The organism is Arthrobacter sp. SO5 (assembly GCF_020532805.1).
Lineage (GTDB): Bacteria > Actinomycetota > Actinomycetes > Actinomycetales > Micrococcaceae > Arthrobacter.
The window spans coordinates 115265-172027 of the sequence record NZ_MQTQ01000053.1; the positions used below are offsets into that span (position 1 = coordinate 115265).

At 67.5% G+C, this 56763-nt stretch carries 52 protein-coding genes and 3 tRNA genes (1 of these 55 running past the window's edge); 38 read left to right on the forward strand and 17 right to left on the reverse strand.

Translation table 11 applies throughout. The features are described from left to right. Both BJG92_RS09240 and BJG92_RS09245 read left to right on the forward strand, forming a co-directional pair. On the forward strand, positions 1 to 715 hold a 715-nt coding region (locus BJG92_RS09240; protein ID WP_232083735.1), incomplete at its 5' end, for an NAD-binding protein. Between the two features lie 46 nt (positions 716 to 761). Further along, positions 762 to 2246, forward strand: coding sequence for a CoA-acylating methylmalonate-semialdehyde dehydrogenase (locus tag BJG92_RS09245; RefSeq protein ID WP_232083736.1), 1485 nt, complete (start codon positions 762 to 764; stop codon positions 2244 to 2246). A gap of 97 nt (positions 2247 to 2343) precedes the next feature. Here the strand turns inward: BJG92_RS09245 and BJG92_RS09250 are convergent, their stop codons facing one another. Both BJG92_RS09250 and BJG92_RS09255 read right to left on the reverse strand, forming a co-directional pair. After that, on the reverse strand, positions 2344 to 2757 hold the full coding sequence (locus tag BJG92_RS09250; protein ID WP_232083737.1) for a hypothetical protein: 414 nt from the start codon (positions 2755 to 2757) through the stop codon (positions 2344 to 2346). Between the two features lie 42 nt (positions 2758 to 2799). Beyond that, a complete protein-coding gene (locus tag BJG92_RS09255) occupies positions 2800 to 3651 on the reverse strand; it encodes an SGNH/GDSL hydrolase family protein (RefSeq protein WP_232083843.1) in 852 nt (283 codons plus the stop codon). A gap of 94 nt (positions 3652 to 3745) precedes the next feature. Here BJG92_RS09255 and BJG92_RS09260 point away from each other — a divergent pair, with 94 nt between their 5' ends. Beyond that, positions 3746 to 4399 (forward strand): alpha/beta hydrolase, encoded by a 654-nt coding sequence (locus tag BJG92_RS09260; RefSeq protein WP_232083738.1) that lies wholly within the window; start codon positions 3746 to 3748, stop codon positions 4397 to 4399. Between the two features lie 36 nt (positions 4400 to 4435). On the opposite strand, the gene BJG92_RS09265 is transcribed toward BJG92_RS09260, so the two are convergent. After that, positions 4436 to 4672, reverse strand: a complete 237-nt coding sequence (locus tag BJG92_RS09265; protein WP_232083739.1) for an RNA-binding S4 domain-containing protein — start codon at positions 4670 to 4672, stop codon at positions 4436 to 4438. 33 nt (positions 4673 to 4705) lie between these two features. Here BJG92_RS09265 and BJG92_RS09270 point away from each other — a divergent pair, with 33 nt between their 5' ends. From BJG92_RS09270 to BJG92_RS09280, 3 genes are all read left to right on the forward strand, one after another. After that, positions 4706 to 5674: a DMT family transporter gene (locus BJG92_RS09270; protein WP_232083740.1), complete on the forward strand. Its 969-nt coding sequence runs from the start codon at positions 4706 to 4708 to the stop codon at positions 5672 to 5674. A gap of 170 nt (positions 5675 to 5844) precedes the next feature. Continuing rightward, complete coding sequence (locus BJG92_RS09275; protein WP_232083741.1) at positions 5845 to 7230, forward strand: glycine--tRNA ligase; 1386 nt, start codon at positions 5845 to 5847, stop codon at positions 7228 to 7230. Between the two features lie 2 nt (positions 7231 to 7232). Further along, entirely contained in the window at positions 7233 to 8240 is a 1008-nt protein-coding gene (locus BJG92_RS09280) for a GNAT family N-acetyltransferase (protein ID WP_232083742.1), read from the forward strand. A gap of 76 nt (positions 8241 to 8316) precedes the next feature. On the opposite strand, the gene BJG92_RS09285 is transcribed toward BJG92_RS09280, so the two are convergent. Genes BJG92_RS09285 through BJG92_RS09300 form a run of 4 tightly spaced genes read right to left on the reverse strand, consistent with a single transcriptional unit; the run spans position 8317 to position 12242 of the window. Further along, positions 8317 to 9780, reverse strand: a complete 1464-nt coding sequence (locus BJG92_RS09285) for a short-chain fatty acid transporter (RefSeq protein WP_269461858.1) — start codon at positions 9778 to 9780, stop codon at positions 8317 to 8319. A gap of 55 nt (positions 9781 to 9835) precedes the next feature. Beyond that, on the reverse strand, positions 9836 to 10654 hold the full coding sequence (locus BJG92_RS09290) for a 1-acyl-sn-glycerol-3-phosphate acyltransferase (RefSeq protein ID WP_232083744.1): 819 nt from the start codon (positions 10652 to 10654) through the stop codon (positions 9836 to 9838). Between the two features lie 2 nt (positions 10655 to 10656). Then, on the reverse strand, positions 10657 to 11484 hold the full coding sequence (locus BJG92_RS09295; protein WP_232083745.1) for a DUF1295 domain-containing protein: 828 nt from the start codon (positions 11482 to 11484) through the stop codon (positions 10657 to 10659). After that, on the reverse strand, positions 11484 to 12242 hold the full coding sequence (locus BJG92_RS09300) for an alpha/beta hydrolase (protein ID WP_374199783.1): 759 nt from the start codon (positions 12240 to 12242) through the stop codon (positions 11484 to 11486). The genes BJG92_RS09295 and BJG92_RS09300 overlap by 1 nt, the downstream gene beginning before the upstream one ends. A 317-nt stretch (positions 12243 to 12559) precedes the next feature. On the opposite strand from BJG92_RS09300, the gene BJG92_RS09305 reads away from it, so the two are divergent. The 7 genes from BJG92_RS09305 to BJG92_RS09335 all read left to right on the forward strand — a co-directional run bounded on the left by BJG92_RS09305 (position 12560) and on the right by BJG92_RS09335 (position 20399). Next, positions 12560 to 13933, forward strand: coding sequence for an FAD-binding oxidoreductase (locus tag BJG92_RS09305; RefSeq protein WP_232083746.1), 1374 nt, complete (start codon positions 12560 to 12562; stop codon positions 13931 to 13933). A gap of 86 nt (positions 13934 to 14019) precedes the next feature. Then, positions 14020 to 15477, forward strand: coding sequence for a YibE/F family protein (locus tag BJG92_RS09310; RefSeq protein ID WP_232083747.1), 1458 nt, complete (start codon positions 14020 to 14022; stop codon positions 15475 to 15477). Positions 15478 to 15542: 65 nt separating this feature from the next. Then, positions 15543 to 16721: a tRNA dihydrouridine synthase DusB gene (dusB, locus tag BJG92_RS09315; RefSeq protein WP_232083748.1), complete on the forward strand. Its 1179-nt coding sequence runs from the start codon at positions 15543 to 15545 to the stop codon at positions 16719 to 16721. After that, a complete protein-coding gene (locus tag BJG92_RS09320) occupies positions 16714 to 18003 on the forward strand; it encodes a deoxyguanosinetriphosphate triphosphohydrolase (protein WP_232083749.1) in 1290 nt (429 codons plus the stop codon). Before dusB ends, BJG92_RS09320 begins: the two co-directional genes overlap by 8 nt. A gap of 73 nt (positions 18004 to 18076) precedes the next feature. Further along, the gene (gene dnaG / locus BJG92_RS09325; RefSeq protein ID WP_232083750.1) at positions 18077 to 20014 is read left to right on the forward strand and encodes a DNA primase; all 1938 of its coding nucleotides are present in this window, start codon (positions 18077 to 18079) and stop codon (positions 20012 to 20014) included. Positions 20015 to 20118: 104 nt separating this feature from the next. Further along, positions 20119 to 20191: transfer RNA gene (locus BJG92_RS09330), tRNA-Asn, on the forward strand. Positions 20192 to 20326: 135 nt separating this feature from the next. Continuing rightward, positions 20327 to 20399: transfer RNA gene (locus BJG92_RS09335), tRNA-Asn, on the forward strand. A 137-nt stretch (positions 20400 to 20536) separates the two neighbouring features. On the opposite strand, the gene BJG92_RS09340 is transcribed toward BJG92_RS09335, so the two are convergent. Beyond that, positions 20537 to 20944, reverse strand: a complete 408-nt coding sequence (locus BJG92_RS09340; protein WP_232083751.1) for a hypothetical protein — start codon at positions 20942 to 20944, stop codon at positions 20537 to 20539. Between the two features lie 635 nt (positions 20945 to 21579). Then, the gene (locus BJG92_RS09345) at positions 21580 to 22803 is read right to left on the reverse strand and encodes a multidrug effflux MFS transporter (RefSeq protein ID WP_232083752.1); all 1224 of its coding nucleotides are present in this window, start codon (positions 22801 to 22803) and stop codon (positions 21580 to 21582) included. Between the two features lie 183 nt (positions 22804 to 22986). Here BJG92_RS09345 and BJG92_RS09350 point away from each other — a divergent pair, with 183 nt between their 5' ends. From BJG92_RS09350 to BJG92_RS09375, 6 genes are all read left to right on the forward strand, one after another. Beyond that, positions 22987 to 23883: a phage holin family protein gene (locus tag BJG92_RS09350; protein WP_232083753.1), complete on the forward strand. Its 897-nt coding sequence runs from the start codon at positions 22987 to 22989 to the stop codon at positions 23881 to 23883. Between the two features lie 54 nt (positions 23884 to 23937). Further along, positions 23938 to 24567: a CDP-alcohol phosphatidyltransferase family protein gene (locus BJG92_RS09355; RefSeq protein ID WP_232083754.1), complete on the forward strand. Its 630-nt coding sequence runs from the start codon at positions 23938 to 23940 to the stop codon at positions 24565 to 24567. Beyond that, positions 24567 to 25472 carry a DMT family transporter gene (locus BJG92_RS09360; protein WP_232083755.1) on the forward strand — a complete coding sequence of 302 codons (906 nt, stop codon included), beginning with the start codon at positions 24567 to 24569 and terminating at the stop codon, positions 25470 to 25472. Before BJG92_RS09355 ends, BJG92_RS09360 begins: the two co-directional genes overlap by 1 nt. Before the next feature lie 109 nt (positions 25473 to 25581). Further along, entirely contained in the window at positions 25582 to 26772 is a 1191-nt protein-coding gene (locus tag BJG92_RS09365) for a glycosyltransferase (protein WP_269461880.1), read from the forward strand. Positions 26773 to 26851: 79 nt separating this feature from the next. Continuing rightward, positions 26852 to 26925: transfer RNA gene (locus BJG92_RS09370), tRNA-Ile, on the forward strand. A gap of 303 nt (positions 26926 to 27228) precedes the next feature. Further along, complete coding sequence (locus BJG92_RS09375; protein ID WP_232083757.1) at positions 27229 to 28419, forward strand: acyl-CoA dehydrogenase family protein; 1191 nt, start codon at positions 27229 to 27231, stop codon at positions 28417 to 28419. Positions 28420 to 28548: 129 nt separating this feature from the next. Here the strand turns inward: BJG92_RS09375 and BJG92_RS09380 are convergent, their stop codons facing one another. Then, positions 28549 to 29145 (reverse strand): murein hydrolase activator EnvC, encoded by a 597-nt coding sequence (locus tag BJG92_RS09380; protein ID WP_232083758.1) that lies wholly within the window; start codon positions 29143 to 29145, stop codon positions 28549 to 28551. 452 nt (positions 29146 to 29597) lie between these two features. On the opposite strand from BJG92_RS09380, the gene rpsB reads away from it, so the two are divergent. The 6 genes from rpsB (at position 29598) to BJG92_RS09410 (ending at position 34709) form a co-directional block, all read left to right on the forward strand. Then, entirely contained in the window at positions 29598 to 30500 is a 903-nt protein-coding gene (rpsB, locus tag BJG92_RS09385) for a 30S ribosomal protein S2 (RefSeq protein ID WP_232083759.1), read from the forward strand. A gap of 136 nt (positions 30501 to 30636) precedes the next feature. Then, positions 30637 to 31473: a translation elongation factor Ts gene (tsf, locus tag BJG92_RS09390; RefSeq protein WP_232083760.1), complete on the forward strand. Its 837-nt coding sequence runs from the start codon at positions 30637 to 30639 to the stop codon at positions 31471 to 31473. 235 nt (positions 31474 to 31708) lie between these two features. Continuing rightward, a complete protein-coding gene (gene pyrH / locus BJG92_RS09395; RefSeq protein ID WP_232083761.1) occupies positions 31709 to 32446 on the forward strand; it encodes a UMP kinase in 738 nt (245 codons plus the stop codon). Positions 32447 to 32568: 122 nt separating this feature from the next. Further along, the gene (gene frr / locus BJG92_RS09400; protein WP_232083762.1) at positions 32569 to 33126 is read left to right on the forward strand and encodes a ribosome recycling factor; all 558 of its coding nucleotides are present in this window, start codon (positions 32569 to 32571) and stop codon (positions 33124 to 33126) included. Next, positions 33126 to 34043: a phosphatidate cytidylyltransferase gene (locus BJG92_RS09405; protein WP_232083763.1), complete on the forward strand. Its 918-nt coding sequence runs from the start codon at positions 33126 to 33128 to the stop codon at positions 34041 to 34043. Before frr ends, BJG92_RS09405 begins: the two co-directional genes overlap by 1 nt. 87 nt (positions 34044 to 34130) lie before the next feature. Next, on the forward strand, positions 34131 to 34709 hold the full coding sequence (locus BJG92_RS09410; RefSeq protein WP_232083764.1) for a DivIVA domain-containing protein: 579 nt from the start codon (positions 34131 to 34133) through the stop codon (positions 34707 to 34709). A 36-nt stretch (positions 34710 to 34745) separates the two neighbouring features. Here BJG92_RS09410 and BJG92_RS09415 read toward each other — a convergent pair whose 3' ends face one another. Genes BJG92_RS09415 through BJG92_RS09430 form a run of 4 tightly spaced genes read right to left on the reverse strand, consistent with a single transcriptional unit; the run spans position 34746 to position 38579 of the window. After that, the gene (locus BJG92_RS09415) at positions 34746 to 36212 is read right to left on the reverse strand and encodes a cation acetate symporter (RefSeq protein ID WP_232083765.1); all 1467 of its coding nucleotides are present in this window, start codon (positions 36210 to 36212) and stop codon (positions 34746 to 34748) included. A gap of 7 nt (positions 36213 to 36219) precedes the next feature. After that, complete coding sequence (locus BJG92_RS09420) at positions 36220 to 36597, reverse strand: hypothetical protein (RefSeq protein WP_232083766.1); 378 nt, start codon at positions 36595 to 36597, stop codon at positions 36220 to 36222. Then, positions 36594 to 37313, reverse strand: coding sequence for a LytTR family DNA-binding domain-containing protein (locus BJG92_RS09425; protein ID WP_232083767.1), 720 nt, complete (start codon positions 37311 to 37313; stop codon positions 36594 to 36596). Before BJG92_RS09425 ends, BJG92_RS09420 begins: the two co-directional genes overlap by 4 nt. A gap of 48 nt (positions 37314 to 37361) precedes the next feature. Then, entirely contained in the window at positions 37362 to 38579 is a 1218-nt protein-coding gene (locus tag BJG92_RS09430; RefSeq protein WP_232083768.1) for a sensor histidine kinase, read from the reverse strand. 230 nt (positions 38580 to 38809) lie between these two features. Between BJG92_RS09430 and BJG92_RS09435 the strand changes: the two genes are divergently transcribed. Both BJG92_RS09435 and BJG92_RS09440 read left to right on the forward strand, forming a co-directional pair. Beyond that, the gene (locus BJG92_RS09435; protein WP_232083769.1) at positions 38810 to 39190 is read left to right on the forward strand and encodes a DUF485 domain-containing protein; all 381 of its coding nucleotides are present in this window, start codon (positions 38810 to 38812) and stop codon (positions 39188 to 39190) included. Then, positions 39187 to 40806, forward strand: a complete 1620-nt coding sequence (locus tag BJG92_RS09440) for a cation acetate symporter (RefSeq protein ID WP_232083770.1) — start codon at positions 39187 to 39189, stop codon at positions 40804 to 40806. The genes BJG92_RS09435 and BJG92_RS09440 overlap by 4 nt, the downstream gene beginning before the upstream one ends. Before the next feature lie 134 nt (positions 40807 to 40940). Here the strand turns inward: BJG92_RS09440 and BJG92_RS09445 are convergent, their stop codons facing one another. Further along, positions 40941 to 41414 carry an Lrp/AsnC family transcriptional regulator gene (locus BJG92_RS09445; protein ID WP_232083771.1) on the reverse strand — a complete coding sequence of 158 codons (474 nt, stop codon included), beginning with the start codon at positions 41412 to 41414 and terminating at the stop codon, positions 40941 to 40943. Positions 41415 to 41609: 195 nt separating this feature from the next. Here BJG92_RS09445 and pdhA point away from each other — a divergent pair, with 195 nt between their 5' ends. The 3 genes from pdhA to BJG92_RS09460 are packed head-to-tail and all read left to right on the forward strand — an operon-like array spanning position 41610 to position 45213. After that, a complete protein-coding gene (gene pdhA / locus BJG92_RS09450; protein ID WP_374199784.1) occupies positions 41610 to 42788 on the forward strand; it encodes a pyruvate dehydrogenase (acetyl-transferring) E1 component subunit alpha in 1179 nt (392 codons plus the stop codon). Then, positions 42788 to 43798: an alpha-ketoacid dehydrogenase subunit beta gene (locus BJG92_RS09455; protein ID WP_232083772.1), complete on the forward strand. Its 1011-nt coding sequence runs from the start codon at positions 42788 to 42790 to the stop codon at positions 43796 to 43798. Before pdhA ends, BJG92_RS09455 begins: the two co-directional genes overlap by 1 nt. Next, positions 43795 to 45213 (forward strand): dihydrolipoamide acetyltransferase family protein, encoded by a 1419-nt coding sequence (locus BJG92_RS09460; RefSeq protein WP_232083773.1) that lies wholly within the window; start codon positions 43795 to 43797, stop codon positions 45211 to 45213. The genes BJG92_RS09455 and BJG92_RS09460 overlap by 4 nt, the downstream gene beginning before the upstream one ends. A gap of 300 nt (positions 45214 to 45513) precedes the next feature. Here the strand turns inward: BJG92_RS09460 and BJG92_RS09465 are convergent, their stop codons facing one another. Beyond that, positions 45514 to 46170 carry a TetR/AcrR family transcriptional regulator gene (locus tag BJG92_RS09465; RefSeq protein WP_232083774.1) on the reverse strand — a complete coding sequence of 219 codons (657 nt, stop codon included), beginning with the start codon at positions 46168 to 46170 and terminating at the stop codon, positions 45514 to 45516. Positions 46171 to 46328: 158 nt separating this feature from the next. Here BJG92_RS09465 and BJG92_RS09470 point away from each other — a divergent pair, with 158 nt between their 5' ends. The 7 genes from BJG92_RS09470 (at position 46329) to BJG92_RS09500 (ending at position 54326) form a co-directional block, all read left to right on the forward strand. Next, the gene (locus tag BJG92_RS09470; protein ID WP_232083775.1) at positions 46329 to 47936 is read left to right on the forward strand and encodes a carboxyl transferase domain-containing protein; all 1608 of its coding nucleotides are present in this window, start codon (positions 46329 to 46331) and stop codon (positions 47934 to 47936) included. 7 nt (positions 47937 to 47943) lie between these two features. Continuing rightward, positions 47944 to 50109: a biotin carboxylase N-terminal domain-containing protein gene (locus tag BJG92_RS09475; RefSeq protein ID WP_232083776.1), complete on the forward strand. Its 2166-nt coding sequence runs from the start codon at positions 47944 to 47946 to the stop codon at positions 50107 to 50109. A gap of 73 nt (positions 50110 to 50182) precedes the next feature. Next, the gene (locus BJG92_RS09480; protein WP_232083777.1) at positions 50183 to 51346 is read left to right on the forward strand and encodes an acyl-CoA dehydrogenase family protein; all 1164 of its coding nucleotides are present in this window, start codon (positions 50183 to 50185) and stop codon (positions 51344 to 51346) included. A 20-nt stretch (positions 51347 to 51366) separates the two neighbouring features. Further along, on the forward strand, positions 51367 to 52173 hold the full coding sequence (locus BJG92_RS09485; protein ID WP_232083778.1) for a CoA transferase subunit A: 807 nt from the start codon (positions 51367 to 51369) through the stop codon (positions 52171 to 52173). Beyond that, entirely contained in the window at positions 52170 to 52943 is a 774-nt protein-coding gene (locus tag BJG92_RS09490; RefSeq protein WP_232083779.1) for a CoA transferase subunit B, read from the forward strand. Before BJG92_RS09485 ends, BJG92_RS09490 begins: the two co-directional genes overlap by 4 nt. Continuing rightward, on the forward strand, positions 52940 to 53488 hold the full coding sequence (locus tag BJG92_RS09495) for a MaoC family dehydratase (RefSeq protein ID WP_232083780.1): 549 nt from the start codon (positions 52940 to 52942) through the stop codon (positions 53486 to 53488). Before BJG92_RS09490 ends, BJG92_RS09495 begins: the two co-directional genes overlap by 4 nt. Positions 53489 to 53492: 4 nt before the next feature. Next, a complete protein-coding gene (locus tag BJG92_RS09500; RefSeq protein WP_232083781.1) occupies positions 53493 to 54326 on the forward strand; it encodes a CoA ester lyase in 834 nt (277 codons plus the stop codon). Positions 54327 to 54459: 133 nt separating this feature from the next. Here the strand turns inward: BJG92_RS09500 and BJG92_RS09505 are convergent, their stop codons facing one another. Further along, the gene (locus BJG92_RS09505; protein ID WP_232083782.1) at positions 54460 to 55944 is read right to left on the reverse strand and encodes a lipase maturation factor family protein; all 1485 of its coding nucleotides are present in this window, start codon (positions 55942 to 55944) and stop codon (positions 54460 to 54462) included. 184 nt (positions 55945 to 56128) lie between these two features. Here BJG92_RS09505 and dxr point away from each other — a divergent pair, with 184 nt between their 5' ends. Beyond that, a protein-coding gene (gene dxr, locus BJG92_RS09510; RefSeq protein WP_232083846.1) for a 1-deoxy-D-xylulose-5-phosphate reductoisomerase crosses the window boundary here: on the forward strand, positions 56129 to 56763 show its 5' portion. 550 nt of this gene lie beyond the right edge of the window; only the first 635 of its 1185 coding nucleotides appear in the window; its start codon is at positions 56129 to 56131; the stop codon falls past the right edge of the window.

Genomic DNA, 56763 nt, shown 5'->3' on the forward strand with positions numbered 1-56763 from the left:
CATGCTGCCCAAAGGCGAGCACGCCCGCGCCGTCTACCTCGGCGAGGACGGCGTCCTGGCCCACGCGGATACCCGGACCCTGCTGGTGGACTCCTCCACGATCGACATCGCCTCTGCGCAGGCCCTGCACGACGCCGCCGCTGCCGCCGGCTTCCGCTTTGTCGACGCGCCCGTCTCGGGCGGCATGAGCGGCGCCAAGGCCGCCACGCTGACCTTCATGATCGGCGGCGAGGCCGGCGCCGTCGCGGATGCCACCGAATACATCCGCCCGATGGCCGCGAACATCATCCCCACCGGCGGCGCCACCACCGGCCAGGCCGCCAAAATCTGCAACAACCTCATGCTCTTCATCAACCTTGCCTCCACGGCCGAGGGCGCTGTGCTGGCCGACCGCCTGGGTCTGGACAAGCAGGTCTTCTGGGATATCGCCTCCGTCTCCTCCGGCGACAGCTGGGCGCTGCGCACCTGGTACCCGGTGGCCGGCGTCGTCCCCACCGCGGCCTCCAACAACGACTTCGCCCCGACGTTCACCGCCGAGCTGGCCAACAAGGACATCGGCCTGGCGATCAGCGCCGCCCGCGATACCGGCACCCCGCTGGAAATCGGCGAGCACGTCCAGCAGCTCTTCCAGCGCCTCATCGACGCCGGCCAGTCCGGGGTGGACTGCTCCGCGATCGTCAAACTCGTCGACGGCTCGTTCGAGTCAGCCAAGTAACCCCGCAACCTTGAGAACCTGCATCCCTGAGAAAGAGACCCACCCCATGGAACGCATTCCGCACTTCATCAACGGCGCCCTGATTTCCGACGCCGAACGCTACGGCCCGGTTTTCAACCCGGCCACCGGCGCGCAGGAAAAAGAGGTCGCGCTGGCCTCCGCCGCACGCGTCGAGGAGGCCATCGAGGCCGCCCGTGCCGCACTGCCGGGCTGGCGGGCCACCAGCCTGGCCAAGCGCACCACCATTTTCTTCAAGGTCCGCGAGCTGCTGATGCAGCGCCGGCCCGAGCTCGCGGCCCTGCTGACCAGCGAACACGGCAAGGTCCTCTCCGACGCCGAGGGCGAGATCACCCGCGGCCTGGAGAACATCGAATTCGCCACCGGCCTCTCCCACGCGCTCAAGGGCGAACGCTCCGAGCAGGTGGCCGGCGGCGTAGACGTCCACTCGGTCCGTCAACCGGTCGGCGTCGTCGCCTGCATCACGCCGTTCAACTTCCCGGCCATGGTGCCGCTGTGGATGATCGGCAGCGCCCTGGCCTGCGGCAACACCGTGCTGCTCAAGCCCAGCGAAAAAGACCCGTCCTCCGCCGTCTTCATCGCCCAGGTCTTCGCGGAGGCCGGCCTGCCCGCGGGCGTCCTCAATGTGGTGCACGGGGACAAGGAGGCCGTCGACGTGCTGCTCGAGCACCCGGACGTGAAGGCGGTCAGCTTCGTTGGCTCGACGCCGATCGCCCGGTCCATCTACCAGCGCGCCGCCGACCACGGCAAGCGGGTCCAGGCACTCGGCGGGGCGAAGAACCACATGGTGGTGCTCCCGGACGCGGACCTGGACATGGCCGCCGACGCCGCCGTCTCCGCGGCCTACGGTTCGGCGGGGGAGCGCTGCATGGCCGTCAGCGTCCTGGTCGCCGTCGGAAACATCGCCGACGAGCTCGTGGAGGCGATCACCACCCGGATGGCCACGCTCACCATCGGCCCCGGCACGGACCCGGCCTCGCAGATGGGCCCGCTGATTACGGCCGAACACCGTGACAAGGTGGCCTCCTACGTCGCCGGAGCCGCGGAGGAAGGCGCCACGGTCGTGGTGGACGGCCGGGCTCAGGAGTTCGACTCCAAGGGCTTCTTCATCGGCGTCAGCCTAATCGACCACGTCAAGCCCGGGATGAAGGTCTACGACGACGAGATCTTCGGCCCGGTCCTGTCCGTGGTCCGCGTCGAGACCTACGCCGACGCCGTGAAGCTGGTCAACGACAACGAGTTCGGCAACGGCGTGGCGATCTTCACCCGCGACGGCGGGGCCGCGCGGCAGTTCGAGTTCGACGTCGAGGCCGGTATGGTGGGCGTCAACGTGCCCATCCCGGTGCCGGTGGGAACGTTCTCGTTCGGCGGCTGGAAGAACTCGCTCTTCGGCGACACTCACATGTACGGACCGGAAAGCATCCGCTTCTACACCCGGGGCAAGGTGGTCACCACCCGCTGGCCGGACCCGTCCACGTCCGTGATCGACCTCGGCTTCCCTCAGGTCGACTGACCGGCCGCCCCTCCCTCAAAGCAACGCGGGGTCACTTCGCGCCCATCCGCGACCCGATTATGGGCCGTAGGTGACCCCGCGTTGCTTGTTGCCGGGGTTAGCCCTTCATGATCTCCGCACGCTGGGCCATGTAGTCCTCCATGGCGAGTTCACCGTTGCTGTACCGCTGGTCCAGTTCCGCGAGCTTGCGGGCCCGGAAGCCCTGCGGGACCGACGGCGGCGGCGGGACCGGCGGGGCGGCGGGCTGCTGGGGCGGATTCTTGACGTACTCCGGGCTGTCCTCATAGGGGACCGGTGCCTGCTGCTGCGGAGCGCCCAACTGGCCGAAGCCGCCGTAGTAGTCCCGCTGGGTGTAGCCGTCCCGCGGCTGGTTGTTCTGCTGGCCGGGATAGCCGCCCGGAAGGTTCCCGCCCGGGTTCTGGTTCCGGCCCCGCGCGGATCTCCTGTACAGGCGAATCCCCGCCGGTACCAGGAATGACAGAACGATGATCCAAAAGAACAGACTGTTCACGGTGCGGTGCCTTTCAGGAGATGTTCTTCCAGCTTAAGCCCGCTAGGACCGCACGGGTTCTTCGGCGCCCGGCGGTCCTTCGCCGGACCCCAGCGGGACGCCCGGCCCGAACACGGGGCCGGGCAGGGGCCGCTTGGCCGTCACGCCGTCACCGGAGGAGCGGTGCCGGAGCCGCCGGACCACCCACGGCACAAAGTATTCCCGGGCCCAGACGAGATCGCCGGTGCGCGCTTCCCGCCAGCTGCGCGCCGGCAGCGGCTTGGGCGAGAGCGGCTCGAGGGTGTGCCGGACGTTCAGGGAATCCAGCACCATGGCCGCGATGGTGTGGTGTCCCAGCGGCGAGAAGTGCAGGCGGTCCGCATCCCACATCTGCGGGTCGTTGAGTTGCCGCAGAGACCACATGTCCGCGATGACGGCGTCGTGCCGGGCAGCGATGGTGCGGAGGTTCTCGTTGTAGATGGCCACCTTGCTGCGGACCCGGCCAAGGACACTGGAGCCGGTATCGGGGCCGTTGAACAGGACCACCGTGGCCCCGCCCAGGCTCAGGATCTGCACTACCGAGTCCAGCTTTTCGGCCAGCACATCGGGATCGCCGCCGGGCCGAATCAGGTCGTTGCCGCCGGCGGACAGGGTCACAAGGTCGGGGCGGAGCGAAAGGCAGTGCGCCAGCTGCTGGTCCGCGATCTGCTGCAGGAGCCGGCCGCGGACGGCAAGGTTGGCGTAGGCGAAGCCCTCATGGCCGCGGCTCAGCTCCTCCGCGACACGGTCCGCCCAGCCGCGGTTCCCGCCCGGGCTCGCGGGCTCGGGATCGCCGATGCCTTCCGTGAAGGAGTCACCCATGGCCACATAGCGGGTCCACGGGTGCGTTACGGCGTTGTCTGGTGAATTCTCCATGGCTCCGGTTTCGCTCACCCCTATATCCTGCACTGTTCCTGCAAAGCTACGCCACCGTGGGTTGTTACTGACGGGTAACTGTAAGAATGGAGCCATGACTCACGCCGCTGCCTTTCCTGCCCCCGTTGTCCTGTGGTCCGGTTCGGAGGAGGAGCGCGCCGGGAAGCCGCTCCTGCTCCTGCTGCACGGCTACGGCGCCAACGAACAGGACCTGTTCAGCCTGGCGGACATGCTGCCGGCAGAGTTTGCGGTCGCCTCGCTGCGCGCGCCCCTCGTCTCGGGTCCGGGCTTCACCTGGTTCCCGCTGACCGCCTCCATCGACTACGCGCTCGACGCCGTCAAGGACTCCGCCGCGTACGTGCAGGACTGGATCGACTCGGTGAAGGGCAACCACCCGTCGGTGACGTTGCTGGGGTTCTCCATGGGTATGGCGATGGCGACGACACTGTTGCGGCTGCGCCCCGCCGACTACGCCGCCGTCGTCGGGCTCTCAGGATTTGTCGTCGACGGCGGCGGGGACCCCAGCTTCCGCGACGCCGAACTGGACCGCACGCTGCCCATGTTCTGGGGCCGGGACCAGCAGGACCCGGTCATCCCGGCGGACAAGATCGAGTTCACCATGGCCTGGGTGCGCCAGCATGTGAAGCTCACCAAGGTGCTGTACACCGGGATGTGGCACGGCATCAACCAGCAGGAAATCGGCCACGTCTCCGAGTTCCTCACGCACGAGGTGCTGAACAAACGCTAAACAAAAAGCGCTAGGGGCCACCCCCGTCATGCGGCGCTAGGCGCCGGCAGGGGTGCTGATCCGCACGGTCTTTCCGTTGACGGTGACCGTATCGCCGTGGTGGAGCTGGCGGCCGCGGCGTTCCTCGATCTCGGCGTTGACCTTGACGAGGCCGCCCTTAATCAGCTCCGCCGCCTCCACCCCGTCCTCCACGAGGCTGGCCAGCTTCAACAGCTGGCCCAGCCGGATCATGTCGTCGCGGATGGGAATCTCTTCAATCTCAGGGTTGCTCATACAAGCAATAATGCCTGACGTAAGGTGACAGCCATGACCCATACACCCCGGCTCCCGCTCCTCGCCGGCCTGCCGCTGGCCGTCGCGGCCGGCCTGCTCATGCCCGTCCAGGGCCGGATCAACGGAGCCCTCGGAGTGGCGCTCGGGGACGGAATCGGCGCAGCGGTGGTGAGCTTCACCACCGGCCTCGTGGTCATGATCGTCATTTCGCTGGCGCTGCCGAAGGGCCGGGCCGGGCTGGCCCGGGTCCTGCCGGCCGTCCGGAACCGCGATTTTCCCGCGTACTACGTCCTGGCCGGCTGCATCGGGGCGTTCTTCGTCTTCACCCAGTCCTTCACCGTGGGCCTGCTCGGCGTCGCCTTGTTCACCGTGGCCGCCGTGACCGGGCAGACGCTGAGCGGTCTCCTCGTGGACCGGATGGGGATCGGCCCGGCCGGCAAGAAGTCCATCACCGGGATCCGGGTGATCGGGAGCGTCCTGACCGTCGCCGCCGTCGCCTGGGCTGTCTCGCCGCGCTTTTCCGGAGCGGATGCCGGAGCCTCGCAGTTGCTGCTTCCGGTACTGCTGCCGGTACTGGCCGGTTTCCTGATGAGCTTCCAGCAGGCCATGAACGGCACTGCAACCGTCCACTACGGAACCCCCATCACCGCCACGCTGGTGAACTTTGTCTCCGGCACCGTGCTGCTGTGGATAGCCTGGCTTGTTAAGCTCGCCGTCGCCGGTGCCGGGAACCCGCTGCCGGGGGAGTGGTGGTACTACCTCGGCGGCCCGATGGGCTGCGTCTTTATCGGGCTGGGTGCCCTGCTGGTGCGGAGCCTGGGAGTGCTGGTGACCGGACTCGGGATGATCTCCGGCCAGCTGTTGGGCTCCCTCGGCCTGGACCTGGTGTTCCCGGCGCCGGGAACCGTCGTTGCCTTGCCCACGGTGCTCGGGACCGTCCTGACCCTGGCCGCGATTGTCCTGGCCACCCTGCCCTGGCCCCGGGGCGCCCTCAAGCGGTAGCCCGACGGCGGTACCGGGCCGGTAGGCTAGGAGGCGCAGCTTCCTGCACAGCAATCCTTCCCGATAGCTTTTGTGTTTTGCGTTTTTAGTGCCCCGTCCGGCAACCAGCCGGGGTTCCGGGGCTGAAACCGCGGACCGCACCCAGCGGCCCTGTAGAAAGTGGAGTTCCCATGGCAGCAAAGTCCGTCCTCGACCAGATCATTTCCCTCGCCAAACGCAGGGGGTTCGTATTCCAGGCCGGTGAAATCTATGGCGGCTCCCGTTCTGCCTGGGACTACGGGCCCCTTGGTGCCGAGCTCAAGGAGAACATCAAGCGCCAGTGGTGGCAGTCCGTGGTCCGCGGCCGCGACGACGTCGTCGGCCTGGATTCCTCCGTCATCCTGCCCCGCCAGGTCTGGGAGGCGTCCGGCCACGTCGACGTCTTCTCGGACCCACTGGTCGAGTGCCTCTCCTGCCACAAGCGTTACCGCGCCGACCACCTCCTGGAAGAGTTCGAGGAGAAGAAGGGCCGTCCCGCCGAGAACGGCCTCAAGGACATCGCCTGCGCCAATTGCGGCACCCGCGGCCAGTGGACCGAACCCCAGGAATTCTCCGGCCTGCTCAAAACCTACCTCGGCCCGGTCGCCAGCGAAGAGGGCCTGCACTACCTCCGCCCCGAAACGGCCCAGGGCATCTTCGTCAACTTCTCCAACGTGCTCACCACGTCCCGCAAGAAGCCCCCGTTCGGCATCGGCCAGATCGGCAAGTCCTTCCGCAACGAGATCACCCCGGGCAACTTCATCTTCCGCACCCGCGAGTTCGAGCAGATGGAGATGGAATTCTTCGTCGAGCCCGGCACCGACGAGCAGTGGCACCAGTACTGGATGAAAGAACGCATGTCCTGGTACACCGGCCTCGGCATCCGGGAAGAGAACCTGCGCTTCTTCGAACACCCGCTGGAGAAGCTCAGCCACTACTCCAAGGGCACCACCGACATCGAATACCGCTTCGGCTTCCACGGCTCCGAGTGGGGCGAGCTCGAGGGCGTCGCCAACCGCACCGACTTCGACCTCTCCACGCACTCCAAGGCCTCCGGCCAGGACCTGAGCTACTTCAACCAGGCCACCAACGAGCGCTACACCCCGTACGTGATCGAACCGGCCGCCGGCCTCACCCGGTCCTTCATGGCCTTCATGATCGACGCGTACACCGAGGATGAAGCACCCAACGCCAAGGGCGGCGTCGATGTCCGCACCGTGCTCAAGCTTGATCCGCGCCTGGCCCCGGTCAAGGCAGCGGTGCTGCCGCTGAGCCGCAACGAGGACCTGTCGCCCAAGGCCAAGGACCTCGCCGCGCAGCTGCGCAAAAACTGGAACATCGAGTTCGACGACGCCGGCGCGATCGGCCGCCGCTACCGCCGCCAGGACGAGATCGGCACGCCGTTCTGCATCACGGTGGACTTCGAAACCCTGGACGACCAGGCTGTCACGATCCGTGAGCGCGACACCATGAGCCAGGAACGTGTGTCCCTGGACAAGGTGGAGGGCTACCTGGCCGCACGGCTGATCGGCGCCTGATCATGGCGATCGCATACCGTGAATGGCGCGAGGGCGATGACCTTGCCCTGCTGGAAATCTGGGGCGGCCCCGAAACCGTCCAGGCCGGGCAGTTCCGCGGCACCCTGGCGCCCTCGGGCAACTCGCCGTGGCGCCGCTGCATCGTCGCCGAGGACGTCGTCGACGGCGTGGCCATCCCGGTTGCCGCCGGTGTGGTGCACGAGGCGTCACTGCATCCGGAACGGCTCTGGGCATACATCGAGGTGGACCGGCTCCACCGCCGTACCGGCGTCGGGTCCACGCTGCTGACTATGCTCCGGCACGAGGCCGGACAGGCACCGTCGGGCGTGGCGAGGCTCCGGACCAAGGTGGAACCGGGCACGCCCGGGGCTGCCTTCGTCGAGGCCGCCGGCCTGGCCCCGATCCAGCGGTCCCGGCTCGTCGTCGTCGAGCCCGGGGCGCTCAAACTGCCCGTCTTTGGTGACGGGTCCGAGGCCGCCGCCGCCGAGCAGATCGAGGACCTGGCCACCGGTTCGGTGGAGCTCAGTGACGTGGTGGGCCGGTACTACACGGCGGTGCACGGCTGGGACAGCCCCGGCGAGCTCAGCATTGGCACGGTCCAGCGGCTGTTCCTGGACGAGCTCAGCGGCGCGCACGGGGCCATTGTGCTGCGCGCGCCGAAGGCCAGTGCCTTCGGGCAGGGTGTGCCGGCCAGCAGGAAGGGCCGGCTGGAGGCCTTCGCCATCAGCTACGCCGAGCTTGCCCCCGCAGGGGACGCCTCGGCGGGTGCGGGCGCGCAGGCCTCCGGCCAGCCGACCGACGTCTTCCTCGGCCATGATCCGAAACTCACCGCGGACGAGGCCGAGGCCGCGGTCCGGGACCTGCTGGCGCTGATTGCGTTCCAGCACCCGGTGCTGCTGGAACTGGACGACTCGATGGACGCGCTGCGTGCCGTCGTCGAGCCGCTGCTGGAGAGCGGCAGAGCCCGCGTCCAGGGCGCCGAAACCCTGGTGGTCTCGGACCCGGCGTAGGCCCCAAACGCACCTGACCCGCAGCGGAGTACCGCTGCGGGTCAGGTGCGTTTAAGGCGGGCGGCCGCTTAAGGGGCTACTTGCCCGGCGGCATCACCGGGGGGACGAAGTCGAACGTCGTGCCCAGCAGCCAGACGAGCAGCAGCACCACCGGCAGGTGGAAGATGAACTGCAGGAAGGTAAAGCCCACCAGGTCCCGGGCCCGCAGCCGCAGTACTGCAAGCAGCGGGAGCATAAAGAACGGGTTGACCAGGTTCGGCAGTGCCTCGGCGATGTTGTAGATCTGCACGGTCCAGCCGAGGTTCATCTGCACATCGGTCGCGGACTGCATCACATACGGCGCCTCCACGAGCCACTTGCCGCCGCCCGACGGGACGAGCAGGCCCAGCACGGCCGTATACAGCGCAATCACGACGGCGAATCCGCCGCCGCTGCCGACCTCCGAGAAGAACCCGGCCAGGTGGGCGGAGATGGTCATGCCGCCGTGGCCGGCGGCCTTGGTAAGGATGGCGGCCATCGCCGCGTAGAGCGGAAACTGGACGAGGATGCCGGCGGTTGCCGGGACGGCCTTGGTGACAGCCTGCAGGAAGTTCCGCGGGGTGCCGTGCAGCACCAGGCCCAGGATCAGGAACACCAGCAGGTAGCCGTTGAGGCTGCTGACCACGGTCAGGAACGGCTTGGTGAGGAACTGCGAGACGAGCCAGCCCAGGGTCAGGAGGCCGGCCAGAATCGGCAGGATCATGCTGTATTCGAGCCATTCGCCCGGGCGGGAGCGCGGCGCCGGCTTGCTCGGTTCATCGTCAAGGTCGACGCCGAGATCCTCGGCGGTGCGGATGGAGCCCCCCTCGGGCGCGGAGAAGTGCGCGATCACCGTGGTCAGGGCCATCAGGATGACCAGGGTGAGCAGCGACTGCCACGTGAAGATCGTGGTGCCGAAGTCCAGGATGCCGGTGATCTTCAGCAGCGCCGGTGGCAGGGAGGCGGCGGTGGCCTGAAGCTGCGCCGCGGAGGAGGACAAGCCAAGCGCCCAGACGGCGCCGAGACCCATGAAGGCGGCCGCGCCGAGGGCGCGGTAGTCGACGGTGAGGTCCTTGCGGCGGGCAATGGCACGCGCCAGGAGGCCGCCGAAGATCAGGCTCAGGCCCCAGTTCAGGAAGGACACGGACATTGACATCAGCGCCACGAAGCTCACGGCCGTCCGGGCCGTGGACGGGACGAGGGCCAGCTTGTTGATCAGGCGGGCCACCGGCGGGGAAGTCGCCACGACGTAGCCCGTGAGGACCACCATGGCCATCTGCAGGGTGAAGGCGGTCAGGTCCCAGAAGCCGTTGCCGAAAGAGTCCGCGATGGACTGCGGTGACGCGCCGATGGCCAGTGCGGCCAGGGCGATGACGACGACGCCGGCCAGGGCGAAGATGTAGGCGTCCGGGAACCACTTCTCGGTCCACGCCGCCATCCGTTGGGCTATTCGGGCGAGACCGCGTTCTTCGGTTCTGCTATTCGTCAGGGCCGTGTTTGCCACAGAGGAGTACCTCTCCATTGAGTGCGATTTTGTACCCGATGGAGCTTAGCGGCGAAGGTGGCGGGATTCGGGCTTATCGGCGGCGTCCGCCTGCGCGCCGCGGACCTTCGGCGTCGTCCAGGCGCTGGCGCTCTTCCTCGGTGGGCGCGCCGCCGCCGAGCAGCGCGGGCATCCACCACGCACCGGGGGCCGGCTTCAGCGGGAAGTCGGCGATGCCGGCGTCGATCCCGGCCTGAAGTATCTTCCGCAGCCTGGCGGTGGCGGCCTGGGCGTCCTCCGCCGGGTCCACCGTCAGCGGCTCCGAGACGTGGATCCGGACCGGGGAGCGCCACGCCCGGGCGGGGGAGAAACCGTGCCGGCGGGTCATGAGCCGGTGGGATCCCCAGACGGAGAGCGGGATGACCGGCACCCCGGCTTCGGCGGCCATCCGGACGGCTCCGGTCTTGCATTCGCGCACCGTGAAGCTGCGGCTGACGCCGGCCTCGGGGAGGATGGCGATGTATTCGCCGTCGCGCAGTTTCTGCACGGCGGCATCGTAAGCGTGGGAGCCGGTGTCGTAGCCGACGACGACGTGTCCGGCGGCGCTGACGGCGGGGCCAGCGAACCAGTGGTCAGCCGCGCCCTGGGTGATCAGGAAGCGCATCTGCGCCCTGGTGTGCCACCACAGCAGGAGTTCGGCGAACGCGAAGTCAAGGTACCCGAAGTGGGTGATCGCGACGACGGCTCCCCGGCCCGGGGTGACGCGCCGCGAAGAGCCGTTCAAGGGTTCCGGGGCGGGCAGGTGTTCCCGCCCCGAGACAATCACCCGGATCCGGAACAATTGCCGGAGCGCCAGCCCGGTGCGGACGATCACGCGGTAGAAGCGGTCGTTGGGGGCTGGCCGCCAGGGCATGGTCAGTGCCCGCCCGTTGGTTGGCTGGGCGGTTGCTGCCGGGGCGGCCAGGGCAGGAACCCGGAGGTGGACTCGAGGTACTCCTTGTAGCCGGGCCGGGCGGACATCGCCTTCTCGGTCAAGGGTTTGCCGGTCTTGCCGGCAAGGGTCCAGATCATCAGGGCCGGTGAGAGGATGGTCAGCACCCCGGGCCAGGAATCAGCGGCGATGAGGAAGAGCCCGGCCCAGACGGCCGCGTCCCCGAAGTAGTTCGGGTGGCGGGTGTAACGCCAGAGTCCGGTGTTGAGTACGGTGCCGCGTTTGGAAGGATCGTCCTTGAACCGGGCCAACTGCCAGTCCCCGACCGTCTCGAACACGAAGCCCACGATCCAGACCAGGATCCCCAGCAGCGCAAGCCAGCCCAGGCCTCCGGTGCTGAACATGCCGACCTGAATCGTGAGAGAGACGAAGAACAGCACCACGGACTGCGGGAGGTACACGCGGCGCAGAGCATAGACGTTCCGGGAGCCGGGAGCCGTGGAGAGCATCTCCACGTACCGCGGATCCTCGTGGCCGCCGCGGGCACGGAGGCCGATGTGGACGGCGAGCCGGATACCCCAGACAGCGACGAGCGCTAGGAGCAGCAGGCGGCGGCCGCCGTCGCCGTGTCCGGCGGAGAGCAGCCAGGAGATGGCGGCCACAACGACGAAGCCGAGCCCCCAGACCGTGTCGATGACCGAGTGGCGTTTCTGCCGGACGGCGACGGCGAAGGTCAGCGCCAGCAGCGCCACCAGCCCGGCGGCCACCCAGGGGAGGCTGGCCAGGAAGGCACCGAGGGGGAAGGCCGGCATCAGAGGACCACCGGGAGGCCGGCGCCTGCGGCCGGGAGTAGGCCGTGCAGCCCCTCCGTGCCGCCCGGCAGCGCGGCGCCGACGTCCGTGCCGAACGCGTCCAGGAGGAAGCCGGTCGCAAGGGAGTTCCACAGTCCGATCCGGCGGATCATGAAGTGCCCGGCACCCTTGAGCGAGACATAGTCCATGGATCCGGCGATGCCGTCGGCCCGGCGCGCGTAGGCGAGCGAGTTGGCGGGGCTGGTCCAGCGGTCATCGGTGCCGTGCACGATGAGGACCCGGCGGCCGGCAAGGGGCTCAATGGGGGTCTTATGGTTCAGCCAGGGCGCGAGTGCCACGACGGCTTCCACCTGCGGATCATCCGCTACGCAGAGCGCCGTCAGTCCGCCCATGGAGTGTCCCAGCAGGTAGACGGGCAGGCCGGGATGTTCGCGGGCGATATGGGAGAGTGCCCAGCGGGCGTCCTGGACGGGGGACATGTCCTTCCCGTTCCAGCCACGGTAGCGGTTCCGCAGCGTCCAGACAGCGAGTCCGTGGGGCCCGCCTTTCGCCCGGAGGGTGCGGGCAAAGGGCAGCATCCGGGCCGGGCTGAGGTGCCGAGCCCGGACGGACGCGTAGCTCTCCGAGCGGCCGCCGTGCAGGACCAGGGCGACTCCGCGGGTTTCCCCGGCCGCCGGGGCAATACTTAGCACCGCCTTCGGGGCAGCCCCCGGGCCAGCCGGTTCAGCTTCGCGGTCGTCTATCCTGCGTATGGCCACGCTGTTTCCTCCACGTCTTGTCCGTCATCTCCAACCTTAGGGCGCTGTGCCCGCAGTTCAAGCTGTTCCGCCCAGGGCAGGTCACTTCCCCTTGTTCTCGGGGGGACTCGCCCATAGGACATTCGGAGCAGTGTCCGGCAAAGATTGGGCTCGGACGCGTTGCGTTCCGCGGACTCAACCGGCGCCGTCCCGGACCTCTTGACGGGGCGTGGGCGGAGGAGTAAGCCTTGTGCTCGTACAACTCCGGGCGCTGTGCCGGCTGGGAGCACCGAAAACCGTCCGGGTCGGAAATCACGACGAAATCGACGGTACAGAAAATGAACGGAATCAGCTTCGATGGCCTGCGCGAGCAAGTCCGCGGGCAAGTCATCATGTCCGGCGACGCGGGCTACGACGAGGCGCGTGCAGTGCAGAACGGCTTAATCGACAAGAGGCCGGCCGCGGTGGTCCGCGTGTCCCAGGTGGCGGATGTGATCGCCAGCGTCAACTTCGCCCGGGACAACGGCCTGGCTTTGGCCGTCCGCGGCGGGGGCCACAGCGGGCCGGGCTTTGGCACGGCGGATGATGCGCTGGTCATCGACTTTGCCCACACCAGAGGGGTCCGGGTTGATCCGGCCGGCAAAACGGCAAGAACCGAGGCCGGCGCAACGTGGGCCGACTTCAACCACGCCACGCACGCCTTCGGGCTGGCGACCACCGGCGGCATCATCGGCTCGACCGGTGTTTCAGGGCTGACCCTCGGCGGCGGCATTGGCTACCTGGACCGGAAATACGGGCTCAGCTGCGACAACCTCATCTCGGCCGACGTCGTCACCGCGGAGGGGAAGTTCCTCACCGCCAGTGACAGCGAGAATGACGATCTCTTCTGGGCGCTGCGCGGCGGCGGCGGGAATTTCGGCGTCGTGACCTCGCTGGAATTCCGTCTGCATCCCGTGGACATGGTCCACGCCGGCATCATCATCTACCCCGCGGAGCACGCCGAAACCGTTGCGAAATTTTACCGTGAACAGCTGGCTGCAGCCCCGGAAGAGTTCAGCGCTTTCCTGGCCTTCCACCAGGGTCCGCCGGTGCCGTTCCTCCCGGAGGAATGGCACGGGAAGCCCGTCTGCATTGTGGTGGGCATGTGGACCGGCGACCCGGCTGACGGGCCGGCCCGCTGGCAGCCGTTCCTGGACGCCGCGCCGGTGGCGGGCTCCATGGTGGGGCCCATGCCCTATCCGGCCTTGAACTCGGCCTTCGACGGGATGTATCCCAAGGGGCTCTTGGCCTACTGGAAAGCTGCCTTCCTGTCCGAACTCAACGACGGGGCCATCAACGCCCACCTTGAGTTCGGCCGCAAGGTGCCCACTGTGCAGACCGCCGTGCACATTTACCCCATCGACGGAGCCGTGCACCGGGTAGGAGTAACCGACACGGCGTTCCCCAACCGGCACGCCAGGTTCGCGCCGGTCATCGCGTGCCATTGGGAGGATCCCGGCGATACCGAGGCGAACATCGCCTGGGTGCGGGAGTACGCGGCGGCACTGCAGCCCTTCTCCGAGACGGCGGGCTACATCAACTTCATGGACGGCGACGACCTGACCCGGGTCGCGGAAAACTACGGGCCGAACTACCGCCGGTTAAGGGAGGTCAAGGCAAAGTACGATCCGCAAAACCTCTTCCATGTGAACCAGAACATCGCGCCGGCATAACAGGGCGGGCTGCCGCGCCGCCGCAGCACACGTCACGACGGCGCCGCGGAACGCCGTAAGGTTTCACGCATGAGGTTGAACTGCTGATGGGCGCCGGACATACACATGCTCACACGGAACATGCAGAGCCGACGCCCCAGGCGCTCGCCGCACGCAAGAAAGCCAACTGGATCCTGGCCGCCGTCCTCATCCCGCTGACGCTGCTGACGCTCGCGGCGATGGTCATGATGTGGCCCTCGGGCAGCAAGGAAGGCATCAAGCTGGCCAGTCCGTACGCAGCAGCGCCCGGCGTCACCTTCGATACCGGCAAGATCCAGCGCGTCGTCACCGGCAGCTGCATGGACGCCTCCCCGCAAGGAGCCCAGCCCGGGCAGCCCGGGCAGCCCGGCGGGGACGCCGCGGGCCCGGCCCCGCAGCAGGGATCGATGTGCACCTTCGCGTTCACCGAACCGGACAAGGGCGGCAACCCGGTAAAGGTGGTCATCAACCCCGACGTCGCCAAGTCCCACGGCGTCAAGGCCGGCGACAACATCCGCTACCTCAACCTCTCCAAGGCCCCGGGTTCCGCCGATGCCTCGGGATCGCCCGCCTACGTCTTCGTGGACTTCGTCCGGACCCTGCCCATCATCTTCCTGGCAGTGCTGTACGCCGTCGTCGTGATTGCGGTGGCGCGCTGGCGCGGACTGCGCGCCCTCATCGGACTGGTGGGGGCGTACACCGTCCTGGTCAGCTTCATGCTGCCCGGCCTCGTGGAAGGCAAGCCGCCGCTGCTGCTGGCGCTGGTGGGTTCCACCGTGATCATGATCGGGGTGCTCTACTTCGCGCATGGCTTCTCCGCCCGGACGTCGACGGCGCTGCTGGGCACCATGTTCGGGCTGGGCATTACCGCCCTCCTTGCGGCCTGGGCCACCGACGCCGCGAACCTCGCCGGGGTGGGAAGCCACGACGCCGCCACGCTGACGAACATCTCGGACAACATCTCGATCTCCGGCATTATCCTCTGCGGGCTCATCATCTCCGGGCTGGGCGTCCTCAACGACGTCACCATCACGCAGTCCTCCGCGGTGTGGGAACTATGGGAACTGGCCCCGGAAACGAGCGCCCGGCAGCTGTTCACCTCGGCCATGCGGATCGGCCGGGACCACATCGCCTCCACCGTGTACACCATCGCGTTCGCCTACGCCGGCGCGGCCCTGCCGGTCCTCATCCTCGTGATGCTCTACGAACGGCCCCTCGGCGACGCCATCACCAGCGCCGAGCTCTCCGAGGAAGTGATCCGCACCCTCGTCGGGTCCGTTGGGCTCGTGCTGGCGATTCCGGTCACTACCGTGATCGCGGTGCTCGTGGTCAAAGCCACCGGTATCAGGGGAGCAGGCAGGGGGCCCGGGGCCCGGACCCCGGGCAGGATGCCCGCCGTCGTCGGACGGGACACGGGCGAGGACGTCGGCCGCGACGCAGGCGCCGTCGTCGAAAGGGACGCAGGCGAGGCCGCGGAGACGGACCTGGAATCGCGGCGCGGACGCCGGGCCGCTGCCCGAAGCTGACGCACGACTATCCACATAGCCGCCGCGGAGCCCGCCGATTTGCCCGGCTTTGAGACAATGGACAGGTGACTCTCGTAGCAACGCCTCCTGCCCCCAAGCTGGAACTCCCGCCCCTGAAGCTGGGTCCCCTCACGGTGGACACCCCCGTGATCCTGGCTCCCATGGCGGGGATCACCAACTCCGCCTTCCGCAGGCTCTGCCGTGAATACGGCGGAGGACTGTATGTCGCCGAGATGGTCACTTCGCGTGCCCTCGTGGAGCGAACGCCCGAATCGCTGCGCATCATTTCGCACGACGACGACGAGAAGGTCCGCTCCGTCCAGCTCTACGGCGTGGACCCGGAGACTGTCGGACAGGCCGTCCGGATGCTGGTTGAGGAAGACCGTGCGGACCATATCGACCTCAACTTCGGCTGCCCGGTCCCCAAGGTGACCCGGCGCGGCGGCGGTTCCGCGCTGCCCTGGAAGACGGACCTCTTCACCTCGATCGTGCAGACGGCCGTGAAGGAAGCCTCCAAGGGCAACGTTCCGCTGACCATCAAGATGCGCAAGGGCATCGACGATGACCACCTGACATACCTCGACGCCGGCCGGATCGCCCGCGACTCCGGCGTGGCCGCCGTCGCCCTCCACGGCCGCACTGCCGCGCAGTTCTACTCCGGCCAGGCCGACTGGTCCGCGATCGCCCGGCTGCGCGAGGCGCTGCCGGATATCCCGGTGCTCGGCAACGGCGACATCTGGTCCGCCGAGGACGCCATCCGCATGGTCCGCGAGACCGGCGTCGACGGCGTTGTGGTCGGCCGCGGCTGCCAGGGCCGGCCGTGGCTCTTTGGCGACCTCATGGCCGCCTTCGAGGGCAGCGACGTCCGGCACAAACCGGACCTGCGCCAGGTGGCCGCGAGCGTCTACCGGCACGCCGAGCTGATGGTCGAAACCTTCGGGGACGAAGGCAAGGCCCTGCGCGAGATCCGCAAGCACATGGCCTGGTACTTCAAGGGCTACGTTGTCGGCAGCGAACTGCGGACCAAGCTGGCGATGGTGACCAGCCTCGAGGTGCTCCGCGAGACCCTCGACCAGCTGGACCTCGATTCGCCGTACCCGGGGGGCGACGCCGAGGGCCCGCGCGGCCGGGCTGGCTCGCCCAAGAAGCCGGCCCTGCCCAAGGACTGGCTGCTGGACCGCACCATGGATGCGGCACAGTCGCGGGATATCTCCCACGCGGAACTGGACGTCTCCGGTGGCTGAAACCAGGACAACAGCCCCGGTACTCGACGGCTACGTGGCCCGCGACTGCGCCCGCTGGGTCGAGGAACCGCCCAAGAGCACCTACCGCTCGGACTTCGAACGCGACCGCGCCCGGGTTCTGCACTCCTCGGCGCTGCGCCGGCTCGGTGCCAAGACCCAGGTCGTGGCACCGGACACCGACGACTTCGTCCGCACGCGGCTGACGCACAGCCTCGAAGTGGCCCAGGTGGGCCGCGAGCTGGGCCGGGCCCTGGGCTGCGATCCCGACGTCGTGGACACTGCCTGCCTCAGCCATGACCTTGGCCACCCGCCCTTCGGCCACAACGGCGAATCTGCCCTGAACGAGGTCGCGCACGCCATCGGCGGCTTCGAGGGCAACGCCCAGACCTTGCGCCTGCTGACCCGGCTGGAGCCCAAGGTCCTCGCGGCGGACGGCCGCCCCGCAGGGCTGAACCTGACGCGCGCCAGCCTCGACGCCGCTGCGAAGTACCCCTGGTCGGCTGAGAACGCCCCCGTTATCCACGGCCACCGGACCAGCAAGTTCGGCGCCTACGAGGATGACCTTCCCATCTTCGACTGGATCCGCGAGGAAGCCCCCGGGCGGCGCTCCTGCCTCGAGGCCCAGGTCATGGACCTCGCCGACGACATCTCGTACTCCGTGCACGACGTCGAGGACGCCATCGTCGCCGGTCACTTCCAGCTGCGCTGGATGGACAACCCGGACCACCGGGCCCGCGTCGTCGGCTACGCCAAGCAGTGGTACCTCCCGCACAACGATCCCGCGGCCATCGACGCCGCACTGGGCCGGCTGGAGGCCACGAGCGTGTGGGTCCGCGAGGCTGACGGCAGCCGCAAATCGATGGCGGCGCTGAAAGACATGACCAGCCAGCTCATCGGCCGGTTCTGCCAGAGTGCGCTGGAAACCACCCGGGCCGTCTATGGCCCGGAGAACCTGACCCGCTACAACGCTGAACTGATCGTCCCGGACGACACCGTGATGGAAATCGCGGTGATGAAGGGACTGGCCACCACCTTCGTCATGACCACCGAGCACCGGCAGCCCATCTACGAACGCCAGCGCGAGGTCCTGCATGCCCTCGTCACCGCCCTGAGCGCCACCGGAGACCGGCACCTGGAGCCGATGTTCGCCGCCGACTGGCGCGACGCCGGGAACGACGGCGCGCGGCTGCGCGTCGTGATTGACCAGGTCGCGTCGCTGACCGACGGGTCCGCACTGGCCATGTACGAGCGGCTTGTGGGCAGCCTGCCGTCGCTGTGGTGACCGGCGCGCGGGCGGGCCGTCCGGCGTCGCACTCCGGGCCGTTGCGCTGGTTGCGCGGTACTAGGATGGCACTGTGGCCGGCCTGATCAAACGCGAAGATATCGACGAAGTACGCCAGCGCACGGACCTCAAGGAAGTCGTTGACGGCTACGTGACGCTCAAGGGCGCCGGGCTCGGCTCCTTTAAAGGCCTGTGCCCCTTCCACGACGAACGTTCGCCGTCCTTCACCGTCCGTCCCCAGGTAGGCAGATACCACTGCTTCGGCTGCGGCGAGGACGGCGACGTCATTTCCTTCGTCCAGAAACTGGACCACACGTCCTTCCATGAGGCGGTGGAAAAGCTGGCGGCCCGGATCGGCTTCGAGCTCCGCTACGAGGACGGCGGCTCCGGACCCAACCGCGACGAGATCGGCCGGCGGCAACGCCTGCTGGATGCCCACAAGGTCGCCGACGAATTCTTCCGCGCCCAGCTGCTGACCCCGGGGGCAACTGAGGGCCGCAACTTCCTGGGCGGCCGCGGCTTCGACCGTGCGGCGGCCGAGCAATTCGGCGTCGGCTACGCCCCGCAGGGCTGGGACTCGCTGCTCAAGCACCTGCGCGGACGCGGCTTCACCGATCCCGAGCTCAAGCTCACCGGCATGTTCTCGGAAGGCGGCCGGGGGATTTACGACCGCTTCCGGGGCCGGCTGGTCTGGCCCATCCGCGACATAGCGGGCGACACGATCGGCTTCGGCGCCCGGAAACTCTACGAGGACGACCAGGGCCCCAAGTACCTCAACACCCCCGAAACTGCGCTCTACAAGAAGTCGCAGGTCCTCTACGGGATCGACCTCGCTAAAAAGAACATTGCCAAGGAACGCCAACTTGTCGTGGTGGAGGGCTACACCGACGTGATGGCCTGCCACCTGGCCGGGATCACGACGGCGGTGGCGACCTGCGGTACCGCCTTCGGCACCGAGCACATCAAGGTCGCCCGCCGGCTGCTGTCCGACGACGGCAGCGGCGGAGAGGTCATCTTCACCTTCGACGGCGACGCTGCCGGCCAGAAGGCCGCGCTGCGTGCCTTCGAGGAGGACCAGCGCTTCGTGGCCCAGACCTATGTGGCCGTCGAACCCAATGGCTTGGACCCCTGCGAACTGCGCCAGTCCAAGGGCGACGCCGCGGTCCGTGACCTGATCGGCACTCGCCGTCCGCTGTTCGAATTCGCCATCCGCGCGTCCCTGAAGCGGCACAACCTGGACACAGTCGAGGGCAGGATCGCCGCCTTGCGGGAATCGGCTCCAGTGGTGGCCCAGATCCGCGACGCCGGCATCCGTCCGGCCTACGCACGCGAATTGGCCGGCTGGCTGGGTATGCCGGTCGAGGAAGTCAGCCGGGCCGTCGGCACGGCCGCCAAGCGTGCGGCCCAGGCGCCGTCCGTCGGTTCCGGGCAGGGGCACGGCTCCGGGTCCGCTCCGGGAGCCGGCGGAGGGCCCGCTGCCCGGTTCGCGCCGGGGGTTGCGGCCCTGCCGCCGTCGGCCGTCCTGCCCTCGTTCAATCGCCCGGATCCGCGCGACCCGGTCGCCGCGATGGAGCGGCAGGCGCTGGTGGTTGCCCTGCAGGAGCCGGCGACGCTTGAGGGCGAGACGTGGCAGCGTTTCTCCGAGGCTCGGTTCTCGACGCCGGCCTACGCCGCGGTCCACGAGGCCATTAGGGCCACCGGGCTGGCCTTCACCGGAGATCCGCTGCGCTGGGTGGAGGCGCTGCTGCAGGAGGTGCCCGAACCGCTGCGGCCGCTTGTGTCCGAACTTTCCGTGGTGCCGTTGCCGGCAAGCACCGCCGACGGTGTGCTGCGGTACTGCAAGGACATCCTGGCGCGGCTGTTCGAACTGCAGATCACGCGGGTCAAGGCGGACAAGATGGGGCAGCTCCAGCGCCTGGACGCCGCGTCCGATCCCGAGGAGTTCCAGCGGCTCAACCGGGAACTCATGCAGCTAGAGATGCAGCGGCGGTCGCTGCGCTCGGAGGCCTGATTGCCCCGGGCGGTTGTCCCGCCTGGTTGTCCCGCCTGGTTGTCCCGTTCGGGGGACAATTTCACTTCCCGGCCCGGTGTTTGCTAGGCTTGTGACCGCTTCATTCCTCCTTAGCTCAATTGGCAGAGCATTCGACTGTTAATCGAAGGGTTGCTGGTTCAAGTCCAGCAGGAGGAGCGCGCAGTCCCCGTTCCGGGCCACCGGGACGGGGACTTTTTCATACCCAGAGGGGTATTCCGGGCCTTGTTCCGGCAGGGTGCGCGCCCGATTTCCAAAGCGGCAAAACCTTTGCTAATGTCGTACCTGCTTCATTCCTCCTTAGCTCAATTGGCAGAGCATTCGACTGTTAATCGAAGGGTTGCTGGTTCAAGTCCAGCAGGAGGAGCGGACAGGTCCCGCGGCCGGTGAATCACCGGCCGCGGGACTTTTTTATGCCGGTCCCGGTGCCCGTTTTGCGGTGCCTGTCCTCTGGCGCCTTTCCCCTGGTGCCTTTTGCCTGGCGCCTTTTGACTGACGGCGATGTTAGACAAAGAACATCTCCACCTGCAGGAAGCGCTCGGCCTCAGCTACGGCTGCCTCGAAGGCTTCCCGTTCGGTGGGGGACTTGCGGGGCTCCCGGGGGTGCCATTCGTGCGGGGCCGAATGCACCTGGGTGAAGCCGCCGCCGGGCGGTGCATAGAAAATCCCAAAACGCTGCACGGGCCATTCCGGGGAGGTTTCGGGAGCCACCAGCAGTGCCGAGTCGAAAGCCGCGTTGTACCACTGGGCGATCGGGCGCCTGCGGTCCTCAGTGAATAGTCCGGCGGCGAAGAGGGCTGCCGACTGGGGGCTGGTCTGGCTGCACAGCCGATCCCACCACAGGGGCAGTATGCCGGCGTCTGCCCGCTGCCACGTGGCCGGAAGGGGCGAAGGATCCTGCCTGTCAGGCACCCTTCAACTTTATCCCGCGCCGCGGACCGGCAACAGGGCCGGACGGCACGGCACGTGCCCTCTCGCCGCCACTGGACATGTCCCGCGCCCTGGGTGGCGCGTGGACATGATCCAACCCTGCGCCGCCGTGGGGGGCTCCCAAGTGGTGCCGCCGGACGTGTGCCACGCAGCAGCAGCCGCCTGAGCTCCCTCCCAGTTGCTTTTTGTGCCGAGCCGAGCTGCCCCCAGGATTGCGGGGCCGACCACCGGTTTCAGGTTGCAAATAGGCGAGCAATCGGGAAGGAGCGGCGGCACGAACCCGGGAAGGAGTCTGCCTGGCGGCACCCACGGCCTTCGATGCGGCGGACCGGGCGCTCGTTTGCCGGGTCCACGCCGGCCAGGCCAGTCCCAACGCCGCTGGGCATGCCCCCCGCTCGGGTCGGCGCGTGGACATAGCCCCGTTGTACCCATTCGTGGGTGCCAGGAATGGGCATGTCCCGCGGGGGAGTTGCTCCGCGTGCCTTGCCGCCGCTGGGCATGCCCCCCGCTCGGGTTGGCGCGTGGACATAGCCCAGTTGTGCTCACTCGTGGGTGCTAAGAATGGGCATGTCCCACTGGCGTGTCCGGCTGCGGGGCTGGAGGGCGTGTGCGCGGGCCTATTCGATCGCCGGCACGGTGCGCGGGCGGACCACGAGCCAGAGGGCGGCTGCGGCCAGGAAGATGCAGACGGCCTGCACCGCCCCCATCGGCGTGGCTGAGCCGACGCCGAACCAGCCCACCACCGGCGAGACCAGGCCGGCCATCATGAACGTCGCCGCGCCGAGCAGGGAGGCCGCGGTGCCCGCCTGGGCGCCGTGCTTGGCCAGCGCGAGCACCTGGACGCAGGGAAAGGTGAAACCGGCGCCGAGGATATAGAACCAGAGGGGCACCATCACGCCCCACAAGCCAAAGCCCAGCTGGTCGAAGACCACGATCAGCACTGCCATGGAAAACATCCAGGCCGTGGAGCAGGCCATGATCCACTGCGGCGGAACCCGGCGGATGAGCCGCGCACTGGTCTGGACCCCGGCGACAATCGCCAGCGAGTTGATGCCGAACAGCAGTCCGTACTGCTGGGGGCTGAAACCATACACATCCTGGAAGAGGAACGGCGAGGCGGAGAGGTAGGTGAAAAGTCCGGCGAAGTTCATCCCGCCCACCAGCAGAAGTCCTACAAAGATCCGGTCGGCAAAAAGCACGGCATAGCGCTGGCGGGCGGTCATTCCGGTCTTTCCGCGCAGCTCACGCGGCAGCGTCTCGCGCACCACGAATATCGCGGCGATGAGGACGCAGGTCCCGTAGGCCGCCAGGAAGAAGAAGATGCCCGGCCACGGCGCCAGCAGGAGCAGCTGGGAGCCGATGACCGGGGCGAGGATGGGCGCGAGGCCGTTGACCAGGGCCATCCTGGAGAACATTCTCACCATCGCGTACCCGCTGAAGAGGTCACGCACCATTGCCATGGCCACGACGCCGCCGCCCGCGGCGCCGATCCCCATGAGCACCCGGAACACTCCCAGGGTGGTGATATCCGTGGCCAGGGCGGCGCCCAGGGACGCAGTGATGTGTACTGCCGTGGCCAGGATCAACGGCAGCCGGCGGCCGAACTTGTCGCTTAGCGGGCCCACCACCAGCTGGCCCAGTGCGAAGCCGACGGTGGTGCCCGTGAGCGTCAGCTGAACGGCCGCCACGGAGACGCCCAGGCTCTCTTCCAGCGCGGGAAACGCCGGCAGGTAGAGATCCACGGTGAACGGTCCCAAGGCTGTAAGGGCCCCGAGCATCAGAATGTAGAGGAATTTTCGTCGGCGGCTCAGGGAATCGCCGGGATTGCTGGGTGTACTCACAGAGGTCAATCCTAGGCCCGTGCCACGTGCAGCACGCCGCAGTCCGAGCGCGCCACACCACGCCGCCGGGACCCTGCTGGGGGCCTGAATGATAGTTTTGACACCGAGGTCTGTGAAAAGCTGCGCAGACCCGGCAAACCCGCGCATGCGGAACCGACAGATGCAACCAGATAGGCGGGACCGATGAGCGGACGTCACAGCGGCGGGACAAGCGGGGGGCTGCGCATCTCCGCGCTGCCCAAGACCCTGAAACTGATCCGCAAGCTGGCGCCCCGGCAACTCGGTGACGAGCTTGCCCTCGCCAAGATCGAGATCAAGCGCAAGGGCATCCAGGTCGGCACCGCCGCCGCGATCCTCGCCGTCGCACTGGTTTTCGTCGCCTTCCTCGTGGTCGGCCTGATCGTGGCCGCCATCATGGGCCTCGCCACGATCATGCCGGCGTGGCTCGCTGCCCTGCTGGTCTGCGGCGTCTTCCTAGTGATCGCGTTGATCGCCGGACTGCTGGGCGTCGCGAGGTTCAAGAAGGCCATGCCTTTGGTTCCGGAGGAGACGCTCCGCGGCATCAAGCACGATCTCGGCATCCTCAAGGAAGGTTCCGCCTTCGACCCCGCAGTCCTGGACCCCGATTCCGAACAGTACAAGGCAGCCCAGGCTGCCAAGGCCGAGGCCGCCGCCAAGGCGAAAGCAGACAAGGAAGCCAAAGCCGCCGCCGAGCCGGACTTCGGCCCGCCGCCCACCGAAGCTGAACTGCGGAGCAGGCTGGGAGAGCGTCGCAGCCACCTCACGGCCGTCCGCGATGAACTCAACGAGGAACTTGACGTCAAGACGCAGGCGCAGGCACTGCTGGCGGCGGCCCGGTCGAAACTGGAGGATGGCAGGGAACAGCTCAGCGCCACGATCTCCGGGTTCCGGTCCTCGTTCCGGAAACCGACGACGGCGGCCGACTCCGCCGCGGCGAACTCGCCGGAGCGCGTCGCCGGCCAGACCGGCCAGCTGGGCCAGCGCTGGAAGCCGCTCGTGGCGCTCACCGCTTCGGCCGCAGCCCTCGTATACCTGTTGCGCAGGCTCCTGCAGGGCTAGGCCGCCGCTGGACTCCGAGGACAGATCGTTAGCGGCCAGGGAAAGGGGGAAGGGATGAAATTCATCGGCGCTGGTGCCCGGCCTGGGCAACCCCAGGTCCACCACGACACGGTCTTCACCATCCCCAACCTCCTGACCGTGGTGCGGTTCCTCGGCGTTCCCCTCTTCATCTGGCTGGTCCTGTGGGAGCAGGAATACGGCTATGCTGCCCTCGTGCTGGCCGTCATGGGCAGCACCGACTGGGTTGACGGCTACATCGCCCGCCGCTTCGACCAGATGTCCAACCTCGGCCGGGTGATGGATCCCATGGCCGATCGGCTCGCTCTGATCGCGGTGGCCGTGACTTTGGCAGTCGCCGGCGTCGTCCAGTGGTGGTACCTGGCCGCACTGCTGGTCCCTGACGCCATCCTGCTGGCCCTCTCGCTTTTCTACTTCCACGGACACCCCGACCTGCCCGTGAGCCGGATTGGGAAAGTCCGGACGGCCCTGCTGCTGGTCGGCACGCCGCTGCTGGTGCTTTCCAGAGTCCCGATCCCTGGCGCCGAGGTCTACGCCGTGGTCGCGTGGATCTGCCTGGGCCTGGGCCTCGCGGCGCACTGGATTGCCGGCTACAACTATTTCCGGGCCATAATCCGTAAGGGCAGAGCCCTGCGGAACAAAGTCGACGACGACGGCCTCCGCTGATGGTCTGGTTCGCAGTACTCCTCGCTGTGCTTGGGGCCTTCTGCCTGGCCTTCGGCGCCCAGCGCCAGGGCAGCGCGGTCAAGGCGGACACCGGCGGACTGGCCCTCAGCACGCACGGGCTGCTCCGCCTCATCCGTAACCCGCGCTGGGTCTTTGGCCTCCTGCTGCTCACCGTGGGGATGGCGTTGAACGCCGTCGCCCTGGTCATGGCACCCCTGACCGTGGTCCAGCCGATCGGGGCGATAGCGCTCGTCATTACGACGATCGTCAACGCCAAGGACCAGGGACTGAGCATCAACCGCGCCACGGTGGTGGCTATTTCCGCCTGCGTCTCGGGCTCGGCGCTTTTTGTGGTGCTGGCAATCAACGTGACCCAGGAAAGCCAAAGTGTCAGTGCCTCCGAGGAGCTGACAGTTGTGTTGCTGCTGGTCCTGGCGGTGGGGCTCTTCGGGACACTTGCCCTGATGTTCAAACACCGCATGAGTGCCTTTGTCTATATCCTCGGCGCGGGCGTCCTGTTCGGCTTCGTCGCAGTCCTGACCCGCATCATCGGCAAGCAACTGCTCAATCCGAACGGCCTGGGGCTGCTGAATGTGACGTGGTACTCCGTCGTCGCCATTGTGGCTGCAGGAGTGCTCGGATCCTGGTTCGTCCAGAGCGCTTACTCCGGGGGACCGCCGGACCTCGTGATCGCCGGGCTGACCGTGATCGACCCGATTGTGGGCATCGCGATTGGCATCACGATCCTCGGCGAACTCCGGCCCGATGTCCAAGCCGTCATGGCGATTGCGATGGGGGCAGCGGCTTCGCTTGCTATCGTGGGTGTGATCGCCCTGTCCAGGCACCATCCTGAAGTCACCAAGCGCAAGCGAGACGCGCGGAAGGCTGCGGGAAGGATGTCCTAGGGCATCGCCAGACTTCAGCAGCAGACCCGGCGCGCTGGCGCCGACGGCCAGCAGGCCACCCCAGACCAAGCTGCCCGCACCATGAACACCAGGAGCATTCCACGTGACCATGTCCGACAACCAGAAACCGCTGACCGTACTGATTGCCGCGGACACGTACCCGCCCCACGTCAATGGTGCGGCCATGTTCGGCTACCGCCTCGCCAAGGGCATGACTGCCCGCGGACACAACGTGCACGTCCTGGCCTGCCGGCCGGGCAAGGGGCCGAGCTACACCGAGTTCAGCGACGAAGGCACCGTCCACCGGATCCGCTCGCACTCGGTCCCCACCCATGAATACTTCCGGATCACCTTTCCCTGGGAGATCAAGAAGGAAATCGGGCTGCTGTTCGACAGGATCCAGCCCGACGTCGTACACATCCAGAGCCACTACATGATCGGCGAGCACGTACTGTATGAAGCCGCGAGGCGCGGCATCAGGATCGTGGCGACCAACCACTTCATGCCCGAGAACCTGAACCCCTTCCTTCCGTTCCCCCAGTGGTTCAAGGACATCGTGGGGCGCATCTCCTGGCGGGACATGGGCAAGGTCATGGGCCAGGCCGACGTCGTGACCACGCCCACGCCCCTCGCGGCCAGGGCAATGCACGAGCACGCCTTCCTGCGCAAAGTCCTCCCGCTCTCCAACGGCATCGACGCGGCATCCTACGAACTCAAGCCAGGTGAAGAGCTGGAGCGCCACGCCAGTCCGCACGTACTGTTCGTCGGCCGGCTTGCCGAGGAAAAACACATTGACGTGCTGATCGACGCCGTCGCCAAGACGCCCAAGGAGCTCGACGTGCATCTCGATATCGTCGGCGGCGGCGAAGTTCGCCCCGCCCTCGAGGCCCAGGTGACCCGGCTCGGCCTGCAGGACCGGGTGGCGTTCCTGGGCATGGCCAGCGACGCGGAACTGCGCAGGGCCTACCTAGCGGCGGACTTGTTCTGCATGCCCGGCACGGCCGAGCTGCAGTCCCTCGTGACCCTTGAAGCGATGTCCGCTTCCACGCCCGTGCTGCTCGCCGACGCGATGGCCCTGCCGCACCTCGTGAGCGACGGCGAGAACGGCTACCTCTTCACGCCCAACGACAGCGATGACCTGTCCGAGAAGATCGTCCGGGTTCTGTCGCTGCCCGCGGACGAGTTGGCGGCCATGGGCAAGGCGAGCCGGGGGATGGTGGAGAGCCACAGCATCGAGCGCACCCTCCAGGCCTTCGAGGATCTCTACCGCGGAGCGAGTTACGACGACCTCATCGTCTGATCCGTGCCACTACTATTGCTAGAGTGATTTTTGCCCGGAAACCGTTCGCCCCGTGCGGGGCGGACGGTTTCGGGGCCACGGGGCTATAGCTCAGCTGGTTAGAGCGCGGGACTCATAATCCTAAGGTCCTCGGTTCAAGTCCGAGTAGCCCTACTTTTCTGCGGAATCCCCGTCCCGGGTCCCGCGGAAACGGGAGCCCTGGCAGCGTTTCGACGCCGGCCAGGGCTCCTTCTTGTTGCTCGGGCGGGCCCCGCCACAGGGCTGGGACGGTGTCCGGGACAGGGGCTGGGGTGGCGTCTGGACAGAGCGGCGAAGCGTTCGCAAACTGTGCCCCCTGTAACCGCCGTCACTTGCGGGACGCCGTCGTTTTGCGGTAAGTTACTCATGAGTAACATCCCACCGGGCGCGACGCCTGAGTCCCTTTTGGTCGCTGCTGATCACACGTGAAGGAACAACATGTCCAAAGCTGACATCGACATCAACAACCTCCCGTACGCCGACGGCGATTTCTTCGCGTTCGAGCAGCTGCTCAGCGGCAAGGAGCAGGACCGGCTGGCGGAGGTCCGGGAGTTCCTGGCCCGCGAGGTGAAGCCGATCGCCGTCGACTGCTGGAACCGCGGCGAGTTCCCGATGGAGCTGATCCCGAAGCTTGCCGAGATCGACCTCGTCAGCCCGGTCAAGCGGCAGGGTTACTCCAACTTGTTCGCCGGCATCATGCACGCCGAAACTACCCGCGCCGACACGTCCATCGCGACCTTTATGGGCGTCCATGACGGCCTGTTCACGGGTTCCATCGAGGCCCTCGCCTCCCAGGAGCAGCAGGAAGCGTGGCTGCCGGACATCTACGCACTCAAGAAAATTGGCGCCTTCGGCCTCACCGAGCCCCTCGGCGGGTCCGACGTCGCTGGCGGCACCCGCACCACCGCACGCCGGGAAGGCGGCAGCTGGATCCTCAACGGCGCCAAGCGCTGGATCGGCAACGCCACGTTCTCTGACTGGGTGGTCATTTACGCCCGCGACCTCGCCGACAACCAGGTCAAGGGGTTCCTCGTTGACACGAAGACCGAGGGCTACAGCGCCACCAAGATCGAGAACAAGATCTCGCTGCGCACCGTGCAGAACGCCGACATCGTCCTGGACAACGTCGTGGTCCCGGACTTCTTCAAGCTCGCCAACGCCAACAGCTTCCGGGACACCAACAAGGTCCTCAAGGTCACCCGCCTGTCCGTCGCATGGCAGGCGGTCGGGCAGCAGCTCGCCGCGTTCGACGTCGCCCGCCGCTACGCTGTGGAGCGCAGCCAGTTCGGCCGCCCCATTGCCTCCTTCCAGCTTGTCCAGAACCAGCTGGTGCAGATCCTCGGTAATACCGTCAGCTCCATGGGCATGATGGTCCGGCTGTCCCAGCTGGAGGACGAGGGGCGGGCGAAGGACGAGCAGTCCGCCCTGGCCAAGGCTTTCACCACTGCCCGGATGCGCGAAAGCGTCGCCCTGGGCCGCAGCATCCTCGGCGGCAACGGGATCGTGACGGACTACGAAATGGCCAAGGTCTTCGCTGACGCCGAAGCCATCTACTCCTACGAAGGTACCCACGAGATCAACACCCTGGTCACCGGGCGTGCCATTACCGGTATCTCCGCGATCGTCTAGCCGGCCGCCCGGGACTGCACTCCGGGAACCGCGACAGCACTCCAAGAACAGCGAACCGCACGGCCGTGGCCAGTCCCCGGCCGTGCAGTCCGTTAACCGGTGGTACGCAGGCCGGAACCTGTTGGCCTTTCACCGGTGCGGCTCCGGCACGGGCTCCGGCACCACGGGCAGCAGGACCGAGGGCCTCTGGTCCATCACGAAAGCCATCGGATTGAGGTACTCCTCTCCGCGCCGCACACTCCAGTGGACGCACGGGTCCCGGCCGCAGTGCCCGGACCGCACCCCACCCAGGACCTCGCCCGCCGCCACGGCGGCACCGGTCGCGAGACCACTCTCGACCGGCTCGAAGCTGCTCCGCAGCCCGTTGCCGTGGTCCACGGTGATGACGGCCCGGTCCACCACGACGCCGACGAAGCTCACCGTCCCTGGCGCCGGTGAGGTGACCGGGGCGCCGTCGTACGCCACCCGGAGGTCAACGCCGCGGTGGCCGCTCAGCCATGGCCTGGCCGGCGGGTCGAACGGCCGGAGCACCGCGGGCCTGGGGTCCAGCGGCCAGCGCCAGTCGGCCGGCCGCGCCGGCGGCGGAACGCCTGCAGCAGCAACGGGCGATAGCGCCAGGATGATGGCCCACAGCAACGCCCGGGCCACCGTACGCACGGGCACGCTCCGTCCGGTAATTGCAGGCCCCGGCATCTCGTGTCCGGCCACCTCGGGTCCAATCGTCATGAGCCCATCCTGCGGGGTCGGCAGGGCGCCGGGAACAGCCCGGCAGCGGTATGTGGACAGCCTGCGGAACGGACGCCGAGCCTTGCGCCGGGGCACTTGAAACCGTCCGATCCGGCAGTGCCCCTGTAGTACACTTGGTGGAGCAGTTTGCTGTGCCCTCATGCTTGTTCAATTCAATTCCTTTTGGATTGCCTCGGCCGGCACGCCTCATTCAGGGGTGCGGGGGAGCAGTTGCTGACTACGCGTATCCAGCCCTCCTCATTCGAAGCCTCACCACTTCAACTGCGGGAGGACTGTGCCTCTTGCGGTCCGGCCCCTGGTGGTCCGGATAAGAAGCGCAGTGGATGCCAGGAGCACCGCCCGCCTGGGTGGTGCTAGTAACCGTCAACTATTGGCAGGGTAAGAGAGCCCGTGGGTTCTCTCATGAATGACCTGCCGGAAGGAGCGTCGGCATGCCCGTCGTAACTATGCGCCAGCTGCTTGACAGCGGCGTCCACTTTGGACACCAGACCCGCCGTTGGAACCCGAAGATGAAGCGATTCATCTTCACGGAGCGCAACGGCATCTACATCATTGACCTGCAGCAGTCCCTGTCCTACATCGACCGTGCCTACGAGTTCGTGAAGGCCACCGTTGCACACGGCGGCACCGTTCTCTTCGTCGGCACCAAGAAGCAGGCGCAGGAATCCATCGCCGAGCAGGCCACCCGCGTGGGCCAGCCGTACGTGAACCAGCGTTGGCTCGGCGGTATGCTGACCAACTTCCAGACCGTCTCCAAGCGCATCCAGCGCATGAAGGAACTGGAAGAGATCGACTTCGACGACGTCGCCGGTTCCGCTTACACGAAGAAGGAACTGCTGCTCCTTCGCCGCGAACTCACCAAGCTGAACACCAACCTCGGTGGTATCCGCAACCTGACCAAGGCGCCGTCCGCGCTGTGGATCGTTGACACCAAGAAGGAACACCTTGCTGTCGACGAGGCCAAGAAGCTGAACATCCCGGTTGTTGCGATCCTGGACACCAACTGCGATCCCGACGAAGTCGACTTCCCGATCCCGGGTAACGACGACGCCATCCGCTCCGTGAACCTGCTGACCCGCGTTGTTGCTGACGCCGTTGCCGAGGGCCTCATCGCCCGTAACCAGCGCGCCACCGGCACCACGGAAGCTCCGGAAGAGCCGCTCGCCGAGTGGGAGCGCGAGCTCCTCGAAGGCAGCAAGACCGAAGAGGCTCCGGCCGCTGAGGTAGCACCGGCAGCTGAGGCTCCGGCCGCCGAAGAAGCACCCGCTGCAGAGGAAGCCCCGGCAGCTGCCGAGGCCGAAGTTGCTGACGACGCCGCTGGCGAAACCAAGTAACTCAGCACAAGTAAATCCGGATCACCCCGCACGCTGTCCGCAGCGTAGGGGGTACTGACAGGATGGCCGCTCACCGGGTGAGCAGCCGTCCTGTCGGTCCGTACACCACATAAAATTTCTAGACAGAGGGGTTCACATGGCGAACTACACTGCCGCTGATATCAAGGCTCTGCGCGAGCGCACTGGCGCCGGCATGATGGATGTCAAGAAGGCTCTTGACGAAGCCAACGGTGACGCCGAGAAGGCCATCGAGATCATCCGCATCAAGGGCCTGAAGGGCGCTACCAAGCGCGAGGGCCGCTCCACCGCGGAAGGCCTGGTTGCGGCCAAGGTCGACGGCGGCGTCGGCGTAATGATCGAAGTTAACTGCGAGACCGACTTCGTCGCCAAGGCTGACAAGTTCATCCAGCTCGCGGACAAGGTCCTGGCCGTTGCCGTTGAGTCCGGCGCTTCCGACCTCGACGCCCTGCTGGCCACCGAGGTCGACGGCAAGCCGCTGTCCGAGGTCGTCGTCGAAGAGGGCGCCGTGCTGGGCGAGAAGGTTGTCGTCCGCCGCATCTCCCGCATCGAGGGCGGAACGGTCGACGCTTACCTGCACAAGACCTCCAAGGATCTCCCGGCCCAGGTCGGCGTCCTGTTCGCTGTTGAGGGCGAAGGCGAAGCAGCTGCCACGGCAGCCCACGACGTCGCTGTCCACATCGCCGCGATGTCCCCGAACTACCTCTCCCGCGAGGATGTTCCGGCTGAGCTCGTCGAGTCCGAGCGCCGCATCGCCGAGGAAACCGCCAAGGCTGAAGGCAAGCCCGAGGCTGCTATGACCAAGATTGTGGAAGGCCGTGTCACGGGCTTCTACAAGGGCGAGGTTCTCCTCGACCAGGCATTCGCCAAGGATGCCAAGAAGTCTGTCGCGCAGGTCCTCACAGAGGCCGGCGTCAAGGGCACCGCGTTCGCGCGGTTCCGCGTCGGCTCCTAATCAGGGACTGATCACGGCTGGTCAGGCACTTGTCAGATACTAGCCAGACACGCTAAGGGGGTGGTCACCGCGGTGGCCACCCCTTTTGCATGCACCCGTGGCGGCCGGCCACGAAAGCCCGTCACGAAAGCCGGCCACGAAAGCCGGCCACGAAAGCCGGGCACGACAGGGCGGAGTGACGTCTTTAGCCCCCAGCACGATAACCTTTTTCAGAGTTCACCAACGGGAAGGCACCATGGAAACCGTCAGTACTTCCGCCCAGCCAAAGAAGACCAAGCGCCGCGTCCTCCTGAAGCTCTCCGGTGAGGTCTTCGGCGGCGGCAAGCTCGGCGTCGACCCGGACACCGTCCGCGGCGTTGCCAAGCAGATCGCCGCCGCGGTCCCCGACGTCGAGGTCGCGATCGTCGTCGGCGGCGGGAACTTCTTCCGCGGTGCCGAACTGTCGCAGAGCGGCATGGACCGCTCCCGTGCCGACTACATGGGGATGCTCGGCACCGTCATGAACTGCCTCGCGCTCCAGGACTTCCTGGAACAGGCAGGCGTGGAGACCCGCGTCCAGAGCGCCATCACCATGGGCCAGGTCGCAGAGGCGTACATTCCGCGCCGCGCCATCCGCCACATGGAAAAGGGCCGCGTTGTCATCTTCGGCGCCGGCGCCGGTCTGCCGTACTTCTCCACGGACACCGTGGCGGCACAGCGGGCCATGGAGGTCCACGCCGACGTCGTCCTGATGGCCAAGAGCGGCGTCGACGGCGTCTACACCGCCGACCCGAAGAAGGACCCCACCGCGGAAAAGCTCCACCGCCTCAGCTACGACGACGCCCTGCGCCGCGACATCCGGGTGATGGACCAGACCGCCATGACCATGTGCAAGGACAACAACCTGACCATGGTGGTGTTCGGCATGGAAGGCGAAGGCAACGTCACCAGGGCAATTCTGGGCGAGGACCTGGGCACCGTAGTGACCCCCTAGCAACGGCTAGGATGTTTTCAGGACAGTTCGGCTCGCCGCAGCAGGCGGTGGGCCGCCGGAACATTACCAAGACCGCGCAGCACTCCGCCAGCGGCGGGGGAACCAATTTCTGAGGAGAGATCGTGATCGAAGAAACCTTGCTCGAAGCCGGGGACAAGATGGACAAGGCGGTTGAAGTAGCCAAGGAAGACTTCGCCTCGATCCGGACCGGCCGCGCCAACCCGGGCCTCTACAACAAGGTCCTGGTGGATTACTACGGTTCACCCACGCCGTTGCAGCAGCTGGCCTCCTTTGCCATCCCAGACGCCCGCACCATCCTGATCACGCCGTTCGACAAGTCCGCCCTGCGGGAGATCGAACGGGCCCTGAGCGACTCCGAGGTGGGAGCCAACCCCTCCAACGATGGCAGCGTTATCCGGATCACCATCCCGGACCTCACGCAGGAGCGCCGCAAGGAATACGTCAAGATCGTCAAAAGCAAGGGCGAGGACGCCAAGGTGTCCATCCGGAACATCCGCCGCAAGGCCAAGGAATCCCTGGACAAGCTGGTCAAGGACGGCGACGCCGGCGAGGACGAGGGCAGCCGCGGCGAAAAGGAACTCGACGCCATGACCAAGGCTCACGTCGATGGCATCGACGAGCTGCTCAAGCGCAAGGAAGCCGAGCTGCTCGAGGTCTGATGGGGGCGGAACAGCAGGCGCCCGGGCCCGGTGTGCGGGCGCGGGGGAAACAACGCAAGAACCCGACTCCGAAAGCCGGCAGGAACCTTCCTGCCGCCACCGCGGTGGGCCTTGGCATGCTGTTCTTCGTCCTGGGCGGACTGCTGTTCTTTCCGCTGGGCTTTGTCCTCATTGTCACCGCTTTTGCGATCTTTGGCGTGTGGGAGGTCTTCCGGGCCCTGGAGGCCTCCGGCACCCGGTTGCCGATCATCCCGGTGATGACCGGCACCGTGGCAATGCCCGCGGCCGCCTATTTCGGCGGCACGGAAAGCCTCCTGTTCGCCATGATGCTCAGCAGCGTCGCGGTGCTTCTCTGGCGCTCGCTCGAGGGTGCGGCCGGTTCGGCGCGCGGCATCTTTGCCGGCGTGTTCACGCTCGCCTGGGTGCCGTTCCTGATCAGCTTCGCGCTGCTTCCGCTGCATACCGCGGAGGTTGCGACGCCAAAGGGGCTCTGGCCCGACGTCGTGCCGCCGGGTGCGCTGGAGGTCGCTACCCTTCTGCTGCTGGTGGTCTCCAATGACACCTTCGGCTACCTCGTGGGTGCCTCGCTCGGCAAGCACCCGATGGCCCCCAAGATCAGCCCCAAGAAGACGTGGGAGGGCTTCGCCGGCTCGATCGCCGGAGCGATGGTGGTCGGCGTGGTGGCCGCCGTCTTCGTGCTGGACCGGCCGTGGTGGGTCGGTGCGGTACTCGCCGTCGGCATGGTCACCGCTGCCACGGCCGGGGACTTGGCCGAATCCATGGTGAAGCGCGAGTTGGGCATCAAGGATATGAGCAGCATCCTGCCCGGCCACGGCGGCGTCATGGACCGGCTGGACTCGATCGTTTTTGCCTCCCCGGTGGCCTTTATCCTCTACTCGGCCATGGCAGGCGCGTAGGGCCACGTCCCATCCACCCTCGCTCCAACGTCCGGCCCCTCGAACGGTGCCGCGCAACCGAACGGCATTGAAGGAAACATAGTTACAGTGGACATTCAACGGCAGATTCCTGCTTCCTTTGACCGCGTGCAGCGGAACCAGTACGGCTACAACGCCAAGCAGGTCGATCAGTTCCTGCAACGCGCCCGCGTGTCCTTCGAGTCCAAGAGGACAGACGGCCGCCCGGTCCGGAGCGCCGATGTCCGCGCCGTTTCCTTCGATCCCGTCAAGGGCGGCTACGCCGCTGCCGGGGTGGACGCGGCACTGGACCGCCTGGAAGACGCCCTCGCCAGGCGCGAACGCGACGAACTGGTCGCCGAGCGGGGCGAGGAAGCGTGGCTGCGGGAAATCGGCAAGCTCGCCGGCTTGCTCCGCGGCCGCCTGCACCGTCCCGACGGCCAGCGCTTCCGGCGCCCCGCCAAGCCCAAGGTCCGAAGTTACAACACCACCGACGTGGATGACCTCTGCCACGAGCTGATCGGCTACCTGGAAAAGGACCAGCCGCTGAGCGTGGACAACGTCCGGCGCGCCGTCTTCCGGCCGGCCGTGGGACGCGACGGCTACGAGGAAAGCCAGGTTGACGCTTTCCTGGACCGAATCGTCGAACTGATGTCCGCGATCGACTAAGGACCGCTGCAGCGGGAGCAAATTCCCCCGGGACCGCTAACGCTCGGTGGCGAGGGGCCGTTCCGGGGTGTGCAGCCGGGTCATCAGCCGGGTGATGGTCCGTGGCACGCGGTCCCTGGTCGCGCGGGAGACGAGGACCATCACGGCGAACGCTGCCGGCACCGTCCAGGCGGCGGGCAGCGCCAGCCACGACGGCGTCCCGGCCGCGCCCAACACGGACCCCGCCACCATGGCACCGCCGCACAAAACCCCGCCCGTCACCATGCCGGCGATGGCGCCAGCGTCCGTCAGCCCCCGCCACCAGATGCCCAACAGCAGCACGGGGCAGATCGTTGAGGCTGTGAACGCAAAGACCAGCCCCACGCTTCCGGCCAGCGCGAGCGAGTCCGTCATTGACGCGATCCCCAGCGGCACCAGCGCGGAGATCAGCGCAGCCCAGCGGAAACCGCGCACACTCCCGCCCAGCAGATCCTGGCTGATCACCCCGGCGAGAGAGACCACCAGCCCGGACGTTGTGGAGAGGAAGGCGGCGAAGGCGCCCGCCACCACGAGGGCGGAGAGCAGGTCGCCTGCCATTCCGCCGACCATCCGGCCCGGCAGCAGCAGCACCAGTGCATCGGCCTGCCCGCTTTGCGCCAGTCCAGGGGCAAACGTGCGGCCGGTCAGCCCGTAGGCAGTCGGTAACAGGTAGAAGACCGAGAGCAGGCCCAGGACAATCAGCGTGGTCCGGCGGGCCGACTGCCCGTCCGGGTTGGTATAGAACCGGACCAGGACGTGCGGCAGCCCCAAGGTTCCGAACAGGAGGGCAACCAGCAACGAGATGGTCTGGTACGGCCCCGCGGCGGGAGCGCCCGTGGGGTTCACGGCGGCGTCGGCCGCCGCGGGGGTCCCGTTGGAGGCCAGCATGAACAGGATGAAGAGGATCGGCACGGCCAGTGCCGTCAGCTTGAGCCAGTACTGGAAGGCCTGGACGAAGGTGATGGAACGCATTCCGCCCGCGATGACGGTGAAGCAGACGACGGCGACCACCGCCACCTGCCCCACCCACGCGGGCAGCCCGGTGGTGATCCGGATGGCCAGCGCCGCGCCGTGCAGCTGCGGGACGATGTAGAGCCAGCCGACCATCACCACCACAAGGCTCGTGACCCGCCGTGCGGCCCGCGAATCGAGCCGTGCCTCGGTGAAGTCCGGAATCGTGTAGGCGCCGGAGCGGCGCAGCGGGGCGGCCACGAACAAGAGCAGCATGAGGTACCCGGCGGTGTAGCCGACGGGGAACCACAGGGCATCCGTGCCGGAGAGCAGGATGAGGCCGGCGACGCCGAGGAAGCTGGCGGCGGAAAGGTACTCACCGCCGATCGCCGAGGCATTCCACCACGGCCGGACGGTGCGGGATGCCACGTAGAAGTCCCCGGTGGTGCGGGAGATCCGCAGCCCGTAGAAGCCGAAGGCGGCGGTGGCCAGCGAAACGGCGACGAACGCCGCGATTCCGACTACCGGGTTCACCGGCGCCTCATTTGTCGCCGACGAGATCCCGGTACCGGGCCTCGTTCCGCGCGGCCGTCCGGATATACAGCCAGGCGCTGAGCCCGGTCACGGGATAGATTCCGGCTCCCAGTAGGACCCAGTTGAAGGGCAGCCCGGCAATAGTCGATTCCGCGAGGCCCGGGACCAGCCCCAGCACCAGCGCGAAGGCGACCAGGATCAACAGGAAGCCGCCGGCGACCACCAGAGCCAGCCGCAGCTGCGAGCGGATGAGCGAGCGGACGAACACCTGCCCGGCGTCGGACTCCTCGGCAGCTTCGCGGGAGGCCGCGGCCGAGCGGGCCGCGGTCAGGGCCGTGCCGCGCGGGGCCATGGAGCGCGGTGCCGTCACGCGGACGCGTGTCATGCCTGCGGCCGGATCCGGGTCGCTTCGAGTTTCTCCCGCACTGACGGCAGGTGCCGCCGGCTGATCGGCAGTTCAGCCCCTGCAACGGTCACACTGGGACTGGCCGAGGCAAGCTTCATGTGGCTGATGTGGTTCAGGGCGATGAGATAGGACCGGTGGGTGCGGATGAACCCGGCGTCGGCCCACTGCTGTTCGAGGTCGGCCAGCGGGACCCGGATGAGGTAGCTCGCGTCCGCCGTGTGGAGCCTGGCGTAGTCGCCCTGGGCCTGGACATAGGTGACGTCCTCGCGCCGGATCATCTTGGTGGTCCCGCCAAGGTCCACCGTGATCATGTCGGCAGCCTTGGCGCCGTCCTTGAGCAGATCGCTGATCCGGCCGATCGATTTTGCCAGCCGGTCGGCGCGCACGGGCTTGAGCAGGTAGTCAACGGCTGCCAGCTCGAAGGCCTCCAAGGCGCGGTCCTCGTCCGCGGTGACGAACACGACCGCCGGGGGGCGGGCGTTGCGGGAGATCGCCCGGGCAATGTCCAGCCCGGAGAGGGCGGGCATGTGGATGTCGAGGAAGACGGCGTCGACTTCTTCGGCTTCCAGCGCGCGCAGCGCCTCCGCGCCGGAGGAAGCCCGGTAGATGCTGCCGATCCGGTCGTCGCGGCGGAGCAGGAAGGCGAGTTCTTCAACCGCGGGCAGCTCGTCGTCGGCGACGAGGACGTTAATCATGGTCCTAGACTACTGCCGGAGGCATTTCACCCCGTATCAGCCGCGGGGTCAGGCGTCGTGGCGGGGCTGGGACTTGGGCACCCGCATCGTAATCAGCGTGCCCTCCCCGGGCGCCGTTTCGATGACGAGCCCGTTGTCCTCGCCGTACACCTGCCGCAGCCGGGTGTCCACGTTGCGCAGTCCCACGTGGTCGCCGTCGCTGTGGCCGGCAAGGACCGACCGCAGCTGTTCGGGGTCCATGCCCACGCCGTCGTCCTCGATGGTCACCTCGGCGTAGGCGCCGGAGTCGTTGGCCGTGATGGAGATGTGGCCCGGGCCTTCCTTGGCCTCCAGGCCGTGCCGGACCGCGTTCTCCACCAGCGGCTGCAGGCTCAGGAACGGGATCACGGTACTGAGCACCTCGGGCGCGATCCGCAGGCTCACCTGGACGCGGTCCCCAAACCGGGCACGCTCCAGGAGCAGGTAGCGGTCGATGCAGCGCAGCTCCTCGGCCAGGGTGGTGAAGTCGCCGTGGCGGCGGAACGAATAGCGGGTGAAGTCGGCGAATTCCACCACGAGCTCCCGGGCCCGCACCGGGTCGGTGTTGATGAAGGACGCGATCGCGTTGAGCGAGTTATAGATAAAGTGCGGACTGATCTGGGCCCGGAGCGCGCGCACTTCCGCCTCCATCAGCAGCGTGCGGGAGGCATCGAGTTCGGCCAGCTCCACCTGGGCCGCCACCCAGTCGGCCACCTCGCTGGTGGCCCGGACCAGGCCCGCGCCAGCCGACGGGGCGAAGGCCGCCACAACGCCCACCACACGGGTGCCGGCCCTGATCGGGGCGATCACCGCGGCGCGCTCCACCTCCGGCCGGGCCGCCACGGCACCCGTGCCGTGCAGAAGTTCCTGCACCTCCCCGGCCGGGATCACGGCGGTATGGCCGCCGTCGAGCACCCCGGCCGCCAGCTCCATCAGCACCGGTTTGAGGTCCTCGCCCGCGCCATCCCAGGCAAGCACACCCGCGGTGTCGGTAATCGCCAGCGCGTCGCTGCCGAGCAGGCTGCGCAGCTGCCGGCTGGCTTTGGCCGCACCGGCCGGATTGAGGCCGGTCCGCAGGTGCTGCCCGGCCCGGGAGGCCGCGTGCAGCGTCTTGTAGGTGGCCTGCTCTGCGTCCGTGCCGAGCTCCCGGAAGGAGCGCAGGACCTGCAGCCCGACGGCGACGACGACGGCGATCGCCATCGCGATCACAGCGACGGCGGCGGCGGTGAACAGGGGAGAGTCGGGCATGCGCTCAGCGTATCGCGGAGCCTGCCGGGAAGGGGCCCCGCGCGGCGCCGGACACCCCCACGGGCACCGCTGAGCGCAGCATCGGGACCACTGAGCGCTGGAGGGTACGGGGGTGGTGGAATGTTAGGCGCACCACGGCGCACAGTGATGGTAGTCACATTGGCCGGTGGGCTGTTAGGAACATTCCTGGGCAGCCGGTGTGAACTCAAATCTCTCAATGAGGAGGAACGATGGGTCACGAAGCCCAAGAAACGGACGCCGCGGCGGCCGTGGACTTCAAGGAAGTCCAGTCGACGGAGCGGTTCCAGGAACTTCGCACACGTCACCGCAGCTTTGTCTTTCCGATGACCATTGCGTTTTTGCTCTGGTACTTCGCCTACGTGCTGCTGGCCGACTACGCGGTGGGCTTCATGTCCACCAAGGTCTGGGGCAACATCAACATCGGCCTGATCATGGGCCTGCTGCAATTCGTGACCACGTTCGCCATCACGGGCTGGTATGTCAGTTACTCCAACCGGAGGCTTGACCCGATCGCCGCCGAAATCCGCCACGAGATCGAGGGCCACGAATTCGACAAGCACGGCAACAACATCACCGGGGTGACAAAATGACGACGCTCATGGTTCCCGCAGTCAATGTTGCGGATCTCAAGGACACCACCCTGCTGAACATGGGCATCTTCGGCCTGTTCGTCGCGATCACCATGGTTATTGTGATCAGGGCCAGCCGCAACAACAAGACGGCGGCGGACTACTACGCGGCCGGGCGTTCCTTCACCGGACCGCAGAACGGCACGGCCATCGCCGGGGACTACCTCTCGGCGGCCTCGTTCCTCGGCATCACCGGAGCCATCGCCATCAACGGCTACGACGGCTTCATGTACTCCATCGGATTCCTCGTCGCCTGGCTCGTAGCACTGCTGCTCGTCGCTGAACTGCTCCGCAACACCGGCAAGTTCACCATGGCCGATGTGCTCTCCTTCCGGCTCAAGCAGCGCCCCGTGCGCATCGCCGCGGCCATCTCCACCCTCGCGGTCTGCTTCTTCTATCTCCTGGCCCAGATGGCAGGAGCCGGCAGCCTGATTTCCCTGCTCCTGGGTATCAGCGACTGGGGCGGACAGGCCCTGGTGATCATCGTCGTCGGCGCCCTGATGATCATGTACGTACTGATCGGCGGCATGAAGGGCACCACCTGGGTCCAGATCATCAAGGCCATGCTCCTGATTGCCGGTGCCGCAGTGATGACCTTCTGGGTCCTGGCCATCTACGGTTTCAACATGTCCGACCTGCTGGGCGGCGCGGTGGAGACCTCAGGCAACCCGAACATGCTCAACCCGGGCCTGCAGTACGGCAAGACCGAGACCTCCAAGCTCGACTTCATGTCCCTCGGCCTGGCCCTCGTCCTCGGCACCGCGGCGCTGCCCCACGTGCTCATGCGCTTCTACACGGTCCCGACGGCCAAGGAAGCCCGCAAGTCCGTGGTCTGGTCCATCGGGCTGATCGGCCTGTTCTACCTGTTCACCCTCGTCCTGGGCTACGGTGCTGCGGCACTGGTGGGCGCCGAGACGATCAAGGCCGCCCCGGGCGGCGTCAACTCGGCCGCACCGCTGCTGGCGTTCCACCTCGGCGGGCCGCTGCTGCTCGGCTTCATCTCCGCGGTGGCCTTCGCGACCATCCTGGCCGTCGTCGCCGGCCTCACCATCACCGCGGCGGCATCGTTTGCGCACGACATCTACGCCAGCGTCATCGCCAAGGGCAAGGCCGACGCCGACACCGAGGTCAAGGTGGCCCGCCGCACCGTGGTGGTCATCGGCCTGCTGGCCATTGCCGGCGGCATTTTCGCCAACGGCCAGAACGTCGCGTTCCTCGTGGCGCTCGCCTTCGCGGTGGCAGCCTCGGCCAACCTGCCCACCATCGTGTACTCGCTGTACTGGCGCAAGTTCACCACCCAGGGCGCCCTCTGGAGCATGTACGGCGGACTGGGCTCCGCCATCATCCTGATCGCACTCTCCCCGGTGGTTTCGGGTGCCAAGACGTCCATGATCCCGGGCGCCAACTTCGCGATCTTCCCGCTCAGCAACCCCGGCATCGTCTCCATCCCGCTCGCGTTCTTCCTGGGCTGGCTCGGTTCGGTGCTGGACAAGAAGCTGGAAGACACCACCAAGCAGGCCGAAATGGAGGTCCGTTCCCTCACCGGTGTGGGCGCAGAAAAGGCCACAGACCACTAGGTGCGCAAACCGGCGCCACGAGCCGGCAGCTGCCACCAGCGGCCAAGAGAGAGCAGGAGCCCCCGCGCAGTGCACGGGGGCTCCTGCCTCTTTTGTCCTGGCGCAGTTTCTCCGGGTGCCGGCTATCCCCGGCGTCAGCCTTCCGCGGAGCCGCGCTCCAGCAGCGGCTGCATCCGGAACGGGATCAACTCGCCCATGGCCAGGGCGGTGTCTGTCCGGTCCACGCCGTCGCACGCCAGAATCTTGCCGTTGATCCGGAAGAGGTCCTCGGCATCGAGCGCCACCACACGCAGCAGCAGGTCCGCCGAGCCGGTCAGGCCATAGCCCTCCAGGATCTCCGGAATGTCCGCGAGTTCCACCGCCAGCCGGCCGAGCTTCTGCTGCTGGACATGCACCGAGATGAAGGCCATCAGCGGGTAGCCCAACGAGGCCGGATTGATGCGCCGCTCAAAGGAGAGGAAGACGTGTTTCTTCTCCAGCTGCGCCATCCGGGCCTGCACCGTATTCCGGGACAATCCGAGCTTCTGCGCCAGCGCCACCACGGTCCGCCGGGGGTCGCGGGCCATGGCCGAAAGCAGGCGGGTATCGGTGCCATCCAAGGGTTGCATAATGCGCAAGATTAGCACGGTCACGGTGCCCCGGACAGGGCAAAATGCTCAACTTATCCACCGGTGGTTGTACCCAATGGGCGTTGTGAGTAGGGTCACAACTATCCGGGGCAACGGCGCCCGGGCGGTCGGTGCGCGCCGGGATCACGAGTCCTGCGAGTTCCGGTCAGACGACGTCAGAAGGTGCGGACTACTGTGTTTACCGACGACGCGGGCACGGGCGGCATTTCCGCCGGCGGCCCCGGGAACAGTGCAGAATCAAACAGGCGGACTGGCGGGGATCTCCTTCAGCTCATCACCCCGGCCGGCGACCGTGTCAGCCATCCCGAGTTCGACTCCTGGGTCCAGGACGTCAGCGATGAGCAGCTTGGTTCCCTCTATGAGGACATGGTGGTCATCCGGCGTATCGATTCCGAGGCCACCGCCCTGCAGCGGCAGGGCGAGCTCGCCCTCTGGCCACCGCTCCTGGGCCAGGAAGCATCCCAGATCGGTTCGGCGCGGGCCCTTCGGGAGGACGATTTCGTCTTCCCCAGCTACCGCGACAACGGCGTCGCCTATGTCCGCGGCGTCAACCCCGAGGACATCGTCAAGGCCTGGCGGGGCAACGCCCTGGCCGGCTGGGACCCCTACTCGGTGAACGTCGCCACGCAGCAGATCATCATCGGCGCCCAGACGCTGCACGCCACCGGCTACGCCATGGGCATCCAGAACGACGGCGCCGATGCGGTCGCCGTGGCCTACTTCGGCGACGGCGCCACGAGCGAGGGCGACGTCAACGAGGCTTTGGTGTTTGCCGCCAGCTTCCAGTCCCCGGTGGTCTTCTTCTGCCAGAACAACCACTGGGCCATCTCCGAGCCCGTCCGGCTGCAGTCCCACATCCAGATCGCGGACCGCGCGGCCGGCTTCGGCATCCCCAGCATTCGGGTGGACGGCAACGACGTCCTGGCCGTGATGGCCGCAACCCGCATCGCCATCGACCGTGCACGCCACGGCGGCGGACCGACCTTCATCGAGGCCGTCACCTACCGGATGGGCCCGCACACGACGGCCGATGATCCCACCAAGTACCGCGACGCCAACGAGCTCGAGGACTGGGCGGCCAAGGACCCGATCGCCCGGCTGAAGTCGCTGCTCGAACGCAAGGGACTGCTCACCGAAGACTTCGAAACAGCCGTCGCGGCCAAGGCGGACGCCGTGGCCAAGGCGCTGCGCTCCGGCACCATCAACATGCCCGAGCCGGCGCCGATGGACATCTTCAAGAACGTCTACAGCACGCCCCACTCCACGCTGGACCGCCAGCAGGACCACTATTCCCGCTACCTGGCTTCCTTCGGCGATCCCGCAGAAGCCGCCTCTGAAGAAGGTGCACGCTGATGACGCAGATGACCTTTGCCCGAGCCATCAATTCTGGCCTGCGCAAGTCCCTCGAAAACGATCCCAAGGTCATCCTCATGGGCGAGGACATCGGCGCCCTCGGCGGCGTCTTCCGCGTCACGGACGGCCTGCAGAAGGACTTCGGCACGCACCGCGTCGTCGACACACCGCTTGCCGAGTCGGGCATCATGGGCACCGCCGTGGGCCTGGCCTACCGCGGCTACCGCCCCGTGGTGGAAATCCAGTTCGACGGCTTCATCTACCCGGCCTTCGACCAGATCGTCAGCCAGGTCGCCAAGATGCACTACCGCACGCAGGGCGCCGTCAAGATGCCCATCACCATCCGCGTGCCCTTCGGCGGCGGCATCGGGTCCCCGGAACACCACTCCGAATCACCCGAGGCCTACTTCACCCACACCTCCGGCCTGCGCGTGATCTCCGTGTCCAACCCGCAGGACGCCTACACGATGATCCAGCAGGCCATCGCCTCGGACGATCCGGTGCTCTACTTCGAACCCAAGCGCCGCTACCACGACAAGGGCGAGGTGAACGAGTCCCAGGACCTCAGCGCCGCCCTGTCAATGGAGCAGGCCCGCGTGGTCACCGACGGCACGGACGTCACCCTCGTGGCCTACGGCCCGCTCGTGAAAACAGCCAAGGACGCCGCCCTCGCCGCCGCCGATGAAGGCATCTCGGTTGAGGTCATCGACCTGCGCTCGCTGTCCCCGGTTGACTTCGCCACGCTGGAGGCCTCGGTCCGGAAGACCGGCCGGCTTGTCATCACGCACGAGGCCAGCCAGTCCGGCGGCATCGGCGCGGAAGTGGCCGCCAGCATCACCGAACGCTGCTTCTACCACCTCGAAGCCGCCCCGGTCCGGGTGACCGGCTTCGACGTCCCGTACCCGTACTCCAAGCTTGAAATGCACCACCTGCCGGGCCTGGACCGGATCCTGGACGGCGTCGACCGCGCCCTGGGCCGTCCCAACTCCCTGAGCGGACTGGAAGGATGAGCGCCACCATGATCAAGGAATTCAGGCTCCCGGATCTCGGTGAGGGTCTTACTGAATCGGAAATCGTCGCCTGGAAGGTCGCGGTGGGGGATACCGTCGCTCTCAACCAGATCATCGCGGAAGTAGAGACGGCCAAAGCCGTCGTCGAGCTCCCCTCGCCGTTCGCCGGCGTCATCACCGCCCTGCACGAACAGCCGGGCACCGTCGTGGAAGTCGGCAAGCCGATTGTTTCCTTCGAGGTGGAGGGCGACGACGACGCCGCCGGCTCCACCGGCGCCGGTGACGCGGCCGCCAAGCGCGAGCCGAACCTCGTCGGCTATGGTGCCGTCCTGGAAGGCTCGGGCCGTCCGGCCCGCCGGGCCCGGAGCTTCGCGGCCCCGGCGGCCTCCGTGGCCGCGCCTGTCGCACCCCTCGCGGCGGCCTCCGTGGCCGCGCCTGTCGTGGCAGCGCCCGCCGAGAGCCGGCCCGTCGTCACCAGTCCGGCCCAGATTGTGCCGGCCGGACCAGGTCCCGCCGAACGTCCGCGCTCCACGCCGCCGGTGCGCAAGCTGGCCAAGGACCTCGGCGTGAGCCTTGAAGCCGTCACCGGCACGGGGGACCACGGTCTCATCACCCGCGACGACGTGCGGAACTTCGTCGGGGGAGGGGACTTGCCCGCGGCAGCCCAGGAGCTGGCGGGCGGGCTTCCCCAGAACCTGGCCCCCGCGCCCGGTGCCCGGGAAACCCGCACGCCGATCAAGGGTGTCCGCAAGTTCACCGCCGCCGCCATGGTCTCCAGCGCCTTCACCGCACCGCACGTCACGGAGTTCCTGACCCTCGACGTCACCCCGACCATGGAACTGCTGGCCAAACTTAAGGCCAGCCGCGCGTTCGCCGGCTACAAGCTCACGCCGCTGACCCTCGTGTCCAAGGCGGTGCTGATCGCCCTGCGGAACCACCCCACCCTCAACACCCGCTGGGACGAAGCCAGCCAGGAAATTGTTCAGTACAACTATGTGAACCTGGGCATCGCCGCCGCCACCCCGCGCGGACTGACGGTGCCGAACATCAAGGACGCGGACCGGATGTCCCTGCTGGAACTCTCCACGGCGCTGACCGAACTGACAGACACGGCACGGGCCGGCAAGACCAGCCCTGCCAACCTGTCCGGGGGCACCATTTCCATCACGAACATCGGCGTCTTCGGCATCGATTCCGGCACTCCGATCCTCAACCCCGGCGAGGCGGCCATCCTCGCCCTCGGCGCGGTCCGCAAGATGCCGTGGGAATACCAGGACGAGGTGGCGCTGCGCCAGGTCATGACGCTGAGCCTGTCCTTTGACCACCGGCTGGTCGACGGCGAGCAGGGCTCGCGCTTCCTGCAGGACCTCGGCGCCATCCTGGCCGACCCCGGCATGGCGCTCGCCATGGTCTAAGCGACTCCGGTCACCACAGCAGTCCTGAACACCAGCAGTCCGGAACACCCATGGGGGATCCCGGGGCCCCGCCCCGGGGTTTCCGGCGTGGCGGCCGGCGCGGCGGGACTTCGTGGGTGCGGGCCGGCAGATTCTTCGGGACATGGTGGCAGGCAGGGCGGCCACCATGCCAACGATTCGCCACAGATGGCCGCCATGGGAAGTGCCATAACGGCTATCTTTGGCGAATGGGCGGACCCGAATGGGCGCGTCAGCTGGCTCGGCCGCAACCGGCAGTCAGACTGTCGTCGCCAGCCCAGGTCAGTGCTCCCGCGGCGCTGCCGGGGCCGTCAGGGCGGCCAGGGCCATGCTCTCCAGCAGCGGACGGGCACGCTTGAGGGCAATCCTGCGGCCGTGGCTGCGCACCGAGTGCGGGGTGGAGTTGATCAGGCCGAACGTGGCATGGGCGCGCATCCGCAGCTCGGCGGGGTCGGTCCCGGCGTGCAGCCCGGCCAGGACCTCCACCCACAGTTCCACGTAGTTGCGCTGGAGGGCCCGGACCTCGGCCTGGTCCTCGTCGGCGAGGTTGCTGAAGTCCTGGTCCTGGACCCGGATGACGTCGGGATTGCTGAGGGCGAAGTCCACCTGGAACTGCACCAGCCGGTGCAGGGCCGCGGCGGCGCCGCTGGAATCGGCGATGACGCGGCGGCCGCCGTCGAGCAAATCCTGGCTGACGCTCAGCAGCAGGGCGCCGAGGACGGCCTGCTTGCCGGCAAAGTGCCGGTAGACGGCGGGTCCGCTGACCCCAGCTGCCGCCCCGAGATCCTCCAGGGACACGCGGTTGAAGCCTTCGACGGCGAACAGGGCGGCGGCCGCGGAGAGCAGCGCCTGCCGGCGGATCTCCTTGGCCTGGCCGCGCTGGGTGGTCGGGGGCCGGACGCCTGCCTGCATCCTCTGGCTGGGCTCGGTCACCGGCATGTCCCTCTCGTCGCTATTTCGCATCTATCTGGGCCCTGTGTTGGACATCACAGTTAATACAGACTAACCTAAATCTCAGTTACGTGGTACTAACCGAAGTGGCTGGAATGGGCCCAATGCAGGCCCCCAGCGTAAAGGTGCGAGAACGGAAGCAGTCAATGGAGACAATTGCCAGCCAGGTGGACGCCACCAGCTCCGCCTTCGCCGCGAACCGTGAGGCCCAGCTCGGGTTGACCCTCGAGTTAAAGGAGCGCCTCGCCGCCGTCGCCCTGGGCGGGCCGGAGAAGTCCCGGGAACGCCACGTGGCCCGCGGCAAGCTCCTGCCCCGCGCACGCATCGACCGGCTGCTGGATGACGGCAGCCCGTTCCTGGAAATCGCCCCGCTGGCCGCCAACGGTATGTACAACGACGATTCCCCCGGCGCCGGCGTCATTGCCGGGATCGGCCTGGTCCACGGCCGCCAGGTCCTGGTGATCTCCAACGACGCCACCGTCAAGGGCGGCACGTACTACCCGTTGACGGTGAAGAAGCACCTCCGGGCCCAGGAAATCGCCATGGAGAACCGGCTGCCCTGCATCTACCTCGTGGACTCCGGCGGGGCGTTCCTGCCCAAACAGGACGAGGTGTTCCCGGACAAGGAGCACTTCGGCCGGATCTTCTTCAACCAGGCCAGGATGTCCGCGGCGAAGATCCCGCAGATCGCGTCCGTGATGGGCTCGTGCACGGCCGGCGGCGCCTACGTTCCCGCGATGAGCGACGAGACCGTGATTGTCCGCAACCAGGGCACCATCTTCCTGGGCGGCCCGCCGCTGGTGAAGGCCGCGATCGGCGAGATCGTCACGGCCGAGGAGCTCGGCGGCGGTGATGTGCACTCGAAGATCTCCGGTGTCACGGACCACCTCGCCGAAAACGATGAGCATGCCCTCCAGATCGTCCGCGACATCGTCTCCACCCTTCCCCGCCCGGCAGCCCCCGCCTGGGACATCGACACCGCCGTCGAACCCGTCGCGGATCCGGAGGAGCTGTACGGGGCGGTCCCCACCGACGTCAACGCCCAGTACGACGTGCGCGAGGTCATCGCGCGGCTGGTGGACGGCAGCCGCTTCCACGAGTTCAAGAAAAACTACGGCACCACGCTGGTGACCGGCTTCGCCAAGCTGCACGGACACCCGGTGGGCATCGTGGCAAACAACGGCGTGTTGTTCAGCGAATCCTCGCTCAAGGGCGCGCACTTCATCGAACTTTGCGACCAGCGCGGCATCCCGCTGATCTTCCTGCAGAACCTCTCCGGCTTTATGGTCGGCAAGGACTATGAGCAGGGCGGTATCGCCAAAAACGGCGCCAAAATGGTCACCGCCGTCGCCACCGCCCGCGTGCCCAAACTGACCGTGGTGATCGGCGGGTCCTTCGGCGCCGGCAACTACTCCATGTGCGGGCGGGCCTACTCGCCCCGCTTCCTGTGGATGTGGCCGGCGTCGCGGATCTCGGTGATGGGCGGCAACCAGGCCTCCGGCGTGCTCGCCACCGTGAAACGGGACCAGTACGAGGCCCGCGGCGAGGAATGGTCCGCCGCGGACGAGGAAGCGTTCAAGGCCCCGATCAAGGCCCAGTACGAGGACCAGGGCAGCCCCTACTACTCCACCGCCCGCCTCTGGGATGACGGCATCATCGATCCCGCGGACACCCGCACCGTCCTGGGACTGGCGCTCGACGTCGTTTCCCGCACCCCGCTGCCGGAGACCTCCTTCGGCCTGTTCCGGATGTGAGCCAGCAATGACCATTAACTCCCCGAAGCCGCTCTTCGGCACCGTGCTCGTCGCCAACCGCGGCGAGATCGCCTGCCGCGTGATCCGGACGCTGCGCGCCCTGGGCATCCGTTCGGTCGCCGTCTATTCCGACGCCGACGCCGACGCCCGGCACGTGCGCGAGGCCGACGTCGCCGTCCGGATCGGCCCCGCCGCGGCCACCGAGAGCTACCTCAAGATCGAGGCCATCCTCCAGGCCTGCCGCGACACTGGCGCAGAGGCCGTGCACCCCGGCTACGGCTTCCTCAGCGAGAACGTCGACTTCGCCCGCGCCCTGGAAAAGGCCGGGATCACGTTCATCGGCCCCGGCGTCGAATCCCTCAACGTCATGGGCGACAAGATCCGCTCCAAGAACCACGTCACCGGCTACGGCGTCCCGGTGGTCCCGGGCATCGCCGAGCCCGGAATGAGCGACGCGCAGCTGATCGAGGCCGCGGCCGGCGTCGGCTTCCCGCTGCTGATCAAACCCTCCGCCGGCGGCGGCGGGAAGGGCATGCACATCGTGGAACGCCCGGAGGATCTTGAGGCCACCCTGGTCACCGCGCGCCGGGTCGCGGCCAGCGCCTTCGGCGACGACACGCTCTTCCTGGAACGCCTGGTCACCACCCCGCGGCACATCGAAGTCCAGGTCCTGGCGGACAACCACGGCAACGTCATCCATCTGGGGGAGCGCGAGTGCTCGCTGCAGCGCCGCCACCAGAAGGTCATCGAGGAAGCACCGTCCCCGCTGCTGGAATCCCTGCCGGACGGTGCCGGGATCCGTGCCCGCCTGGGCGAGGCGGCCTGCCAGGCCGCGCGCAGCGTCAACTACTCCGGCGCCGGCACCGTGGAGTTCCTGGTGTCCGACAACGCCCCGGATGAGTTCTTCTTTATGGAGATGAACACCCGGCTGCAGGTCGAGCATCCGGTCACCGAGATGGTCACCGGCGTGGACCTGGTCGAATGGCAGGTCCGCATCGCCGCCGGCGAGGAACTCACCCTCCGCCAGGACGACGTCGTGCTCACCGGCCACGCGGTGGAGGCGCGCGTCTATGCGGAGATCCCGGAGAAGAACTTTCTGCCGTCCATCGGACAGGTGGTCCTGCTGGACGAACTGCCGGACACCGTGGATTGCAACGTCCGGGTGGACTCGGCCCTGCTGGAGGGCCTGCAAATCTCCTCCAGCTACGATCCGATGATCTCCAAGGTCATTGCGTGGGGGGAGGACCGCACCGCGGCCCTGGACACCCTTGACAGGGCGCTCGCCGGGTACACCGCGCTGGGCATCAACACCAACGTCGAATACCTGCGCCTGCTGATCAATGACGCCGACGTCCGCGCCGGCCGGCTCGACACCGGCCTGATCGAACACAAGATGCCCGACTTCACGTTCCGGCATGCGGGCGACTTCGAGGTGGCCGCAGCTGCCGTCTTCGCCGCGGCAATGCGCGAGCCTGAACCGCAGGACGCCGGGAAAGGCCCCTGGCACCTCCGCGACGGGTGGAGGCTCGGTGAACCTGCACCGCGACGGATCAGCCTGGGCACGCCCGACGGCGGTATCGCCACGGTAGAGGTGTCCGGCTCGGTAGGGGAGGGTACGGCCACGGTCAGCGTCAACGCCGGCCCGCGGCGCACGGCATCCGTCCGTTTCCCCAGGCGCGGCCACGCAGAGTTGACTCTCGGCGGCGAATCCCGGACGTACTCGCTCGCGCCGGTGTCCATGCAACCCGTCCGCGAGGACCGGGACAAGCTGGTTCCCACGGAAGTCTTCCTCGGCAACGAGGGCTGGTCCTGCCGGCTCGACGTGCTCAGCCGCGAAACCAGGCTGGAACGGGTGCTTGCTGGGATAGAACGCGAGGAAGGCGCCGCGGACCCCGCGGTGCGATCGCCGATGCCCGGCACGGTGGTGTCCGTTTCCGTCAGCAACGGGGACGCCGTGGAAGCCGGCCAGGTGCTGGTCTCCGTGGAGGCCATGAAGATGGAGCACCAGCTCGTGGCCCCCCTCAGCGGCACCGTGCACATCGGCATCGCCTCCGGTGACCTCGTGAAGGCCGACCAGGTGCTCGCCACCATCCACCCTGTTCACCCGACCGAGCCTTCCAAGGCCGAGGACACCATCGAGGAAGCCGTCATCGCCATGGGCGCGGCGGACTAACCCCCAGTAGCTTCAGCACCATTCCCCACATAACAGATCCACAGACGCACAGACCCGACAAAGGAGTCATCCCATGCCAGATTTTGAACTCAGCGAGGAATACCAGGACCTCAGCGACACCGTCCGCGAATTCGCCGACCAGGTAGTGGCCCCGGTCTCCGCCAAGCACGACGAGGAACACAGCTTCCCCTACGAGGTCGTCTCGCAGATGGCGGACATGGGCCTCTTCGGCCTGCCCTTCCCGGAAGAATTCGGCGGCATGGGCGGGGACTACTTCGCCCTCTCCCTGGCGCTGGAACAGCTCGGCCGGGTGGACCAGTCCGTCGCCATCACCCTGGAAGCCGGCGTGTCCCTCGGCGCCATGCCGATCCACCGCTTCGGCAACGACGCCCAGAAGCAGGAGTGGCTGCCGCTGCTGGCCTCCGGCAAGGCGCTCGCCGGCTTCGGCCTGACCGAGCCGGAAGCCGGCTCCGACGCCGGCGGCACCAAAACCACCGCCAAACGTGGTGGTGGAGAGTGGGTCATCAACGGCAACAAGGAGTTCATCACCAACTCCGGCACGGACATCACCCGGCTCGTCACCGTCACCGCCGTGACCGGCCAGACGGAACGCCCGGACGGCAGCATCAAAAAGGAAATCTCCACCATCCTGGTGCCCACCGACACCCCCGGATTCAAGGCCGAAAAAGCCTACAACAAGGTGGGCTGGAACGCCTCGGACACCCACCCGCTGACGCTCAACAACGTCCACGTGCCCGAGGAAAACCTGCTGGGCACCGAGGGCCGCGGTTACGCGAACTTCCTGTCCATCCTCGACGAGGGCCGGATCGCGATCGCTGCGCTGGCCGTCGGTGCTGCCCAGGGCTGCGTGGACCAGTCGGTGAAATACGCCAAGGAACGCAGCGCCTTCGGGCAGAACATCGGCAAGTACCAGGCCATCGCGTTCAAGATCGCCCGGATGGAAGCCCGCGCCCACACCGCCCGCCTGGCCTACTACGACGCCGCCGCCCGGATGCTCGCCGGCAAGCCGTTCAAGACGCAGGCCGCCATCGCTAAGATGGTCGCAGGCGAGGCAGCCATGGACAACGCGCGGGACGCCACCCAGGTGTTCGGCGGCTATGGCTTCATCAACGAATTCACCGTGGCGCGCCACTACCGCGACTCCAAGATCCTTGAAGTCGGCGAGGGCACCACGGAGGTCCAGCTGATGCTGATCGCCCGCGAACTGGGACTGTAGCCGGCCGGAAGGATCCTGCGATGATCAACAAAGTTGTTGCCAGCGCCGCCGACGCCGTCGCCGACATCCACGACGGCGCCTCCCTCGCCGTCGGCGGCTTCGGGCTCTGCGGGATCCCGGTGGCCCTGATCGCTGCCCTGCATGAGAGCGGCGCCACGAAGCTGGAAACCGTCAGCAACAACTGCGGCGTCGACGACTGGGGGTTGGGGATCCTGCTGAAGGACGGCCGGATCCGCCGCACCGTCAGCTCCTACGTGGGGGAGAACAAGGAATTCGCCCGGCAGTACCTCGCCGGCGAACTCGAGGTGGTCCTCACCCCGCAGGGCACCCTGGCCGAGAAGCTGCGCGCCGGCGGGGCGGGCATCCCCGCGTTCTACACGCCCGCCGGCGTCGGCACCCAGGTCTCCGACGGCGGGCTGCCGCAGAAGTACGACGCCGACGGCAACATCGCGATCGCCTCCGCACCGAAGGAGGTGCGCAGCTTCAACGGCGCCGACTACGTCCTCGAGGAGTCGCTGACCCCCGACTTTGGTCTCGTGCACGCCTGGAAGGGCGACCGGCACGGCAACCTGGTCTTCCACGCCACCGCGATGAACTTCAACCCTCTGTGCGCCATGGCCGGGAAGATCACTATCGCCGAGGTCGAGGAACTCGTGGAACCGGGGGAGCTGGATCCCGAACACGTCCACATTCCCGGCATTTTCGTCCAGCGCGTGGTGCTCGCGCCCGACGTTGAGAAGCGCATTGAGAAGCGGACGGTGGCCGTGCCGGCCGACGGCCCCCTCTCCGGCAGCACCTCCGCAGCGAGAGACCAGGCAGGAGCATGAGCGTGGAAACGAACAATGCGCAGGGGGAGCCGCCGCGTCCGGAAGCCGTCCGGCACGAATACCGCCGCTCCGCCGTCGAACATCCCGCAGGCGTTAGCCCTGACGCGAAGGGTTGGACCCGCAACGAACTTGCCGCCCGGGTGGCGCTGGAATTGCGCAACGGCCAGTACGTCAACCTTGGCATCGGCATGCCCACGCTGATCCCCAACTACATTCCAGCCGGCATCGAGGTGGTCCTGCATTCGGAGAACGGCATCCTCGGCGTCGGGCCCTACCCGGCCGAGGACGAGGTTGATCCGGATCTCATCAACGCCGGCAAGGAAACCGTGACGGTCAACAAGGGCGCCGCCTTCTTCGATTCCGCAGCTTCCTTCGGCATGATCCGCGGCGGGCACGTCGATGTGGCTGTGCTGGGCGCCATGGAAGTCGCCCAGAACGGGGACCTGGCCAACTGGATGGTCCCGGGCAAGATGGTCAAGGGCATGGGCGGCGCGATGGACCTGGTGTTCGGGGCCAAAAAAGTGATCGTGATGATGGAGCACGTGGACCGGAACGGCCGGCCGAAAATCGTGGAACACTGCTCGCTCCCGCTGACCGGCCAGGCCTGCGTGGACCGCATCATCACCGATCTCGCCGTGATCGACGTCGTGACCGACGGCGGGAAATCCCGGCTGGTGCTCCGCGAGCTGGCCCCGAACGTGTCCGTGGAAGACGTGGCCGCGGCCACCGGCGCCGAACTTTTCGAGGAAGACCAGGAACTGACCGTATGACAACGGACCCCCAGCGTGAGGCTCAGCCCCGCGTCATTGAACCCCGTGTTATTGAACAGCGCGGACTCTACTTCGACGAGCTCGAGGAGGACGTGGTCTATGCGCACCGGCCCGGCCGGACCGTCACCGAGACGGACAACGTCCTGTTCACCACCATGACCATGAATACCCAGGCCCTGCACCTTGATGCCGCCTGGAGTGCCGGGCAGCCGTTCGGCCAGCGCCTGATGAACTCGATGTTTACCCTGGCCACCGTCGTGGGGCAGTCCGTGCCGCAACTGACCCAGGGCACCATCATCGCGCAGCTGGGGATGACGGACGTGTCCTTCCCGCACCCGATGTACCACGGTGACACCCTGTACACGGAAACAGTGGTGACCGGAAAACGGCTGTCCTCCTCACGCCCGGGGCAGGGCATCGCGACCATGAAGCACACCGGCCGGAACCAGCGCGGCGAGGTGGTGGCCCTCGCCACCCGCAGCTGCCTGATGTGGGTGCGCGAAGCACATGCAGAGGTCCAGAACGCGCGCAAGAGCGGAGAATAGACACATGAGTTTCCTGATGGGCCCCGCCCTGCTGTTCTGCCCGGCCGACCGCCCGGAGCGCTACCAGAAAGCGTCCGAGCGTTCCGACGCCGTGATCGTTGACCTGGAGGACGCCGTCGCGCCGGCCGACAAACAGCGTGCCCGCGGGGCCATCCTCGCCCAGCTCGGCTCCTCAGGCGAGGTTCCCGAACTGGACCCGAGCCGCACGATCATCCGGGTCAATCCGGCCGGCACGGAGGAGTTCGAGAAGGACCTGCACTGCCTCAAGCACACCCCGTACCGGCACATCATGCTCGCCAAAGCCGAGAGCGCAGCCCAGCTCAAGGACCTTGCGGGCTACAGCGTGATTGCGCTCTGCGAGACGGCGGCCGGGATTCTCAACGCCGCCGCCATCGCGGCCGAGCCGAACGTCGTCGGGCTGATGTGGGGCGCCGAGGACCTGCTCGCCTCCCTCGGCGGCACATCCAGCAGGACGGACGACGGCGCCTACCGCGCTGTCGCGCTCCACGCCCGCTCCGCGGTCCTGGTGGCCGCCGGCGCGTTCGGCAAGGAAGCGATCGACTCCGTCTACGTCAACATCCCGGATCTTGAAGGACTCGCCGCGGAATCCCGTGACGCCGTGGCCTCGGGCTTCGGTTCCAAGGCATGCATCCACCCGAGCCAGGTGGCCGTGGTCCGGACTGCGTATGCGCCCTCCGACGCCGAGCTCGCCGCTGCGGCCGAACTGCTGGACGCGGCCGCCGCGGCCGGGTCAGGCGTCTTCGCGTTCCAGGGCAAGATGATCGACGGGCCTATCCTCAAGCACGCCGAATCCACTCTCCGCCGGGCCGGACGGTAGCTTCCGGGGCTGCGGCTCTCGTCTATCTTCGCGGCGCGTGGTGGGGCCGTGCTCCCCAGGGTGGAATCTCGTCGATTCACCACGAATGGCCGCTTTGGCGGGTCCTATGGCGGCCATTTGCGTCCAACGGGGATCAGCTCTCCGGCGGCAGGGACAACGGCCCGAGGGCTACGGACAGCGGCGTCCGGATCCACCGTTGGTGGGTGTCCCGGTACTCGGTCCGGGTGGCGAAGCGGTACAGGTAGCTGCGGGCACGCACCCAGCGGGGGCGTTCGCCGTCGAACGGGTCATGGCGCAGCAGCCGCAACAGGGGCCGGTCGGCCTCGAGCAGCCTGGCCAAGAAGGCGTAGAACCACTCCTCGTGGACGGTGCGCAGGGGCAGGAACCACATCAGCCAGTCAAGCCGCAGGTGATAGGGAGCCCACTGCCGCGGCAGACGCCGGACGTCCCCCGGTTTGCCCTTGAAGCCGTACTCCCGCCAGTCGGCGTCGTCCCCGGGCTCCGCGTCGAGGGTCCCCTCCACCACGATCTCGATCCGCCTTTTCGTGACAGTGCCGAAGGCGCCGTAGGTGTTCACCAGCTGCCAGCGGTTGAAGCTGGCGTTCATCAGCTGCTGGCGGGAGAGGAGGTTCTCCAGGGGCCGGTAGCTCAGCACCACGAGGAACGCGCTGGCGAGCAGGACCACCACGAGCCACGGCACCGGCGCCTGGCTGCCGGTGCCTGCACCAGCAGCTGGGACGGCATCCCAGGCCGGGGCGTGCCAGTCGAGCGGGATGGCCGGCAGCACGGCATGCGCCACCGGATCACTGACCGCTGCGAAGGCGAGCAGGATCGCCATCCAGTTGAGCCAGGCGAAGTTCCCGCTCGCCACCAGCCAGAGCTGCGTGAAGATGATGACCCCGGCCGCGGCGCTCGCCAGGGGTTGCGGTGCAAAGAGGAAGAACGGCACCACCAGCTGGGCGAAGTGGTTGCCCAGGACCTCCAGCCGGTGCCACAACTTGGGGAGCAGATGGGCCTGACGGCTCAGCGGGCCCGGCATCGGCTGGGTCTCGTGGTGGTAGTACAGGGCCGTCAGGTCCCGCCACTCGCGGCCGCCCCGGATCTTGATCAGCCCGGCCCCGAACTCCAGCCGGAACACCAGCCACGCCAGCAGGATCAGGACAGGCCGCGGCGGGGGAGTCTGGTCGGAGCCGAGGAACGCCACTGTGAACCCCGCCTCGAGCAGCAGCATTTCCCAGCCGAAGCCGTAAAAGGCCTGGCCCACATTCACGATCGACATGTACAACAGCCACAGCGTCAGGAAAGCGAGCAGCGGTACCCAGGGCGGGCCGAGCTGGGGCAGGCCAAGGACCAGGGCGGCGGCAATGGCCATGCCGGACCAGCAGACGCCCCGCAGCAAGCGGTCCGAATAGCGCCAATGGAACAGGCTGGGCCGTCCCAGGCGCCGGAACCCGTCCAGATAGTCCGGCACCGGCAGCAGGCCGCGCTCGCCGAGGAGGGCCGGGAACTGGTTGAGCGAGGAGAGGAACGCCACGAAGTAGAGCGTCGCGATGCCGCGCTGCAGCACCTGCCGGGCGAACTCGTACTCCGGCGCGTCAAACCAGGCCGTCCACTCCACGATTCACACGTTACGCCTGCGGCGTGCCGCGTCAACGTGCGGCGGCGTGCCCGCCCGGGCGGGCGTCGAGTGGTCACATCGCGGCAGTGTTCCGCGCTGACACTGCCGTGAAATGACCCCTCGACGGGAATCTCCCTGCGCCGGCGCGGTGCGGGATACTTAAGCCATGCAGACTTCGGAATCAGTGCAGCCGCGCAAGATCGTCCTCCTCGGGTCCACCGGTTCCATCGGCACGCAGGCGATCGACGTCGTCGACGGCGCCCCCCACCTGTTCGAGGTCGTGGCGCTCAGCGCCGGCGGCGGCAACCCGGAGCTCCTGGCCCGGCAGGCCGTCCACACCCGCGCCCGGGCCATCGGCACCGCGGCCGGCGACGCGAAAACCCTTCAGGCACTGATCGACGACGCCGCCCGCACCGCCGGCGTGGCCGGCTACCGGCCCGAGATCATCACCGGCCCGGACGCCTCCACCCGGATCGCGGAGATCGAGGCCGACGTCGTGCTCAACGGCATCACCGGCTCCATCGGCTTGGCGCCCACCCTGGCCGCGCTCAAGTCCGGGGCCACCCTGGCCCTGGCCAACAAGGAGTCCCTGATTGTCGGCGGCGCCCTCGTCAAGGCCGCGGCCCGCGAGGGCCAGATCGTCCCGGTCGACTCCGAACACTCCGCGATCGCCCAATGCCTGCGCTCCGGGACCGCTGCCGAAGTGGACCGGCTGATCCTCACCGCATCCGGCGGCCCCTTCCGCGGCATGACCCGGGACCAGCTCCATGACGTCTCCCCGCAGGACGCCCTCGCCCACCCCACGTGGGACATGGGCCT

Coding starts and splice junctions, on each gene's coding strand:
- BJG92_RS09245 (WP_232083736.1), top strand. CDS start 762: ATGGAACGCATTCCGCACTTCATCAACGGCGCCCTGATTTCCGACGCC.
- BJG92_RS09255 (WP_232083843.1), bottom strand. CDS start 3,651: ATGGAGAATTCACCAGACAACGCCGTAACGCACCCGTGGACCCGCTAT.
- BJG92_RS09260 (WP_232083738.1), top strand. CDS start 3,746: ATGACTCACGCCGCTGCCTTTCCTGCCCCCGTTGTCCTGTGGTCCGGT.
- BJG92_RS09265 (WP_232083739.1), bottom strand. CDS start 4,672: ATGAGCAACCCTGAGATTGAAGAGATTCCCATCCGCGACGACATGATC.
- BJG92_RS09270 (WP_232083740.1), top strand. CDS start 4,706: ATGACCCATACACCCCGGCTCCCGCTCCTCGCCGGCCTGCCGCTGGCC.
- BJG92_RS09275 (WP_232083741.1), top strand. CDS start 5,845: ATGGCAGCAAAGTCCGTCCTCGACCAGATCATTTCCCTCGCCAAACGC.
- BJG92_RS09280 (WP_232083742.1), top strand. CDS start 7,233: ATGGCGATCGCATACCGTGAATGGCGCGAGGGCGATGACCTTGCCCTG.
- BJG92_RS09285 (WP_269461858.1), bottom strand. CDS start 9,780: ATGGAGAGGTACTCCTCTGTGGCAAACACGGCCCTGACGAATAGCAGA.
- BJG92_RS09290 (WP_232083744.1), bottom strand. CDS start 10,654: ATGCCCTGGCGGCCAGCCCCCAACGACCGCTTCTACCGCGTGATCGTC.
- BJG92_RS09295 (WP_232083745.1), bottom strand. CDS start 11,484: ATGCCGGCCTTCCCCCTCGGTGCCTTCCTGGCCAGCCTCCCCTGGGTG.
- BJG92_RS09305 (WP_232083746.1), top strand. CDS start 12,560: ATGAACGGAATCAGCTTCGATGGCCTGCGCGAGCAAGTCCGCGGGCAA.
- BJG92_RS09310 (WP_232083747.1), top strand. CDS start 14,020: ATGGGCGCCGGACATACACATGCTCACACGGAACATGCAGAGCCGACG.
- BJG92_RS09350 (WP_232083753.1), top strand. CDS start 22,987: ATGAGCGGACGTCACAGCGGCGGGACAAGCGGGGGGCTGCGCATCTCC.
- BJG92_RS09355 (WP_232083754.1), top strand. CDS start 23,938: ATGAAATTCATCGGCGCTGGTGCCCGGCCTGGGCAACCCCAGGTCCAC.
- BJG92_RS09360 (WP_232083755.1), top strand. CDS start 24,567: ATGGTCTGGTTCGCAGTACTCCTCGCTGTGCTTGGGGCCTTCTGCCTG.
- BJG92_RS09365 (WP_269461880.1), top strand. CDS start 25,582: ATGTCCGACAACCAGAAACCGCTGACCGTACTGATTGCCGCGGACACG.
- BJG92_RS09375 (WP_232083757.1), top strand. CDS start 27,229: ATGTCCAAAGCTGACATCGACATCAACAACCTCCCGTACGCCGACGGC.
- BJG92_RS09380 (WP_232083758.1), bottom strand. CDS start 29,145: ATGACGATTGGACCCGAGGTGGCCGGACACGAGATGCCGGGGCCTGCA.
- rpsB (WP_232083759.1), top strand. CDS start 29,598: ATGCCCGTCGTAACTATGCGCCAGCTGCTTGACAGCGGCGTCCACTTT.
- tsf (WP_232083760.1), top strand. CDS start 30,637: ATGGCGAACTACACTGCCGCTGATATCAAGGCTCTGCGCGAGCGCACT.
- pyrH (WP_232083761.1), top strand. CDS start 31,709: ATGGAAACCGTCAGTACTTCCGCCCAGCCAAAGAAGACCAAGCGCCGC.
- BJG92_RS09405 (WP_232083763.1), top strand. CDS start 33,126: ATGGGGGCGGAACAGCAGGCGCCCGGGCCCGGTGTGCGGGCGCGGGGG.
- BJG92_RS09420 (WP_232083766.1), bottom strand. CDS start 36,597: ATGACACGCGTCCGCGTGACGGCACCGCGCTCCATGGCCCCGCGCGGC.
- BJG92_RS09425 (WP_232083767.1), bottom strand. CDS start 37,313: ATGATTAACGTCCTCGTCGCCGACGACGAGCTGCCCGCGGTTGAAGAA.
- BJG92_RS09430 (WP_232083768.1), bottom strand. CDS start 38,579: ATGCCCGACTCTCCCCTGTTCACCGCCGCCGCCGTCGCTGTGATCGCG.
- BJG92_RS09435 (WP_232083769.1), top strand. CDS start 38,810: ATGGGTCACGAAGCCCAAGAAACGGACGCCGCGGCGGCCGTGGACTTC.
- BJG92_RS09440 (WP_232083770.1), top strand. CDS start 39,187: ATGACGACGCTCATGGTTCCCGCAGTCAATGTTGCGGATCTCAAGGAC.
- BJG92_RS09445 (WP_232083771.1), bottom strand. CDS start 41,414: ATGCAACCCTTGGATGGCACCGATACCCGCCTGCTTTCGGCCATGGCC.
- BJG92_RS09455 (WP_232083772.1), top strand. CDS start 42,788: ATGACGCAGATGACCTTTGCCCGAGCCATCAATTCTGGCCTGCGCAAG.
- BJG92_RS09460 (WP_232083773.1), top strand. CDS start 43,795: ATGAGCGCCACCATGATCAAGGAATTCAGGCTCCCGGATCTCGGTGAG.
- BJG92_RS09465 (WP_232083774.1), bottom strand. CDS start 46,170: ATGCCGGTGACCGAGCCCAGCCAGAGGATGCAGGCAGGCGTCCGGCCC.
- BJG92_RS09470 (WP_232083775.1), top strand. CDS start 46,329: ATGGAGACAATTGCCAGCCAGGTGGACGCCACCAGCTCCGCCTTCGCC.
- BJG92_RS09475 (WP_232083776.1), top strand. CDS start 47,944: ATGACCATTAACTCCCCGAAGCCGCTCTTCGGCACCGTGCTCGTCGCC.
- BJG92_RS09480 (WP_232083777.1), top strand. CDS start 50,183: ATGCCAGATTTTGAACTCAGCGAGGAATACCAGGACCTCAGCGACACC.
- BJG92_RS09485 (WP_232083778.1), top strand. CDS start 51,367: ATGATCAACAAAGTTGTTGCCAGCGCCGCCGACGCCGTCGCCGACATC.
- BJG92_RS09490 (WP_232083779.1), top strand. CDS start 52,170: ATGAGCGTGGAAACGAACAATGCGCAGGGGGAGCCGCCGCGTCCGGAA.
- BJG92_RS09495 (WP_232083780.1), top strand. CDS start 52,940: ATGACAACGGACCCCCAGCGTGAGGCTCAGCCCCGCGTCATTGAACCC.
- BJG92_RS09500 (WP_232083781.1), top strand. CDS start 53,493: ATGAGTTTCCTGATGGGCCCCGCCCTGCTGTTCTGCCCGGCCGACCGC.